Origin of the sequence: Pseudoflavonifractor sp. AF19-9AC, from assembly GCF_003478995.1 — a bacterium.
Classification (GTDB): Bacteria; Bacillota; Clostridia; order Oscillospirales; family Oscillospiraceae; genus Lawsonibacter.
Genome location: NZ_QUGI01000008.1, coordinates 57672 through 115342, shown reverse-complemented (window position 1 = coordinate 115342; position 57671 = coordinate 57672). Strand labels below are relative to the sequence as shown.

The 57671-nt window shown below is 60.9% G+C and carries 54 protein-coding genes and 1 riboswitch (2 of these 55 cut by a window edge); of the genes, 27 read left to right on the top strand and 27 right to left on the bottom strand.

Annotated features, from left to right (window positions below; translation table 11 throughout):
• The 9 genes from DWX58_RS13380 to DWX58_RS13345 all read right to left on the bottom strand — a co-directional run.
• Window positions 1-1284, bottom strand: partial view of a TRAP transporter fused permease subunit gene (locus tag DWX58_RS13380; RefSeq protein WP_118644617.1) — the 5' portion only. Its footprint begins 732 nt before the window's first position; the window shows 1284 of its 2016 coding nt (coding positions 1-1284); the start codon lies at window positions 1282-1284; the stop codon falls past the left edge of the window.
• Window positions 1285-1457: 173 nt separating this feature from the next.
• Window positions 1458-2504, bottom strand: coding sequence for a TAXI family TRAP transporter solute-binding subunit (locus tag DWX58_RS13375; protein WP_118644615.1), 1047 nt, complete (start codon window positions 2502-2504; stop codon window positions 1458-1460).
• 68 nt (window positions 2505-2572) lie between these two features.
• On the bottom strand, window positions 2573-2821 hold the full coding sequence (locus DWX58_RS15160) for a hypothetical protein (protein ID WP_147382279.1): 249 nt from the start codon (window positions 2819-2821) through the stop codon (window positions 2573-2575).
• 37 nt (window positions 2822-2858) lie between these two features.
• On the bottom strand, window positions 2859-3104 hold the full coding sequence (locus tag DWX58_RS13370; RefSeq protein WP_118644613.1) for a TIGR03905 family TSCPD domain-containing protein: 246 nt from the start codon (window positions 3102-3104) through the stop codon (window positions 2859-2861).
• 55 nt (window positions 3105-3159) lie between these two features.
• On the bottom strand, window positions 3160-3915 hold the full coding sequence (gene spo0A / locus DWX58_RS13365; RefSeq protein ID WP_118644611.1) for a sporulation transcription factor Spo0A: 756 nt from the start codon (window positions 3913-3915) through the stop codon (window positions 3160-3162).
• Window positions 3916-4236: 321 nt separating this feature from the next.
• The gene (gene spoIVB / locus DWX58_RS13360) at window positions 4237-5364 is read right to left on the bottom strand and encodes a SpoIVB peptidase (protein WP_243093514.1); all 1128 of its coding nucleotides are present in this window, start codon (window positions 5362-5364) and stop codon (window positions 4237-4239) included.
• A 188-nt stretch (window positions 5365-5552) separates the two neighbouring features.
• Window positions 5553-5900, bottom strand: a complete 348-nt coding sequence (locus DWX58_RS13355; RefSeq protein ID WP_118644609.1) for an arsenate reductase family protein — start codon at window positions 5898-5900, stop codon at window positions 5553-5555.
• Between the two features lie 140 nt (window positions 5901-6040).
• A complete protein-coding gene (locus DWX58_RS13350) occupies window positions 6041-6451 on the bottom strand; it encodes a serine proteinase (RefSeq protein WP_199648843.1) in 411 nt (136 codons plus the stop codon).
• Window positions 6452-6642: 191 nt separating this feature from the next.
• Window positions 6643-8010, bottom strand: a complete 1368-nt coding sequence (locus DWX58_RS13345; protein ID WP_118644709.1) for a uracil-xanthine permease family protein — start codon at window positions 8008-8010, stop codon at window positions 6643-6645.
• Between the two features lie 379 nt (window positions 8011-8389).
• Between DWX58_RS13345 and DWX58_RS13340 the strand changes: the two genes are divergently transcribed.
• The 3 genes from DWX58_RS13340 to DWX58_RS13330 are packed head-to-tail and all read left to right on the top strand — an operon-like array spanning window position 8390 to window position 10767.
• Window positions 8390-9649: a diaminopimelate decarboxylase gene (locus DWX58_RS13340; RefSeq protein WP_199648841.1), complete on the top strand. Its 1260-nt coding sequence runs from the start codon at window positions 8390-8392 to the stop codon at window positions 9647-9649.
• Window positions 9627-10094, top strand: coding sequence for a CidA/LrgA family protein (locus DWX58_RS13335; RefSeq protein ID WP_243093512.1), 468 nt, complete (start codon window positions 9627-9629; stop codon window positions 10092-10094). The genes DWX58_RS13340 and DWX58_RS13335 overlap by 23 nt, the downstream gene beginning before the upstream one ends.
• Entirely contained in the window at window positions 10087-10767 is a 681-nt protein-coding gene (locus DWX58_RS13330) for an LrgB family protein (RefSeq protein ID WP_118644605.1), read from the top strand. Before DWX58_RS13335 ends, DWX58_RS13330 begins: the two co-directional genes overlap by 8 nt.
• 53 nt (window positions 10768-10820) lie before the next feature.
• Here DWX58_RS13330 and ftsZ read toward each other — a convergent pair whose 3' ends face one another.
• The 16 genes from ftsZ to aspS all read right to left on the bottom strand — a co-directional run bounded on the left by ftsZ (window position 10821) and on the right by aspS (window position 30718).
• Complete coding sequence (gene ftsZ / locus DWX58_RS13325; protein WP_118644603.1) at window positions 10821-11963, bottom strand: cell division protein FtsZ; 1143 nt, start codon at window positions 11961-11963, stop codon at window positions 10821-10823.
• A gap of 159 nt (window positions 11964-12122) precedes the next feature.
• Complete coding sequence (locus DWX58_RS13320; RefSeq protein WP_158579292.1) at window positions 12123-12890, bottom strand: FtsQ-type POTRA domain-containing protein; 768 nt, start codon at window positions 12888-12890, stop codon at window positions 12123-12125.
• Between the two features lie 28 nt (window positions 12891-12918).
• Complete coding sequence (gene murA, locus DWX58_RS13315; RefSeq protein ID WP_118644599.1) at window positions 12919-14175, bottom strand: UDP-N-acetylglucosamine 1-carboxyvinyltransferase; 1257 nt, start codon at window positions 14173-14175, stop codon at window positions 12919-12921.
• Window positions 14176-14253: 78 nt separating this feature from the next.
• Window positions 14254-15372 carry an undecaprenyldiphospho-muramoylpentapeptide beta-N-acetylglucosaminyltransferase gene (murG, locus tag DWX58_RS13310; RefSeq protein ID WP_118644597.1) on the bottom strand — a complete coding sequence of 373 codons (1119 nt, stop codon included), beginning with the start codon at window positions 15370-15372 and terminating at the stop codon, window positions 14254-14256.
• Between the two features lie 52 nt (window positions 15373-15424).
• Window positions 15425-16642, bottom strand: coding sequence for a putative lipid II flippase FtsW (gene ftsW / locus DWX58_RS13305; RefSeq protein WP_243093510.1), 1218 nt, complete (start codon window positions 16640-16642; stop codon window positions 15425-15427).
• Window positions 16643-16738: 96 nt separating this feature from the next.
• A complete protein-coding gene (mraY, locus tag DWX58_RS13300; protein WP_118644595.1) occupies window positions 16739-17725 on the bottom strand; it encodes a phospho-N-acetylmuramoyl-pentapeptide-transferase in 987 nt (328 codons plus the stop codon).
• A 63-nt stretch (window positions 17726-17788) separates the two neighbouring features.
• Complete coding sequence (locus DWX58_RS13295) at window positions 17789-19273, bottom strand: UDP-N-acetylmuramoyl-L-alanyl-D-glutamate--2,6-diaminopimelate ligase (RefSeq protein ID WP_118644593.1); 1485 nt, start codon at window positions 19271-19273, stop codon at window positions 17789-17791.
• A 353-nt stretch (window positions 19274-19626) separates the two neighbouring features.
• The gene (locus DWX58_RS13290; RefSeq protein ID WP_243093508.1) at window positions 19627-22071 is read right to left on the bottom strand and encodes a penicillin-binding transpeptidase domain-containing protein; all 2445 of its coding nucleotides are present in this window, start codon (window positions 22069-22071) and stop codon (window positions 19627-19629) included.
• A gap of 91 nt (window positions 22072-22162) precedes the next feature.
• Window positions 22163-22729: a hypothetical protein gene (locus DWX58_RS13285; RefSeq protein ID WP_118644589.1), complete on the bottom strand. Its 567-nt coding sequence runs from the start codon at window positions 22727-22729 to the stop codon at window positions 22163-22165.
• Between the two features lie 74 nt (window positions 22730-22803).
• A complete protein-coding gene (gene rsmH, locus DWX58_RS13280; RefSeq protein WP_118644587.1) occupies window positions 22804-23748 on the bottom strand; it encodes a 16S rRNA (cytosine(1402)-N(4))-methyltransferase RsmH in 945 nt (314 codons plus the stop codon).
• 1 nt (window position 23749) lies between these two features.
• Complete coding sequence (gene mraZ, locus DWX58_RS13275) at window positions 23750-24166, bottom strand: division/cell wall cluster transcriptional repressor MraZ (RefSeq protein ID WP_118644585.1); 417 nt, start codon at window positions 24164-24166, stop codon at window positions 23750-23752.
• A gap of 309 nt (window positions 24167-24475) precedes the next feature.
• A complete protein-coding gene (locus DWX58_RS13270; protein WP_118644583.1) occupies window positions 24476-25996 on the bottom strand; it encodes a 4Fe-4S dicluster domain-containing protein in 1521 nt (506 codons plus the stop codon).
• 172 nt (window positions 25997-26168) lie between these two features.
• Complete coding sequence (gene gatB / locus DWX58_RS13265) at window positions 26169-27599, bottom strand: Asp-tRNA(Asn)/Glu-tRNA(Gln) amidotransferase subunit GatB (protein ID WP_118644581.1); 1431 nt, start codon at window positions 27597-27599, stop codon at window positions 26169-26171.
• A 1-nt stretch (window position 27600) separates the two neighbouring features.
• On the bottom strand, window positions 27601-29070 hold the full coding sequence (gatA, locus tag DWX58_RS13260) for an Asp-tRNA(Asn)/Glu-tRNA(Gln) amidotransferase subunit GatA (RefSeq protein WP_118644579.1): 1470 nt from the start codon (window positions 29068-29070) through the stop codon (window positions 27601-27603).
• Window positions 29071-29083: 13 nt separating this feature from the next.
• Window positions 29084-29371, bottom strand: coding sequence for an Asp-tRNA(Asn)/Glu-tRNA(Gln) amidotransferase subunit GatC (gene gatC, locus DWX58_RS13255; RefSeq protein WP_118644577.1), 288 nt, complete (start codon window positions 29369-29371; stop codon window positions 29084-29086).
• Between the two features lie 27 nt (window positions 29372-29398).
• The gene (gene aspS / locus DWX58_RS13250) at window positions 29399-30718 is read right to left on the bottom strand and encodes an aspartate--tRNA(Asn) ligase (RefSeq protein ID WP_118644703.1); all 1320 of its coding nucleotides are present in this window, start codon (window positions 30716-30718) and stop codon (window positions 29399-29401) included.
• A 519-nt stretch (window positions 30719-31237) separates the two neighbouring features.
• On the opposite strand from aspS, the gene DWX58_RS13245 reads away from it, so the two are divergent.
• From DWX58_RS13245 to DWX58_RS13230, 4 genes are all read left to right on the top strand, one after another.
• Window positions 31238-31807, top strand: coding sequence for a uracil-DNA glycosylase (locus DWX58_RS13245; RefSeq protein ID WP_118644575.1), 570 nt, complete (start codon window positions 31238-31240; stop codon window positions 31805-31807).
• Between the two features lie 162 nt (window positions 31808-31969).
• Window positions 31970-32530 carry a sigma-70 family RNA polymerase sigma factor gene (locus tag DWX58_RS13240; protein WP_158579291.1) on the top strand — a complete coding sequence of 187 codons (561 nt, stop codon included), beginning with the start codon at window positions 31970-31972 and terminating at the stop codon, window positions 32528-32530.
• Window positions 32511-33935 (top strand): copper amine oxidase N-terminal domain-containing protein, encoded by a 1425-nt coding sequence (locus tag DWX58_RS13235; RefSeq protein ID WP_118644571.1) that lies wholly within the window; start codon window positions 32511-32513, stop codon window positions 33933-33935. Before DWX58_RS13240 ends, DWX58_RS13235 begins: the two co-directional genes overlap by 20 nt.
• Window positions 33932-34993, top strand: coding sequence for an acyltransferase family protein (locus DWX58_RS13230; RefSeq protein WP_118644569.1), 1062 nt, complete (start codon window positions 33932-33934; stop codon window positions 34991-34993). Before DWX58_RS13235 ends, DWX58_RS13230 begins: the two co-directional genes overlap by 4 nt.
• 99 nt (window positions 34994-35092) lie before the next feature.
• Here the strand turns inward: DWX58_RS13230 and DWX58_RS13225 are convergent, their stop codons facing one another.
• Window positions 35093-35944 (bottom strand): aminotransferase class IV, encoded by an 852-nt coding sequence (locus DWX58_RS13225; protein WP_118644567.1) that lies wholly within the window; start codon window positions 35942-35944, stop codon window positions 35093-35095.
• Window position 35945: 1 nt separating this feature from the next.
• Window positions 35946-36521: a phosphatase PAP2 family protein gene (locus DWX58_RS13220; protein WP_118644565.1), complete on the bottom strand. Its 576-nt coding sequence runs from the start codon at window positions 36519-36521 to the stop codon at window positions 35946-35948.
• Between the two features lie 159 nt (window positions 36522-36680).
• Here DWX58_RS13220 and DWX58_RS13215 point away from each other — a divergent pair, with 159 nt between their 5' ends.
• The 20 genes from DWX58_RS13215 to glp form a co-directional block, all read left to right on the top strand.
• Entirely contained in the window at window positions 36681-37772 is a 1092-nt protein-coding gene (locus DWX58_RS13215) for a glycosyltransferase (protein WP_243093506.1), read from the top strand.
• 312 nt (window positions 37773-38084) lie between these two features.
• Complete coding sequence (gene purE / locus DWX58_RS13210) at window positions 38085-38579, top strand: 5-(carboxyamino)imidazole ribonucleotide mutase (RefSeq protein WP_118644563.1); 495 nt, start codon at window positions 38085-38087, stop codon at window positions 38577-38579.
• A 58-nt stretch (window positions 38580-38637) separates the two neighbouring features.
• Complete coding sequence (locus DWX58_RS13205; protein ID WP_118644561.1) at window positions 38638-39327, top strand: phosphoribosylaminoimidazolesuccinocarboxamide synthase; 690 nt, start codon at window positions 38638-38640, stop codon at window positions 39325-39327.
• 70 nt (window positions 39328-39397) lie between these two features.
• Window positions 39398-40108, top strand: a complete 711-nt coding sequence (purC, locus tag DWX58_RS13200; protein WP_118644559.1) for a phosphoribosylaminoimidazolesuccinocarboxamide synthase — start codon at window positions 39398-39400, stop codon at window positions 40106-40108.
• A gap of 96 nt (window positions 40109-40204) precedes the next feature.
• Entirely contained in the window at window positions 40205-41626 is a 1422-nt protein-coding gene (locus DWX58_RS13195) for an amidophosphoribosyltransferase (RefSeq protein WP_118644557.1), read from the top strand.
• Between the two features lie 6 nt (window positions 41627-41632).
• Window positions 41633-42025 carry a hypothetical protein gene (locus tag DWX58_RS13190; protein ID WP_118644555.1) on the top strand — a complete coding sequence of 131 codons (393 nt, stop codon included), beginning with the start codon at window positions 41633-41635 and terminating at the stop codon, window positions 42023-42025.
• A 1-nt stretch (window position 42026) separates the two neighbouring features.
• Window positions 42027-43070, top strand: coding sequence for a phosphoribosylformylglycinamidine cyclo-ligase (purM, locus tag DWX58_RS13185; RefSeq protein WP_118644553.1), 1044 nt, complete (start codon window positions 42027-42029; stop codon window positions 43068-43070).
• Window positions 43071-43123: 53 nt separating this feature from the next.
• Window positions 43124-43750, top strand: coding sequence for a phosphoribosylglycinamide formyltransferase (gene purN, locus DWX58_RS13180; RefSeq protein WP_118644551.1), 627 nt, complete (start codon window positions 43124-43126; stop codon window positions 43748-43750).
• 47 nt (window positions 43751-43797) lie between these two features.
• A riboswitch (ZMP/ZTP riboswitch) is annotated at window positions 43798-43876 on the top strand.
• A 50-nt stretch (window positions 43877-43926) separates the two neighbouring features.
• Window positions 43927-44634, top strand: a complete 708-nt coding sequence (locus DWX58_RS13175; RefSeq protein ID WP_118644549.1) for an IMP cyclohydrolase — start codon at window positions 43927-43929, stop codon at window positions 44632-44634.
• 36 nt (window positions 44635-44670) lie between these two features.
• A complete protein-coding gene (locus DWX58_RS13170) occupies window positions 44671-45846 on the top strand; it encodes a phosphoribosylaminoimidazolecarboxamide formyltransferase (RefSeq protein WP_118644547.1) in 1176 nt (391 codons plus the stop codon).
• 85 nt (window positions 45847-45931) lie between these two features.
• On the top strand, window positions 45932-47188 hold the full coding sequence (gene purD / locus DWX58_RS13165) for a phosphoribosylamine--glycine ligase (protein WP_118644545.1): 1257 nt from the start codon (window positions 45932-45934) through the stop codon (window positions 47186-47188).
• Window positions 47185-47847 (top strand): HAD family phosphatase, encoded by a 663-nt coding sequence (locus tag DWX58_RS13160; RefSeq protein WP_118644543.1) that lies wholly within the window; start codon window positions 47185-47187, stop codon window positions 47845-47847. The genes purD and DWX58_RS13160 overlap by 4 nt, the downstream gene beginning before the upstream one ends.
• A gap of 181 nt (window positions 47848-48028) precedes the next feature.
• Window positions 48029-48814: a helix-turn-helix transcriptional regulator gene (locus tag DWX58_RS13155; protein ID WP_118644541.1), complete on the top strand. Its 786-nt coding sequence runs from the start codon at window positions 48029-48031 to the stop codon at window positions 48812-48814.
• 197 nt (window positions 48815-49011) lie between these two features.
• Entirely contained in the window at window positions 49012-51138 is a 2127-nt protein-coding gene (locus DWX58_RS13150) for a molybdopterin-dependent oxidoreductase (protein WP_118644539.1), read from the top strand.
• Between the two features lie 6 nt (window positions 51139-51144).
• Window positions 51145-51618, top strand: a complete 474-nt coding sequence (locus DWX58_RS13145; protein WP_118644537.1) for a 4Fe-4S dicluster domain-containing protein — start codon at window positions 51145-51147, stop codon at window positions 51616-51618.
• An 86-nt stretch (window positions 51619-51704) separates the two neighbouring features.
• On the top strand, window positions 51705-52241 hold the full coding sequence (locus tag DWX58_RS13140; protein ID WP_118644535.1) for a 4Fe-4S dicluster domain-containing protein: 537 nt from the start codon (window positions 51705-51707) through the stop codon (window positions 52239-52241).
• A 15-nt stretch (window positions 52242-52256) separates the two neighbouring features.
• Window positions 52257-53618, top strand: coding sequence for a [FeFe] hydrogenase, group A (locus tag DWX58_RS13135; RefSeq protein WP_118644533.1), 1362 nt, complete (start codon window positions 52257-52259; stop codon window positions 53616-53618).
• Between the two features lie 145 nt (window positions 53619-53763).
• Complete coding sequence (locus DWX58_RS13130) at window positions 53764-54972, top strand: DUF401 family protein (protein ID WP_158579290.1); 1209 nt, start codon at window positions 53764-53766, stop codon at window positions 54970-54972.
• Window positions 54973-55012: 40 nt separating this feature from the next.
• Window positions 55013-56935, top strand: coding sequence for an AAA family ATPase (locus DWX58_RS13125; RefSeq protein ID WP_118644529.1), 1923 nt, complete (start codon window positions 55013-55015; stop codon window positions 56933-56935).
• A 39-nt stretch (window positions 56936-56974) separates the two neighbouring features.
• On the top strand, window positions 56975-57671 hold the 5' portion of the coding sequence (gene glp, locus DWX58_RS13120; RefSeq protein ID WP_118644527.1) for a gephyrin-like molybdotransferase Glp. The gene runs 515 nt beyond the window's last position; 697 of the gene's 1212 nt are visible here — the first part of the coding sequence; the start codon lies at window positions 56975-56977; its stop codon lies beyond the right edge, outside the window.

Genomic DNA, 57671 nt, shown 5'->3' with positions numbered 1-57671 from the left:
GTCAAAGAATTTGGTAAGGGTGAATTCCTCACTGGGCTCGTCGATATGGGCGGCTTTGTTGATCAGGGTGTTGATCACGCCCACAATAATGGTAATGAGGATGGCGATGGCGGCGGAGGTCTGCATGGTACGAATCTGGGCAGACACCAGAACCACCAGCACCACCAGGGGCAGCAGCAGATAAATCTTGGGCAGCAGCTTGCTGAACTTGGGCAGCTCATTTCTGGGAATACCCTTCAGGCCCAGTTTTTTGGCCTCCAGATGGACGGCGATGTAGATGCCGGTAAAGTAGAGGACAGCGGGGAGAATGGCTTTCAGGGCCACCTCGGCGTAGGGCCGGTTCATATACTCGGCCATGAGGAAGGCGGCGGCGCCCATGATGGGGGGCATGATCTGACCGCCGGTGGAGGCGGCAGCCTCCACGGCGCCGGCAAACTCAGGCTTGTAGCCGGTCTTCTTCATCATGGGAATGGTCACCGAGCCGGTGGTCACGGTGTTGCCCACGGAGGAGCCGGACACCATGCCGCACAGAGCGGAGGAGATGACAGCCACCTTGGCCGGACCGCCCGCGGAAGAGCCAGCCACGCAGTTGGCCAGGTTGATGAAGAAATTGGCGATGCCGGTGCGCTCCAGGAAGGCACCGAAGATAATGAAGATGACGATGTACTTCTGGCAGACATTGATGGGGGTACCCATGATGCCGTTGGTGGTATAGAACAGATCATAGATCACCTTGCCAAAACGGACGGTGGACAGGGCGTAGATCAGCAGTGCGCCCAGCACGCACAAAATGGGAATGCCCACACACCGACGGCACAGTTCCATAAAGGCCAGCACGCCCACAATGGCCAAGACCACCATCTTCATATCCTGAGTCACAAAGCTGGAGAGCTTGATGACCTCGTTTGCCTTGTAGGCAAAGTAGAAGAAGGGGAATGCACCCACCACCATGATGATAATGTCATACCAAGGGAGGTGATTGGGCCTCACATGTCCCTTCCGGATGGGGTAGTGCAGATAGCCCACAACCAGAATCAAACCCAGAAAAATGTTCAATTTCTGCTCCGGCAGCGTGGGCCAGCCCTTCAGCGTGGAAAAAATACAGTAACAGGAAAACAGAATGCCTATCATCCGGATGACGGTCTTGGGCGTTCCCTCCCAGATGCGGGTGTTGGACTCCTTGTCATATTTCTTCATGATGGCGTCCACATCGGCCGCACTGCCAACCGAGACATCCACTTCTGACTGAACATCAGTCAGTTTCTCTCTCTCGTTGGGTTCCATAAACGTTCTCCTTTCTCCCTGCGAGACACACCACGGAGCACATGCCTCCGCGTCCCGCCAGGCGCAGACGCATCTGCTCCGAGGCGTTCGCAAATTCTTAAGCATAGACTGAGGGCGGCTGCGGCGGGCGAGGCCGCCGCAGCCGCCCTCACTATCGGCTTAATTTGGCTTACTTACTTGCCGGAAACGGTAATTCCCTTATCGGCGAAGTAGGCAACAGCGCCGGGGTGATAACCAATGGAGGTGACGGAAGAGGCAAACTCCAGATCCAGCTCAGCGGCCTTGCCGTGAGACAGGTTGGGGATGTCCTCGAAGGTGCCGTACAGGAAGTTGTAGACGTCAGCCTCGGACACGTCATCCCGGGCGATGACCACAGCGCCGATGGCCACAGTGGTAGCATCCTCAGCGGCGCCGTACACGTCCTTGCTGATGGTGGCGGGGCTGTAATAGGGGGAAGCCTCAATCAGAGCGTCGATGTGCTCCTGGTCCAGGCTGACCAGATACACGTCGCGGCCGGAAGCCAGGTCGGTAACGGCAGTAGTGGGAGCGCCGGCCACCACGAAGGCGGCGTCGATCTGACCGTCCTTCAGAGCCTCGGTGGAATCACCGAAGGACTGATAGGTGGGGGTGATGTCCTTCTCAATGTCCAGGCCATAGGCGCCCAGAATGTCCACCGCGTTGAAGTACACGCCGGAGCCGGAGGCGCCTACGGAGACGCGCTTGCCCTTCAGGTCAGCCACGGTCTTGATATCGGGATCCAGAGTGACGATCTGGACCTGCTCCATGTAGAGGTTGGCCACCACGGAGAAGTCAGTAACGGCCTCGGTGAAGGTACGCTCACCGTTGTAGGCGTAGACCATAACGTCGGACTGGGAGAAACCGATCTGGGCATCGCCCAGCTGCATGGCCTTGATATTGGCGTCGGAACCGTTGGAAGAGATGGCCTTCACGGAGGTGCTGGTCAGGTCAGTGACCTTACCGGCAATGACGCTGCCAAAGCCGTAATAGGTGCCGGTCTCGCCGCCGGTGGTGAAGGTGAGGCTGGTGCCGCCCTCCTTGGGGGACAGGCCGGACTCGCTGCCGCCGGAGGAGACGGAACTTCCGCCGCCGGAGGTGGAAGAACCGCCGGAAGACGAGGGTTTGGAATCATTGCCGCAGGAGGTCAGTGCCATGGAGAGGACCATTACGGCCGCCAGAGCAAGAGCAAGTTTCTTTTTCATTTTGAATTCCTCCAATCCATATCTTTCTTATAGGTATGGCTTCTTGACGGTTTTTATTTTACTATATTTCACCCAAAAAAGCAATCCACTTTTTCTCGATTTATTGCACTTTTACATAACTTCTGAAATTTTGCTTTTTTTCTATTAAAAAAATTGGCAGAAAAAATAAAAATTTTTAATTTCGGCAAAGGAGGACTTCCGGAACGCATATCGCAAGAAACTGTCCTATCTTCCTCCATACAGTTCTTTGATCCCCCCTTTTCCTTTTTTCTGCCCGGAGCAACAAAAAACGGCCTTCCTGGGAAGGCCGTTTCCATGTTCCGGGAGTTGGTGCCCACAGCACCTTGTCCCATTTTATTGTGCCCCGCTTTTCAGCGCACGGGCGATCTGATCCGGGCAGGAGGTTGGCTTCATTCCGCAGCGAATGCCTTCCAGCCGCCGGATCGCCTCCTGGCGATTCATCCCCTTCAGCAGGTTGGACAAGCCCTGCAGATTTCCGCTGCAGCCCCCCAATATCTTAACTGACTCAATCACATCGTCCTTCAGTTCAATGGTAATTTTACGGGAGCAAACTCCCCGGGGCACATAATCGATGATCATCGCAATTCTCCTGTATTTCTCTCTATTTCGGAAGGACGTCCCCCGCCGATGAACGTTAATTCTGCCGCAGCTGCAGCTGCAGGCGGTCGGCAATCATGGCAATAAACTCGGAATTGGTGGGCTTACCCTTGGTATTGCTGACGGTGTACCCGAAGTACTTCTGCAGGGTTTCCAGATCGCCCCGGTCCCAGGCCACCTCAATGGCGTGGCGGATGGCCCGCTCCACCCGGCTGGCTGTGGTTCCGAAGCGCTTGGCCACCTCGGGGTAAAGCACCTTGGTCACGGCATTGATGACATCCATGTCGTTGACCGCAATCAAAATGGCCTCCCGCAGATACTGGTACCCTTTGATGTGGGCCGGCACACCCACTTCATGGATGATAGCGGTCACCCGCGTCTCCATGCTGATTCCTCTGCTACCCCGCTCCGCCTCCACACCACCAGAGGTCATCTGCCGGATCCGCTCGCACACCGTGGACGGACGGCTGGGCTTGGTAAGATAGAAGTCGGCACCCCGTGCCGCCGCCGTCTCCACCGCTGCGCTCCGGATGTAACTGGACAGAATCAGTACCTTGGGCCGGTGCTCCAGCTTGTTCAGCTCGTCCAGCACTTCCAGCCCGTCCATGCCGGTCAGCACCATCTCCATTACCACTGCGTCCGGCTCCAGCTCCCGCACCATGTGCAGCAGTTCCATTCCATCGCCGGTCTCGCCCACTACCTGCATGTCCGTCTCGTCATTTATGTGACTGGCCAGAGAAAGGCGAAACTCTTCCCCTGTGTCCGCCAGCAAAATGCGCTTGACAGCGTCCATTTCTGAATTCTCCTCTCCATTTCAACGTATCTATTCTGAACAGCCCGGAGACCCATCCAGTTCCTAGCCTCCGTCTGTTTCGACCGGTCACCTACAATTTAGCACAATCAGACAGCGTACGCAAGATGTTTTTGGAAAATTATGGCAATAAACCGTTCCTTTAATTTCGACTCTTTATCAAAAATTTTTACCGTTTTTTCCGGTTTTTCTTCTTTTTGTTTCTCTTTTCACCGTTTTTTCTCTGGCTTCTTCCTCCAGGCGCTGCCATGGAAGTTCCCCGGACTCTGCCTGTTTACCAGGCGGAGTCCGGGGAACTGGAATTCAGGATACCTTGGCTTGCGGGGCAAGTCCCGCCTGGTCCAGCATGTCCTGGGCCAGTATGCCGTAGCCCCGGGTGGGATCGTTGACCAGAACATGGGTCACCGCTCCCACCAATTTACCATTTTGAAGAATGGGCGAACCGCTCATGCCCTGAACAATGCCGCCGGTGCTCTCCAGCAGCCGGGGATCCGTTACCTCCAGCATGAGGCTCCGGGTACCATCTCCCGTGTCGCTGACCCGGGTAATCCGGATAGAGAAGGTCTCCACCTGGTCTCCGCGGATGTTGGAGCGGATCTCCGCCTCTCCTACTTTCACCTCGTCCTGCCGGGCCACAGGCACGGGCTGCAGGTTCTGGACCAGGGTCTGCTGGGCCAGATGTCCGAAAATGCCCCGGCTGGTATTGGCGTACAGGGTGCCCAGGTCTGTGGTCAGGTCAAACTCCCCGTGGAGCTCGCCGGGCTGGCCGCTGGTCCCCTTTTTCACGTCAGCCACCGTGGCAGGCATGATACTGCCCGACTCCAGCGGCATCAGCATAGCGGTATCCACGTCGTTGATGCCGTGGCCCAGGGCCGCAAACATCTGGCTGTCCGGGTCATAAAAGGTCATGGTGCCGATCCCAGCCATGGAATCCCGCAGCCACACGCCCAACTGGTACACACCCTGGCTGTTTTCTACCGGGGAGACCGTCAGCTGAAGCTGCTGCTGGCCCCGCACCGCCTGAATGGCCAGAGAATCTCCCTGCCGCTGGGCCACAGCCTTTTGAATTTCCTCAATGGTGTCCACCTCTTCCCCATCAATGTGGGTGATGAGGTCACCGGTTTTCAGACCGCTGTCCCGGCCCGGGTAGCGGGACCCTTCGTCGGTCTCCACCGGAGACAGGCCCACCACCAGCACGCCGTCGGAAAAGAGCTTGATGCCCACCGCCTTGCCCACGGGAATCACCATTCTGGTCCCCGCTTCGGCGCTTTCAGCGGCCGCCGTATGAGCGGACAGCGGCGCCATGGCCGGTACCGTCTCCTCCTGGCCGTCCCAGGACAGCACCGCCAGCAGGATCACCGCCAAAAACATGGCCGCCGCCCCAAGCCACAGCAGCGCCATGCCGCCCTGTTGTTTTGGTTCTTGTTCCATGCTTCCACCCCCTTGCAAGCAAAAAACGGACGGCACGTTTGCCGTCCGCCTTTTCATTATGGCCTGCAATTTGGGGCTTCAACCGTGGAGAGGCCTTCCAGCATTACCAGCTGAGCAAAGGCCAGCGCCTGAGGCGTCTGGATTCCCTGCAAGAGCGCCGAAACAGCGCTTCCATCTGGAAATTTATGTTATGTTCTGGCCGTCCACTCTTCCTCACGAAAGCCAACCAGTACAAAATCTTCTCCCACCAGAATGGGCCGCTTCACCAGCATGCCGTCACCCGCCAGAAGATGGAGCTGCTCCTCCTCCGTCATCCCGGGCAGCTTGTCCTTCAGTCCCAGTGCCTTATAGACCTGCCCGGAGGTATTAAACCACTTCTTCAGGGGCAGGCCGCTCTCCTTCGTCCACTGGCGCAGCTCTTCCAGGGAGGGATTGTCCTCCTTGATGTCCCGATACTCATAGGACACGCCCCGGCTGTCCAGGAATTTTTTGGCCCGCTGGCTGGTAGAACATTTAGGATACCCAACAAACAACATAAAAATTCTTCCTTTCCCGGCCTCAGGCCGGCTGCTCCATGGGGCTTCTGCCACCCTTTCCCCTTCATACCAGCTCCTGTCAGGCAGCCGGCAGACAGGACACAGTCCGTCCCGGCAAAGCCGGGACGGACCTTTTCTGCTTACTCTTCGCTTTTGGGTTCCTCCTGGACCTCCTGGGGCTCCTCAGGCTGGGGCTCCTGGGCAGGCTCAGGCTGGCTGACCGGCTGGGCCTCCACAGCCACCACGATCTCCGGCTCCTCGTCCTCCTCGTCCGCGCTGCTCTTCAGCTGGGCGATGCGGTCGTTGTTGGTCTCGATGGCGGCCCGGGCAGCGGTAATCTTCTCACAGGCGGCGGCATAGGCGCCCTCGGGCGCGCTGCCGTGCTCGGCATAATACAGCTTGCCAATCTCAATATGGGCCTTCTTGATTGTGTCCTCTTCCCCCAGATTGGAGACCTTCAGCTTGGCAATCTCTGCCAGGCGCTTGGACTGGGCCACACCGGCCTGAGCCAGATCGGTGGTTTTCTCCTTAAACTCGTCAAAAAATCCCATGGTTATGAAACCTCCTTTATGATACGGTCTCCCGTCTTTGTGGTCTCATTCTATCTTATTTTTTCCACCCACGCAAGAAGCGTCTGCGGCTTTTAATCAATTTTTTAGGATTGCTTTTCTCTTCCTTAAGAAAAGCCGCCGCCCGGCTTTAAGGGCCGGACGGCGGTCTGATTTCATTCTATGTTCCGCAATTACTGCGCGTGAATGCCCCGGTTCTGGTCGCCCTCGGGGTTGGTGCCGAACTCATAGTCATTGCCGGGGAGGATGGCGTTGAGGATGATGCCGGCCAGAGCGGCGATGGCCAGACCGGTGAGGGTGATGGAGGTACCGCCCACATTGAAGGTGAGGCCGGAGGAGAAGCCCAGGCCGCACACCAGGATCACGGCGGCGATAATGAGGTTGCGGGACTTGGTGAGGTCCACGTTGTTCTCCACGATGTTGCGTACACCGATGGCGGAAATCATACCGTAGAGGATGAAGGACACGCCGCCCACAATGGCGGAAGGCATGGAGCCGATGATGTCAGCCACCTTGGGGATGAAGGACAGGACAATGGCGTACACAGCGGCCAGACGGATGACCCGGGGGTCATAGACCCGGGAGAGCACCAGAACGCCGGTGTTCTCGCCGTAGGTGGTGTTGGCAGGACCGCCGAACATGCCGGCCAGGGCGGTGGCAATACCGTCACCCACCAGGGTGCGGTGCAGGCCGGGCTTTTCAATGAAGTTCTTGCCCACCGTGGCGGAGATGGCAGACATATCGCCGATGTGCTCCATCATGGTAGCCAGGGCGATGGGGGCCATGACCAGGATGGCAGTGATGTCAAACTTGGCAATCTGGAAGGGGGGCAGACCCACAAAGCTGGCCTGAGCCACAGCGGTGAAGTCCATGAGGGGCTTCACGCCGCCCGCACCGTCGGAGATGGTGACGCCGCAGGCGTTCATAATGAGGGCGGCGATGTAGGAGATGACCACGCCCATGAGGATGGGGATGATCTTGAACATGCCCTTGCCCCAGATGTTGAAGATGATGATGACAGCCAGGGCAATGAGGGCCAGAGGCCAGCAGGTGGAGGCATTGCTCACCGCAGAGGGGGCCAGGGTCAGGCCGATGCACACGATGATGGGGCCGGTGACCACAGGGGGCAGGAAGCGCATAACCTTCTTTACGCCCACCAGCTGGATCACCATAGCCAGAATCAGGTACAGAAGACCGGCCACCACGATGCCGCCGCAGGTGTAGGCCAGCTTCTCCTGAGCCGGCATATTCTCATAGATGCCGGTGTTCAGGTTAGCCATGGTGCTGAAACCGCCCAGGAAGGCGAAGGAGGATCCCAGGAAGGCAGGGATCTGGAACTTGGAGCACACATGGAAAAACAAGGTGCCGACGCCGGCGAAGAACAGGGTGGTCTGGATATCCAGAGGCAGGCCGTACTGCTGCACCAGGATGGGCACCAGAATGGTGGCGCCGAACATGGCGAACATGTGCTGCAGGCCCAGAATCAGCATCTTGGGCGTGCCAAGCTGCCGTGCGTCGCGGATGGGTTCATTCTGACTCATTTTCATTTCTCCCTTCTACACACAAAAAAAGACAATCACGCCGGTGATTGTCCCCCAATATGAGAAAAGACGGCACTCCCACGCCCAAACAGCCGGTTTTTCTGAAACAAGCCAGTCATGGAAGCTCCCTCCTTTCACGTTCCGAAGTATCATAGCAGAATCTGCCCCGAAGTGCAAGGGAATTTGTTGGATTTTGTGGTTTTTTTCAGAATGGGCAAAAGAAAAATCCCCCTTTATCGGGATGTTGTGCCTTCCGCGCATTGACTTTTTTGCTGTACCTGGATAAACTATACTTGATTTTCCTATTTCAGACCCTTTTCGCCTCCCCACGGAGGCATTTTATCTGTCTGCCTGCGGCAGAATAAGGAGTGGACAAGTTGTGAAAAAGCCCTTTGTTTCTCTGGAGCAGCTGGAGACCATCGCTGCCCAATACCCCACCCCCTTCCACATCTACGACGAAGCGGGCATCCGGGACACCGCCCGGGTCCTGTATAAGGCCTTCGCCTGGAACCCCGGCTACCGGGAATATTTCGCCGTAAAGGCCACCCCCAATCCTCAGATTCTCAAGATTCTGAAGGAGGAGGGCTGCGGCGTGGACTGCTCCTCCCTCACGGAGCTGATGATGGCCCAGCGCTGCGGCTTTGCCGGGGACGAGATCATGTTCTCCTCCAACGACACCCCCGCCGAGGAGTTTGCCCTGGCCGCCAAGCTGGGAGCCACCATCAATCTGGACGACATCAGCCACATTGAATTTCTGAAGGACACCATCGGCTCCATCCCCAAGAAGATCTCCTGTCGGTACAATCCCGGCGGCACCTTCACCCTGGGTGAGAGCGAGGAGGGCTTCCAGGTCATGGACAACCCCGGTCAGGCCAAGTACGGCATGACCCGGGAGCAGATGACCCAGGCCTTCCGCACCCTGAAGGAACTGGGAGCAGAGGAGTTCGGCATCCACGCCTTCCTGGCCTCCAACACCCTGTCCAACGAGTATTACCCCGCCCTGGCCGCCATTCTCTTCCGCATGGCGGTGGAGCTGAAGGAGGAGACCGGCTGTCACATCACCTTCATCAACCTCTCCGGCGGTGTTGGCGTCCCCTACCGCCCCGAGCAGCCCGCCAATGACATCGCCGTCATCGGCGAGGGCGTGCGCCGGGCCTATGAGGAGATTCTGGTCCCCGCCGGCATGGGCGATGTATCCCTGTGCACCGAGCTGGGCCGCTTCATGCTGGCCCCCAACGGCCATCTGGTCACCCGGGTGCTCCACGAGAAAAAGACCTACAAGGACTACATCGGAGTGGACGCCTGCGCTGCCAATCTGATGCGTCCCGCCATGTACGGTGCCTACCACCACATCACCGTCATGGGCAAGGAGAACGCCCCCTGCGACCACATGTACGACGTCACCGGCGCTCTGTGCGAGAACAACGACAAGTTCGCCATTGACCGCATGCTGCCGGAGATTCAGATCGGCGACCTGCTGGTCATCCACGACACCGGAGCCCACGGCCACGCCATGGGCTATCAGTACAACGGACGCCTGCGCTCGGCAGAGCTGCTGCTCCAGACGGACGGCTCCGTCCGGCTCATCCGCCGGGCTGAGACTCCGGAGGACTACTTTGCCACCGCAATCTGGGATTGATCCCTCCGCATCGTTTCAGACGGGGATGGAAGGCGCCGCCTCCCATCCCCGTCTCTCATTGTTTCCCGAGGTGATTACATTGAACATTATGGGCGAGATCGCCATTATCTTTGGAATCTGTCTGGTCTCTGAGGGTATTTCCGCCCTGCTGCCCATCCCCTTTCCCGCCAGCGTCATCAGTCTGCTGATTCTCCTGGCGCTGCTTCTCTGCGGGGCGGTAAAGGACCGGCACATCCGCCGCACCTGCGGCTTTTTTACCAGCAACATGGCCTTTTTCTTTATTCCCCCCTGTGTGGGCATCCTGGAGCATGTGTCCACCCTGTCCGCCGTGCTGGTCCCCTTCCTGTTCATCAGCGTCATCACCACTCCCCTGGTCTATCTGGTCACCGCCTGGGTGATCCAACTGATGATGCGCATGCGGAAAGGGGGTGCCCGCCATGGCTGAGGCCATGCTCTCCTCTCCCTTCTTTGGGCTGGTGCTCACCTGCGTGGCCTGGTGCATCGGCTGCTGGGTGCAGAAGCGGACGGGCATCTTCCTGCTCAATCCCCTGGTCATCGCCGTGGCCATCATTCTGGCGGTGCTGGTGGCCCTGGATATTCCCTACTCCACCTATCAGCTGGGGGGCGACATGATCTCCCTCATGCTGGGTCCCGTCACCGCGGTACTGGCCCTGAACATCTACCACCAGCGCACCCTGCTGCGGGAGTACTTCTGGCCTGTGGTCATCGGCTGCCTGGCGGGCACTCTCACCAGCGTGGGCTCCATCCTGCTGCTGTGCCGCCTGCTGGTTCTGGATTCCTCCATAGCCGCCTCCCTGATGCCCAAAAGCGTCACCACCGCCATCGCGGTGGCCATCTCCGACGCGGGCGGGGGGATTCAGAGCATCACGGTGGCCGCCGTCCTCATCGCCGGTGCGGTGGGTGCCATCTTCGCTCCGCTTTTTGCCAAGCTCTTTCGCGTCACCGATCCGGTGGCAGAAGGGGTAGCCATCGGCGCCTGCAGCCACGCTCTGGGCACCTCCAAGGCCATGGAGATCGGCCAGCTTCAGGGAGCCATGAGCTCCATCTCCATCTGCATCTGCGGCATCCTTACCTCCCTGCTGGCTCTGTTCCTGTAAACGAAAAAAATCCCGCGCCGAATGATCGGCGAGGGATTTTTATTTGATTACATTCAGCGCTTCTTGCTGAAAATACGCTCCAGAATGTCCCAATCATCGTCGCTGACAGGGGACTTGGGCGCCTCAGGGGCGGGCTGCTGCACGGGTGCGCTCTCCTCCGCTTGGGCAGCGGGCTGAGCCTCAGCGGCAGGCTGCGCAGCGGGCTGAGCCTGGGCAGGAGCCGGGGTGGAAGCGGTCTTGCTCTCGTCAAAGCCGGTGGCAATGACGGTGACCCGGATCTCGTCCTCCAGGGACTCGTCAAAGGCAGCACCGAAGATGATGTTGGCGTCGGGGTGAGCGGCCTCCTGCACCAGATTGGCAGCAGTCTCCACTTCCTCCAGACCGATGTCCATGGAGCCGGTGACGTTAATGAGCACGCCCTTGGCCCCGTTGATGGAGGTCTCCAGCAGGGGGCTGGAAATGGCCATGCGGGCGGCCTCCTCGGCCTTGTTCTTGCCGGCGGCACGGCCCACACCCATGTGAGCGCGGCCGGCGTCCTTCATAACGGCAGACACGTCGGCAAAGTCCAGGTTGATGAAGCCGGTGTTCTTGATGAGGTCGGAAATGGACTGAACGGCCTGCTGCAGCACATCGTCAGCAATTTCAAAGGCGTTGACCATGGTGATCTTCTGGTCGGTGGCCAGCTTCAGCCGCTCGTTGGGGATAATGACCAGGGAGTCCACCTTGTTGCGCAGCTCGGTGATACCGCCCTCGGCCTGCTTCATGCGGCGCATACCCTCAAAACGGAAGGGCTTGGTGACCACGCCCACGGTGAGCACACCCAGCTCCTTGGCGATATCGGCCACGATGGGAGCCGCGCCGGTGCCGGTGCCGCCGCCCATACCAGCGGTGATGAACACCATATCCGCATCCTCCAGAGCCTTGGAGATCTGTGTGCGGTTCTCCTCGGCGGACTTGCGGCCCACCTCGGGGTCGGAGCCGGCGCCCTGACCGTTGGTCAGCTTCTCACCAATCTGAATCTTAAAGGTAGCGCTGGAGACGGCAAGCGCCTGCTTATCCGTGTTCACCGCGATGAAATCCACACCCTTGGTGCCTGTTCTCACCATGCGGTTGACCACGTTGTTGCCGCCGCCGCCTACACCGATTACCTTGATGTTTACCACGCTGTCAGGACCCATATCCATTCCGAAGGCCATTGCCCGTTCCTCCTATGTAGAAAATGAAAGCCTCCCCCAAAACAAGCTATTGTGGGGGAGGCCCCGTTGTCAAGTCAACATTTTGTTATATTGTATCGCTCTTTTTTCTTAAGGTCAAGAGAAAATCCTTCAGGCGCCGAAAGTTTCCAGCTTTCTCCTCTATTCGGCGGAAAATACCGCCGGGTACTCCTCCTGCGTCAGGTCCCAGCTGCCCCGGACGTCCCCTCCCATGCTCTCATTCAGCTCGGGCACTACCTCCAGCAGTACCTTCATGCGGTAGGAAAAGTCACCATTGAGCAGCAGCTTCACCGTAAACCGGCCCTGATACTCCATGTTGATTCGGGTGGAGGTCAGCTCCAGAGCGGAGACATCCTGGAGCATGTTCTGCTCCTGCAGGACCGCCAGCAGCTTCAGCAGCGCCTCCAGCCGGGGTGTCTCCTCCTGGGAAACGGCCAGCTGCTGCCCCGGCTGGGGGGCCAGGGCGGTCAGCCCGGTAATGGTGATGGCCCCGGAATCCGGTGGCGCCTGCTCCAGCAGCTTTCCGCCCACGCTGATGAGCCAGTTGCCCTCCCCACCGGGCACCTGGGCCACCGCCTCCCACTCCTTCACCGTGATGGTGAGGGTGCTGGGCAGGCTTCGGCGGATCACCACATCCTCCAGATAGGGAAGCTGCTCCTCCGCCTGCTCAATCCGCTGAAACTTATTCATCCGAAACAGGTTGTCGCCCACCTGGACGCCCACGGCCGCAATGATCTCCTCCTGGGTATAGCGGCTGTTGCCGGAGACCACAATGGTCTCCACCTGAAAAAATACTGTGGCGCCAAAGGTAAGAGCGACGGCGGCGGTGAGGATGCACAGCAGCTTGAACAGGGGGCCGAAGCGCCTCCTGGTCCGCCTGCGTTTTCGGTTGTTTCTTCCTCTCGCCATAGTGGTATCTCCTATGTATAGCTTTGGGTCAGTCCACCCGCTGTATGTCCGCGCCCAGGGCAGCGAGGGCCCGTTCCAGGCCGTCATAGCCCCGCTGGATATGGCCGAGTCCGGAGACCAGGGTCTCCCCCTCCGCCCCCAGACCGGCCACCACCAGGGCGGCTCCGCCCCGCAGGTCGGTGCCCCGCACTGGCGCGCCGTGGAGGCGGCCGACACCGGTCACCACAGCCACCCGCCCGGAGGCCCGGATATCAGCTCCCATGCGGCGCAGCTCATCCACATGGCGGTAGCGGCTGTCAAAGATATTCTCCACAAACATGGTGGTCCCCCGGCCGCCCGCCAGAGCGGCCATCAAAATGGCCTGGGCATCGGTGGGAAAACCGGGATAGGGGGCGGTACGCACCGGAGAAATGCCCCGCAGCGGGGCCGTACTCTCCACCACGGCCCAGTCCGGGCCGGTACGTATCTCGCACCCGGCCTCCTGCAGGCAGGAGAGCACCGCGGTCAGATGCTCGGGGTTCACCCCCGTCACCTCCACCCTTCCTCCCGCCGCACCGGCAGCGCACAAGTAAGTAGCGGCCACGATCCGGTCTCCCATCACCCGGCAGTGGCCCGGGTGGAGGGGCAGACCGCCCCGTATATACACCACCGAACTCCCCGCCCCGGACACCTGAGCGCCCATGGAACGGAGGAACGCCTGGAGATCCTCGATTTCCGGCTCCCGGGCGGCCCCCACAATGGTGGTGAGGCCAGGACAGCCGCAGGCGGCCAGCATGGCGTTCTCCGTGGCCCCCACGCTGGGGATGGACAGGCACAGCTCCCGTCCGTGCAGGTGGCTTCCTCCCCGGCAGCGCAGGCAGCCCTGCTCCTCCCGAATCTCCGCCCCCAGCGCCCGCAGGGCAGCCAGGTGCAGATCTATGGGCCGGGGACCCAACTCACAGCCGCCGGGGTAGGACAGCTCCGCCGCCCCCATTCGGGCCAGCAGCGCTCCCAGGAAAATCACCGAGGACCGCATCTCCCGCATCAGTCGCTCCGGAATGTCGAAGCGGCGCAGCACCGAGGCGTCCACCGTCACCGTGTCCTCCTGCCGGTCCACCCGGCAGCCCAGAAGGGACAGAATATCCAGGGCAGCGGACACGTCGGACAAATCGGGACAGTTTTCAATCACGCTCCGGCCGGGTGCCAGCAGCGACGCCGACAAAATGGGCAGCACGCTGTTCTTGGCCCCCTGGACCGTCAGGCGGCCCTCCAGAGGCCGGCCGCCCATAATTCGATAACAACTCATAGGATAGCCTCCAAATCCTCCATATTCAGGCTATCCTATGCGAAAAAGAGAAACTTGGTTTCTGCACGCTGGAATCCGTCAGTGCATGATTTCCAGCAGGGTCTCGTAGATCTTCTGCCCCGCGTCCGGTACTGCCATGGCCTTCAGGGCCTGGGACATCTCCTCCCGGCGGCTGGGCTCCCGGATGAGGAGGCTGGCCGTATCATAGAGGGTGTCCTCCACGCAGTCCTGCTCCCGCAGCAGAATGGCCGCTCCCTGGTCAGCCAGCACCCGGGCATTTTTCTCCTGGTGGTTGGCGGTGACATTGGGAGAGGGCACCAGAATGGAGGGCTTGGCAATGGCGGCGATCTCCGAAATGGTGGAGGCGCCGGCCCGGCACAGCACCACGTCGGCGGCAGCCATCACCAGAGGCATGTCGTAGATGTATTCCCGCACCTCAATGCCGTTGTCCCCCAGCTGCAAGCCCCGGCGCAGCAGCTCCTCCTGCATCCAGGGGAAGTCCCGGCCGGCGCCGTGGATGTGGCGCCAGGGCGCTCCGTCATAGCATTCCTTGGTGATGAAGTCCACCATCTTCTGGTTCATCACCTCGGCCCCCAGGGAGCCCCAGTAGGACAACAGCAGGGGCCGCTGGTCGTCAAAGCCCAGCTTGGCCCGGGCCTCCTCCCGGGTGTAGCGGAAGAAGTCTCCCCGCACCGGAGTGCCGGTGACCACCACCTTCTCGGGGTGGTCGTAGTGGGCTCGGCTCTCCTCAAAGCCTACCATCACCCGATCCACCACCTTGGACAGCGCCTTGGTGGTCAGGCCGGGCACAGCGTTGGACTCGTGCACGGCGGTTGGGATGTGCCGGCGGGCGGCCTCGCTCACCACAGGGAAGGAGGCATAGCCCCCGGTCCCCACCACCAGATCGGGCTTGAACTCGTCCAGAATGGCCTGGGCCTGCTTCTTAGACTTCTGCATGTTGACCAGAGTGCCGAAATTGTGGAGCACATCGGCAGGAGCGAAGGAACGGCGGAAGTTGGTAATGGTGACCGAGCGGATCTCATACCCCTCCTTGGGCACCAGCTTGTTCTCCATACCGCCGTCCGCACCCACAAACAGGATGCGGCAGCCGGGATGCTTTTCCTGGAAAATGCGGGCCAGCGCCACCGCAGGGTTTACATGTCCTGCGGTTCCGCCGCAGGTAAAGAGCACGTTCATGAAATCACCTCAGAAGTATATTGTCTGAACGAGGAAACCGACCCACCGGCCGTTAATCTTTTTTCGGCGCGGGGATCTGCCGTGAAATGCTGAGGATAATGCCCATCTCGGCCAAATTCATCACCAGAGCGGTGCCGCCGTAGCTGAAGAAGGGCAGCGAGATGCCAGTGTTGGGGATGAGGTTTGTAATCACGCCGATGTTCAAAAACACCTGGACCGCCATCAGGGTGGTAATGCCCACGATGGTCAGAGAACCGAATTTATCCCTTGCGTGGAGGGCCAGCCAGTAGCCCCGCAGGATGAGCAGGGCAAACAGCAGCAGCACGATGGCCGCGCCGATAAAGCCCAGCTCCTCCACCACGATGGAGAAGACGAAGTCGTTTTCCGGCTCGGGGATGTAGAGAAACTTCTGCATGCTCTTGCCCAGGCCCCGGCCCAGAAGGCCGCCCGAGCCGATGGCATACAGGGACTGGATGGTCTGGTAGCCCTTGTCCCGGGGATCCAGCCAGGGATTGAGCCACAGCTCAATGCGCCGGGTCATGTACGGGGTGTTCAGCATGATGAAAGCCAGGGCGGCGGCAGCCAGACTGCCCGCCCCAATGAACCAGCCCAGGTTGATGCCCGCGGCAAACAGTACCGAGGCGGCACCCACCATCACCAGGATGGTGCCCGACATGTGGCGCTCCAACAGCACCAGGGCCAACACGGTGCCCAGAACCAGGCCGTAGGGCACCAGCTCCAGAAAGCCCACCTTCTCCAGCCGGTTCAGGGTGCGGCCGGTGAGGGTGCGGTTGGTGTACCTCCGTTTTTTCTCCGTGTCCCGTTTGGACAGCCGGGCCGCAAAAAAGATGATCAGCGCAATTTTTGCAATCTCCGAGGGCTGATAGGTGGGGCCGGCCACCAAAGCAATCTTCAGCCACCGCTGGGCGCCGTTGATCTCTACGCCCAAGGGGGTGAGCACCAGCACCAGAAGGCCGATGGAGCCAATCAGCAAAGGGATGGACAGAATGCGGAAGGTCTGATAATTGATTTTGGACACCAGATACATGCCCACCACGCCAACGGCGGCAAACATGGCCTGGCGTTTGATATAGAAGAGAGGGTTGTTGCCCACCTTGGCGTCATAATAGGCGGAGGCATAAGAGGCGGAAAACACCATAATGAGCCCGATGCCTACCAGCAGCATCACCAGCATCAGGAAAGGGAGATCCATAGGGCCCCGGGCCAGCTGTTCCTCCATGGTCAAATCGCGTTTTGGTTTCCGAGGCATCGGATCTCACTTCCTTTCTCCGGGCAGTACCCGCCCGGCGGCCAGGCCGCACGCAGTCCCGCGCGGCACATGGATTCTACTGGATACGCAATGTCCTCACACGGGATAGCGGTACATAACTCCCACAAAGGCCAGCACACACAGCGCCAGGGTCACGCCGGAGAAGACACAGAACAGCTTGGTCTCGCTCCAGCCGCCCATCTCCAGGTGGTGATGGAGGGGGGCCATGCGGAAAAAGCGCTTGCCGTGGGTCTTCTTGAAGTAGACCACCTGAATGATGTCGGAGAGCACCTCCACCACATAGACCAGGCCCACAATGGGAATGACCAGGGGCAGGTCCAGCGCAAAGGCCATACCGCACACCATGCCGCCCAGGAACAGGGAGCCGGTGTCCCCCATGAAGACCTTGGCGGGGTGGAAGTTATAGATGAGGAAGGCGGAAAGGCCGCCGGCCAGGGCGGCGGAAATGACCATCAGATCCTGCTGGCCATACCAGGCGGACACAGCCAGATAGAACAGAGCCACAGGGATGGTGACGCCGGTGGCCAGGCCGTCAATGCCGTCGGTGAGGTTGACGGCATTCACCGTACCCACCATAACAAAGGCGGCAAAGATCATATAGACCACCCAGGGCAGGATCAGCTCCGTGCCCAGGAAGGGAATGTACAGGTTGGGGCTGAGGATGCCCTGCTGCCGCAGGAGCACCGTAAAGGCGATGGCGGCGGCCAGCTGAAGGAGAAACTTCTGCGGGGCCGTCAGACCCTCGTTGGCATGGTGGCGTAGCTTCTGGAAATCATCAATAAAGCCAATGACGCCAAATACCAGGGCAAACAGAAACACATACACGTGGTTCCAATAGCCCCTGTGGATGAGATCCCCTCCCGCCACAAAGATGGCCACAGCCACGGCCAGAATAAACATCAAACCGCCCATGGTAGGGGTTCCCTGCTTGGACATGTGCCAGGTGGGTCCGTCCTCCCGAATGGACTGCCCCGCCTTCAGCCGGCGCAGCACCGGAATCAAAATCTGTCCCGCAATCACAGCCACTCCAAAGGCCACAATGAAGCTGAGGATGTATGTCATAACCGAAACCTCCAGGTTCTCTTTCTCCTGCGTAGATCCGCGCCCATACAGCGCGGCATAATATTATACAACAGATAAGGTGCGATTTCCACCCTTATCTTGCCGCGTTTCCGCCTTTTGAAACCACTCTTTTATAATTTCCCGCTCGTCCATGGGATATTGCACCCCATCGATCTCCTGATACGTCTCATGGCCCTTTCCTGCCAGAACGATGACATCTCCGGCCCGCCCCTGCTCCAGGGCCCAGCCGATGGCACGGCGGCGGTCGGGCTCCACATGAATGGGTCCCTCCTCCATCCCGGAGAGGATGTCGGCAATGATAGCCTCCGGGTCCTCGGTGCGGGGATTGTCGGAGGTCACCACCACCAGATCCGCCAGTTCCCCGGCGATGGCACCCATGATGGGGCGCTTGGTCCGGTCCCGGTCCCCGCCGCAGCCGAACAGGCAGATGAGCCGCCCCGCCGTAAAGTCCCGGGCAGTCATGAGAATGTTCTCCAGGGCATTGGGGGTGTGGGCGTAGTCAATGAGGACGGTGTAGGCCTTTGGCACAGGCACCACCTCCACCCGCCCCTTTACCCCGTGGACACTGCGCAGGGTCCGGGCCATGTCCTCCAGCTCCAGCCCCAGGCACAGCCCTGCAGACAGGGCGGCCAGGGCGTTATAGATGGAGAAGCCTCCAGGAATGGGCAGATGAATGCGGGCCAGCTTGCCCAGGGTTACCGCCTCAAACTCCACGTGACTGGGAAAGAGGCGGATATTCCGGGCGGTGAGATCGGCACTGGACCGGTTTTCCGAGTAGGTGAATACCGGCACGGACACGGTCCTCTGATAGTAGCGCCCCGCCTCGTCATCCAAGTTCAGAACCGCCCGCCGGCTCTGGGCAAAGAGCAGCCCCTTGGCTTCACGGTAGGCCTCCATGGTACCGTGGTAGTCCAAATGGTCCTGGGTCAGATTGGTAAAAATCCCGGCGTCAAAGGTGAGTCCCGCTGTGCGGTGCTGAACCAGGGCGTGGGAAGAGGCCTCCATCACCACATGGGTGCAGCCCTCGTCCGCCATCTGCCGCAGCAGCTGCTGAAGCTCATAGCTCTCAGGAGTGGTACGGTGAGCGGGCAGTTCCCGCTGGCCGATCAGGTTGCGGTTGGTGCCGATGAGGCCCACCTTGGTCTCCAATACTCCCTCCAGCATCTCCTTGAGCAGGCTGGTGGTGGTGGTCTTTCCGTTGGTGCCGGTGACCGCCAGAAGAGTCATGTTGTCTCCCGGCCGGCCAAACCAGTTGGCCGACACCAGCGCCAGAGCGAGGCGGGTATCCTCCGTGGTAATCCACGGCCCCGCTCCTTTGGGCGCTTCCCGGCACAAAACGGCCGCCGCCCCTTTTTTCAGTGCGGTCTCAATGTGGCGGTGGCCATCGGTTTTCTCTCCGGACAGGGCCACAAACAGAGCACCGGGCTCCAAGGTCCGGCTGTCGTAGGATATGGAAAAAATTTCCATATCAAGGTCAGTTGCTGCCCCCGTGAGGGGGACGCCGGCCAAAAGGCTGCGCAAGTTCATGGTGTCACCCCTCAAGGGTGCAGTTTCATTCTATCTAAGAAGTGCGAAAGATAGGCGCATAGGGGAAGCACACTCCGGAGCGGATGGGCAAAGCCCAGGAACGACTACAGGTCGGGCCGGGTTTGCCCGAAGTCGGAGGAGTTGCTGACCCGGCCATGCGCCCAATCCGCAGCATGACAATTAAGAAGTGCGAAGGATAAGCGTGCAGGGGAGCTTGAAGTGGAGCGACGGATGTAAACCAAGGCGGGCACGGCCCGACTGTTTGCATCCGGAGACGCAGCGAAAGCGACCAGACCGCACGCCTAATCCGCAGCATGATCGTAAGAAGTGCGAAGGTGCACAGACTACGTCATTTAATCCACCGCTACCGACCCGTCTTCCACCGTGTTGGCGAACTGAACATCCACCACGGTGCCGATGGCCGCCACGGTGCCGCTCTCCACGCTTTGGCTCTCCGCCGTACTGGCGTTGCCATAGTAAGTAGAGGTTCCGGTGGCCCGCATGAAGAAGCCCGCCTCTTCCAGCTTCTTTTTGGCGCTCTCATAGCCAAGGCCCACCACATTGGGAACCGTTCCCGTCTCCTCCGGGACCGCGTCACCCAGATAGAGGATGACCGTGGAGCCGCCCGGTACCGCCGAAGCGGCGGCGGGAATCTGGCTGGTTACCGTGTCTCCCTCGCCCACCGTGCGGTATTTCAGGTTTTTATCCTTCAGGGCGGAGGCAGCGTCATCCACTGTCTTGCCCACCACTCTCGGGGTAGACACGTCCACGGCGGCGGATTCAGCCTCCGTGTACTTTTTCTCCACACCCATGTAGTCCAGAATATCCGCAATCAGGGGACCTGCCTTCTTGGCCGCCATGTTGCCGCCGCTGATGTAGACGCCAGTGGTGGAGCGCTTGGGGTTATTTGGGTCCTCCTGAGGGTGGTCGTAGGCAATAAGGACAATGACCTGGGGATCATCCGCCGGGGCAAAGCCCATAAAGGAGACGATAGTCCGTCCCACCTCGTCGGTCTGGGAGGAACCCGTCTTGCCGCCGATGCGGTAGCCCGCCACATAGGCGTTGCTGCCGGTGCCCTCGGAGACCACACTCTCCAGAATCTTAACCACCCGCTGGCTGGTCTGCTGGCTGACCACCTGGCGCACCACAGTGGGCTCAGTGTTTTCAATCACCGTGCCGTCCTTGGAGCTGATGGACTGCACCACATAGGGCTGCATCAGGTTGCCACCGTTGATGGTGGCGGCAAAAGCCGTAATCATCTGGATCGGTGTGACGGTAAAGCGCTGACCAAAGGAGGCTACCGCCAGGTCTACCCCGTTCATCTCTTCCCGGGGCCAGATGTTTTCCGCGGCACTTGCCTCGCCGGGCAGGTCGATACCCGTCTGTTCTGTCAGGCCGAAAGCCTCAAAATAATCATAGAAGGTGTCAATGCCCAGCTTCTGCCCGATTTGAATGAAGGCAGGGTTGCAGGAATTCTGCACCGCCTCGGCCAGGGTCTGGGTTCCGTGGCCGGGGGCCGTCTTGGAACAGTTGATGGGCTTGGGATAACCTGCCACCTTCATGGAGCCAGTACAGGTAAAGGTGTCGGTCTCGGTGACCAGCCCCTCCTCCAGGGCGGCGGCCAGCACCAGAGCCTTAAAGGTAGAGCCGGGCTCGTAGCGGTCGTTGATTGCCTTGCTGCGCCACTGGGACAGCCAGGCCTGGCTGTACGCCTGGGCCTTGGCCTGCTCCATCAGCTCTTCCATGGTCAGGTTCTCGGTGTTTTGGGTTTTCAGCTCTTCATAGATGGAGTTGGTATTGCTCTCCAGCGTCTCATTGAGCACGTCGTCCAGAATCTGGGAGTAGTTGTTGGGGTCAAACTCCGGGGAGCTGGCAATGGCCAGAATGGCGCCGGTGTTGGGGTCCATAGCAATGCCGAAGGCGCCCTCCCGCACGTCAAATTCCTCAACGCCCTCCTCCAGGGTCTTTTCCAGATAGGACTGGATAGTGGCATCGATGGTAAGGTTCAGGTCGTAGCCGTCGATGGCGTCAATGAACTCGGAGTAGTTGTCGTACATCTGAGTTCCCTTGCCGGTCTTGTTGGTGACCACCCGGCCCGCGGTCCCCTCCAGCACATCGTTGTACATGGCCTCCAGGCCGTAGGCGCCCCCCTCTGCGTTCACAAAGCCCAGTGCCTGGGCCGCCAGACTGGAGTAGGGGTAGTAGCGCTTGGTGCCCGCCACCAGGTAGAGGTAGTGGGAGGTCTTATTGTCCACAATGTAGGTGCGGATGGCCTCGGCGTCCTCTTCCTCAATGCTGGTTTTGATTTCCTTATAGGCGTATTTGCTGTCCCGTACCTGCTGTTCCAGCTTCTCCTGGTCCAGGTCGGGAATCAGGGCCATCAGATCGGCAATGAGCCGGTCCTGCTCCGCCTTCACCGCCGCCTCCCAGGCCGCCTGGTCCAGGTTGCCGTCCTCATCGGTATAGTCCTTCTCCGGCACCTTATCCTGCACCAGATCCCGTGGGGAGAGGATCAGGTCATAGACCGTGGCAGACATGGCCAGCACGTTCCCGTTCCGGTCATAGATGTCACCCCGGGAGGCCGACACAGACAGATCCAGAGTCTGCTGATTGGTGGCCTTTTGCTGGTAAAAGTCGTGGTTGACAATGGCGATGTCCCACAGCTTCCACAGCAGGGGCACAAACAAAATGACACCGCACACCAGCATCAGAAACACGGTGCGGCGGAAAATGGTCCGTTTGCTTCGGGCGCTGCGGGCGGGTGTTCCGCGCTGCGTGGTTTCACGTTCTTCCCGCAATTTGGTTCCTCCTTTCTGCGGTGAAGGGGCGCAAGAAAATTTCTTTCTTGCGCCCCACTTCTCTCTTTCGTCGCTCATCTATATGACTCGATTACCGGAAATATTCAATTAAATCTCCCAAAGCCTGGCCCGCGGCGTGCAGAGCGCTCATAAAGCCGCTTTCCGATTCCTGACCAAACACCACCACGGTGTCCTCCTCGGACAGGTCTACATAGACCACCTGGTCACTGCTGGGTCGGCTCATGGTATCTCCCACTGCCTGCTGGATGGTCTCCATATCAAAGACCTTCTCATACTGGGCAGACAGGGTGGCGTTTTCCGACTGAAGGGTATTCAGCTCGCTGTTCAGCGAGGCCATCTGGCCGTTGAGCACGGTGTACTGCACAAAGCTCAAAAGCAGCATGGCGGCAAAGGCCGCCACCGCAAGAAAGCCCACCACCGCAAAGGGGGCCACCTGACCGGCCTCACGGACCTGGACGCGGGTGCGGGTAAGAGCCTGACGGCGGACCCGGGGGCGCTGCTTGGGCTGAGGACGGCGCTGCAGTTCCTCCTCCCGGCGGGGAACCCGGACCGCAGAACCATCATAGGCGGGAGCATAGGCCACGCTGCCGTAGGTGCTGTATCCATAGGTATTCACATTGCGTCGGCGGGATGCCATGGCGCTTCACTCCATTTCTCATTCGTATCCTTCCACACACACGCCCCATTCCGGGGATCTGAGGGATTCGCGGATTATTTCAGCTTTTCCGCCACCCGCAGCTTGGCGCTCCGGGCGCGGGGGTTTTCTTCAATCTCCTGCGGGCTGGGCAGGATGGGCTTTTTATTGACCAGCTTCACATCGGGTGTCCGCCCGCACACACATACGGGGAAATCCGGGGGACAGATGCAGCCCTTGGCAAACTCCCCAAGGCCGGTTTTGACGATGCGGTCCTCCAGGGAGTGGAAGGTGATCACCGCCAGCCGCCCGCCCTTGTTGAGCTTGGGCACCGCTCCTTGGAGCATCCGGTCCACCGAGGAGAGCTCATCGTTGACCGCAATTCGGATGGCCTGGAAAGAGCGCTTTGCAGGGTGCTGCTTCTCCTTCAGGGCCCGGGCCGGCATGGCCCCCTTGATGATGTCCACCAGCTCCAGAGTGGTCTCAATGGGCCGCTCCTCCCGGCGTCGGACAATGGCCGCGGCAATCAGCGGGGCGTACCGCTCTTCCCCATACTGAAAGAGGATTCTACGCAGTTCCTCTTGGCTCCAGGTGTTCACCACATCGGCGGCGGTCAACCCCTCCGAGCGGTCCATACGCATGTCCAGGGGAGCGTCAGCCATGTAGGAAAAGCCACGGCTTCCGTCGTCCAACTGGGGGGAGGACACGCCCAAATCAAAGAGCATCCCGTCCACACCGGCGATTCCAAGCTCATCCAGAATCTCGCTCACCCGGTCAAAATTGCTGTGCACCAGCGTGACCCGGTCCATCCACTCACCCAGCCGCTCCTGAGCTGCGTCCAGGGCCGCCTGGTCCCGGTCCACACAGATGAGTTTGCCGCTGCCGCTCAGCCGCCGAGCAATCTCCCGGCTGTGTCCGGCCCGGCCCAGCGTGCCGTCCAGGTAGATGCCCTCCGGGCGGATGTTCAATGCTTCAATACACTCGTCCAGCAGCACCGGACGGTGGGTATACATCTCACTCATATCAGAACCCCAGTTCTGCCATGCAGGCGGCCATCTTCTCCGGAGTCATCTCTTCTTCCTCCTGAGCGCTCCAGACGTCGGCCGCCCAGATTTCCGCCCGGTCGTTCACACCGATGATGACCACGTCCTTGTCCAGGCCTGCGTATTTGCGCAGCTTCTGAGGAATCACAATGCGGCCCTGGCTGTCCGGCTCGCACTTGGCGGCGTTGGCAAACAGAGGCCGCATGGCCTTGGATTGACTCATGGGCAGAGAGGCAAATTTCTCCGTGAAGCGATCCCAGGTGGACTGGGGATAGATGGCCAGGCAGGCGTCCACGCCCATGGCCAGATAAAAGGTATCGCCCAATTCCACGCGCAGCTTGGAGGGGATGAACAGCCGGCCCTTGGCATCGATGCTGTGCTCGTATGTGCCGGTCACGTCCCTCACCTCTCCTCCACTTCAGTGGTATTTAGGGGGAATTCACTCCATTTTGCCCCACCTTGTTCTCTAGTATAAAAGCTGTTGACATAAATTGCAAGAGTTTTTTCCTGGAAAAGCATAGAAAAAACCGCCGATTCCTCTCGAAATCAGCGGTTTTTTGAATAAAACATTCGTTCTATTTAGTTTACCGTAATTTTTGGCAGCAAAAGCAGGCACAAGATATGCTGTTTTTCCTTTTATTTTCTCACATGATCTTGTGGCAGCAGAGACTTGACTCCCCTCTGTTCAAGCCGGGGACATTCTCCGTCAGTTCTCCTCCACTTCCTCCAGGCGATCGGTCACCTTGGACTCCACTGCATTCTGAACCTCTGCGGCAGCCTTGTACTTTGCAACCCCCGCAGAGCTCTTTTTCACCGGGCTGATGGTGCCGGCTCCGGCCACACATCCGCCGGGGCAGCCCATGCCCTCCAGGAGGTATCCGTTATACTTTCCGGTCTTGGCGATCATCAGCATCTTCCGGCACTCCCGCAGGCCGTCGGCGTGCTCCACCTTGACTTCACGGCCGGGCTCCATCTCGTGGATGGCGGCCTTCACTGCGTCTGCCACACCGCCAGTGACAGCAAAGCCGCGGCCGGCGCCGGTGGCGCTCATAAAGTCGTCCTCGGGATGACCGGGCATCTTGCTGGGATCCACACCCTTGGCGTCAAAGACGCCCTGCATCTCTTCAAAGGTGAGGACGAAGTCCACGTCGCTGCGGATGGTGCGGCGGGAGGCCTCCAGCTTCTTGGCGGCGCAGGGGCCGATGAAGACGACCCGGGCATCGGGGTGGTCCTTCTTGATGAGGCGGGCGGTGAGCACCATGGGGGTGAGGGCCATGGAGATGTTGTCCTTAAACTGGGGGAAGAGCTTCTTGGCCATCACAGACCAGGAGGGGCAGCAGGAGGTGGCCAGGAAGGGCAGTTCATTGGGCACCTTCTCCAGGAAATCCTTGGCCTCCTCCACGGTGCACAGGTCGGCGCCCACGGCCACTTCCTTCACATCGTAGAAGCCCAGTTCCAGCATGGCCTCTTTCATCTGGGCGGCAGAGACATTCTCGCCGAACTGGGTAACAAAGGCGGGAGCCACGGCGGCAATGACCTTATCACCCTGTTTGAGGGCCTGAATCATCTGGAAAATCTGGCTCTTGTCGGCGATGGCGCCGAAGGGGCAGTTCACTAGACACATGCCGCAAGAGACGCACTTGTCATAGTCAATCTTGGCCCGGCCCAGCTCGTCGGAGCCGATGGCGTCCATGCCGCAGGCCTCGGCGCAGGGGCGCTCGAACTTGATGATGGCGTTGTAGGGACACTCGTCCACGCACTTGCCGCACTTGATGCACTTCTCCTGGTCGATGACACTCTTGCCCTGGACAATCTGAATGGCGTCCTTGGGGCAGACCTCACGGCAGGGATGGGCCAGACAGCCCTGGCACATGTTGCTCACACGCACCTGCTTGGGGGGGCAGGCGTTGCAGGCAAAGGAGATGATGTTGATCAGCGGGGGCTCGTAGTACTTCTCGGCCACCACGCTCTCCTCCAGCTTGGCATCCGTGGGGGTATATTCATTCAAATCACGCAGGGGCAGGCCAATGGCCAGACGGACACGCTCGCTGACGATGGCGCGCTCCACCAGAATGTTCTGGCGGTACTTGGCCACCTCTCCGGGGATAATTTTGTGGGGCAGACGGCGGATGGTCTCCGCATAGTTGCCGCCCTCAAATGCCATCCGGGCCACCTCAGTGAACACCTGACGGCGGATATCGTTAACAACGGTATGAACGCCTCGCATGAAACGCCCTCCTTCTCCCGTATTTTCCCCCACATCATACCATAAGAACCCAGTCTTTACAATGGCCATTCCTACAAGGCTTGGCCATTTTTGCAGGAAAAAATTTATTTTTTAGGGGATTGAAGGAACTCCGCCATTTCGTCCGCTGCCGTTTTTCTCTTTCCTTAGAGCCTCAATGGGTTAACCGGTCCCGCACTGCCTCATTTACCGTCTTGGGATCCGCCTTACCCTTCAGCCGGCGCATCACCTGCCCCACCAGGAAGCCAAGTACCTTTTCGTTGCCGGCCTTGAAGTCGGCCACGGCGTCGGCGTTTTCCGCAAAGGCCTCTTCCACTGCATGCTCCACCAGGACGGGGTCGCTCACTTGCTCCAGGCCGTGCTCCTTCACATAGGCTTGGGCGTCGGCATTGTCCGGAAAGATGGCCCGGAACACCTTGGCGGCGGTGTTGCGGTTGATGGTCCCCTGCTCCACCATGGAAATGAGGGCGGCGAGGTTCTCCGGCGTGAGCTTCATGTCCTTGGGCTCCAGCTCCTCTTCCTTAAGCCGGCGCATCATCTCGCCCAGCATCCAGTTGGCCGCCTCCTTGGCAGGGGCGCCCAGGGCCACCGTGGCCTCGAAGAAGTCCACCAGGGCCTTCTGAGCGGTGATCTGGCCGGCGTCGTACTCAGGCAGGCTGTACTCCTTCTGGTAGCGCTCCTTCCGCTCCTCGGCCATCTCAGGCTGCTCCTTCCGCAGCCCATCCAGGTACTCCTCCGACAGCTCCAGGGGCGGAATGTCCGGCTCCGGGAAGTAGCGGTAGTCCTGTGCGTTCTCCTTAGAGCGCATGGAGAAGGTGGCATCCTTGTTGTCGTCCCAGCGGCGGGTCTCCTGGATGACCCGCTTGCCCTCTTCCAGCAGCTCAATCTGCCGCCGGGCCTCATAGGCGATGGCCCGGGAGATGGCCTTGAAGGAGTTGAGGTTCTTCATCTCCGTGCGGGTGCCGAATTCCGTAGACCCCGCGGGGCGGACGGACAGGTTTACGTCGCAGCGCAGAGAGCCCTCCTGCATCTTACAGTCGGACACGCCCAGGTACTCCAGGGTGGACTTCAGCTTCTCCAGGTAGGCGATGACCTGCTCGGCGGTGCGGAAGTCCGGCTCGGTGACGATCTCAATGAGGGGCACGCCGCAGCGGTTGTAGTCCGCCTTGGTCTGGTCCACCCAGGGGTCGTGGACCAGCTTGCCCGCATCCTCCTCCATATGGAGCTCGTGGATGCGGATGTCCCGCTCCCTCTCCCCGGTCTGGATGGTCACCCGGCCGTTGCGGGCGATGGGCAGATAGAGCTGGGAGATCTGGTAGGCCTTGGGCAGGTCGGGGTAGAAGTAGTTCTTCCGGTCAAACTTGTTGTACCGGGTAATCTCACAGTTCAGGGCCAGACCGGCCTTGCAGGCAAACTCCACCACCTTTTTGTTCACCACCGGCAGGGTGCCCGGCATGCCCATGCACACGGGGCAGCAGTGGGTGTTGGGGGCGCCGCCGAAGGCGGTAGTGCAAGAACAAAAGATTTTCGTTTTGGTGGCCAGCTCCACGTGGGTCTCCAGGCCGATTACCGTTTCCCAGGTCATATCAGAAAACCTCCTTCTCGTAGGGAGAGCGCTTGTGCCAGTCTGTGTCCATCTGGAAGGCGTGGGCGGCGTTCAGCACCGCCGCCTCCCCCAGTGCGGGGCCGATGAGCTGGGCGCCGATGGGCATGCCGCCCTTGTCAAAGCCGCAGGGCATGGACAATCCGGGCAGGCCAGCCAGGTTCACCGACACGGTGTCGATGTCACTGAGGTACATCTGCAGGGGATCGCTGAGGCTCTCCCCCAGCTTGGGGGCCGTGGTGGGGGCCACGGGGGTGAGCATCAGGTCGCAGCGCCCGAAGGCATCGTCAAAGGCCGCCTTGATGAGGCCCTTGGCCTGGAGGGCCTTCTTGTAGTAGGCGTCGTAGTAGCCGGAGGAGAGGACGAAGGTGCCCAGCAGGATGCGGCGCTTTACCTCGGCACCGAAGCCCTGGGTGCGGGTCTTGCAGTAGAGGTCGGTGAGGTCCTCGTACCCCTCCGCCCGCCAGCCGTACTTCACGCCGTCAAACCGGGAGAGGTTGGAGGAGGCCTCGGCGGCGGCAATAATATAATAGGTAGGCACCATATACTCCATCACCGGGAAATCAAACTCCACCAGCTGGGCGCCCCGGCTCTTGAGCACGTCGGCGGCCTCCAGCATAGCCCGGCGCACCTCCGGGTCCAGGCCCTCGCCGAAGCAGTCGGCGGGCAGGCCGATTTTCATTCCCCGCACGTCACCGGTGAGGGAGGCCAGCAATCCGCCCGCAGGTACGTCCAGGCTGGTGCCGTCCCGGGGGTCCTTGCCCATGAGGGCGTCCAGCACGGCGGCGCAGTCGGCGGCGGACCGGGCCAGGGGACCGATCTGGTCCAGGGAGGAGGCGTAGGCGATGAGGCCGTAGCGGCTGACGGTGCCGTAGGTGGGCTTGATGCCGGTGACGCCGCAGTAGGAGGCGGGCTGGCGGATGGATCCGCCGGTGTCCGAACCCAGGGCGTACCAGCACTCCCGGCCGGCCACGGCGGCGGCCGCGCCGCCGGAAGATCCGCCGGGCACCCGCCCGGTATCCCAGGGGTTATGGGTGGGGCCGTAGAAGGAGGTCTCGGTGGTGGAGCCCATGGCAAATTCATCCATGTTCAGCTTGCCCAAGGAGACGCAGCCCGCCCGCTCCATCCGCTCTGCCGCGGTGGCCTCATAGGGGGGCTTGAAGTCCCCCAGAATCTTGGAGGCACAGGAGGTCTTGACCCCCTTGGTACAGATGTTGTCCTTGATGGCCATGGGCACGCCGTAGAGGGGGCTGGATGTCTCCTTCACCCCGGCCTGGAGAGCCCGGGCCCGCTCCAGGGCCTGCTCCCCGGTGCGGGTGATGAAGCAGTTGAGCTCCCCCTCCCGCTGTTCCACGGCCTCCAGGGCCGCGCGGGTGGCCTCCTCAATGGAGACCTCCCCCTTCTTGATGGCCGCCCCCAGCTCCAGGGCGGTGAGTTCTGTCAGTTTCTCCACGGTACGTTCCTCCTCACTCCACAGCCTTGGGCACCAGGAAGGCCTCGCCGTCGCTGGCCGGGGCGTTCTTCAGCAGCTCAGAGCGGTCCCCCGAGGGAACCACCTCGTCCTCCCGGAGTACGTTTTTCACCGGGAACACGTGGCTCATGGGTTCCACGCCGCTGGTATCCAGGGTGTTCAGCACATCCATGTAGGCCAGAATGCCCTGAAGCTCTCCGGTCATGCGCTCCTTCTCCTCCTGGGGCAGGCGCAGCCGGGACAGGTCCGAAATATAATCCACCATCTCAGTGGTAATGCTCATGGCAAATACTCCTCTCTGTTTGTCTGTTCAGGGCTCCAGCCGGCTCCGGTCACGGGGGAACAGGCTGGCCCGGCGCACGTTGTCCAGCCCGCACAGCTGGGCGGTGAGCCGCTCCAGACCGATGCCCAGGCCGCCGTGGGGGGGCATGCCGTGCTTGTGGATCATGAGGTAGCTCTCAAACTCCTCCGGGTGCATCCCCTTGGAGAGCATCTTATCCACCTGCTGCTGGTAGTCGTGGATGCGCTGTCCGCCGGTGGTCACCTCCAGTCCCCGGAACAGCAGGTCGAAGGACAGGGTGTAGCGGGGGTCCTCCGGGTCATCCATGGCGTAGAAGGGGCGTTTCTTGGTGGGGTAGTGAGTGACAAAGACGAAGTCGGCGCCGTACTCCTCCTTGAAGTAGTGGCCGATGTTGTGCTCCTCCTCCGGCTCCAGGTCGAAGGGGTCCCGGATGGCCCGGCCGTACTTCTCGGCCGCCAGGCGCTTGGCCTCGTCGAAGCGGACCACGGGAATCTGGTCCGCCCGGGGCAGCTCCACCCCAAGCAGGGCCAGCTCCCGGCTGCACTCCCGGCCCAAAAGGTCCACGGCGTACTTCAAGAAGCCCGCCTCCATGTCCATGACCTCCTCAAAGGAGCGGATATAGCCCATCTCAAAGTCCAGGGAGGTGTACTCGTTCAGGTGCCGCTGAGTGGAGTGCTTCTCCGCCCGGAAGACGGGAGCTACCTCAAAGACCCGCTCGAATACCCCCACCATGGTCTGCTTGTAGAACTGGGGGGACTGGGCCAGGAAGGCCTTGCGGCCGAAGTAGTCCAGGCGGAAGATGTTGCTGCCGCCCTCGGCTCCGGCGTGGACGATCTTGGGGGTGTGAATTTCGGTAAAGCCCTGGATGGTGAGGTACTCCCGGAAGGCCCGGCACAGCCCCGCCTGGATGCGGAACACCGCCCGCTCCCGCTGGGCCCGCAGCACCACCGGCCGCAGGGACAGCTCGGTGTCCAGGCTCAGGTTCAGCTTCCGCTTGGCCACGGGCACCGGCATGGGAGCCGCTGGGCGGGAAAGGACCTCCACGCCCTCCACCGCCAGCTCCCGGCCGCCGGGGGCCCGCTCCTCGGGACGCACCAGGCCGGTTACCCGGACGGCGCACTCCTCGCCAAGCCCCTCCGGCTCAATCTCCGGCGGGCACACACACTGCAAAAGTCCGTCCGCCATGCGCAGGGTCAAAAAGGCGATGCCGCCCAGGCGGCGCAGGGCGTGGACCGCGCCGTGGACCGTGACCTGCTGTCCATCCAGTTCCCCCGAGGCCACCATCCGGGCACTGATCTGCTGTTCGGGACTTCCTACTACAAATTTCATCACAATCAACCGTTCCTTTCTGGTCTTGTGATACGCCCCGGACAAACAAAAAGCCCGGGGTGTATCAAAAACAATACACCCCGGGACGAAATCACCGTTTCCATGATTCCGCGGTACCACCCGCGTTGCCTCTCCAACAAGAGACCTCTTTCGAGCCCCGGTAACGTGGGGAAGACGGACAGCCCTCAAGCGGAGGAATTCTCCCTTCGAACTGTCAGCTCAGAAGTGTTGCGCTGCCCCGTCTCTCCCAACCAGGCTTTCAGCACGGTGGCCCGGTCTCTCTGTTGGATGCCGTGGGGCGCGGTCTTCGTCGGCGCCTTTCGAATTATTATGGGCGAATTATAAAACATGCTCGCCCCCGCTGTCAAGACAAAATTTTGCCAATTCAGTGTGATGATGCAAGAGAGTATTTTGTGTGTTTTTTCGCCGCCTCCCTGATAGCCGAGAAGGGCTTTCCCTCTGGTTTTATCTGTGCTATACTGAGTGCAATTCAAAACCTGACAAAGGAGGAACCGGACGATGCTGAATTGGGAGGCACTGGAGCAAACCTGCAAAAGCTGTCAGAAATGCGCCCTGGCGGACACCCGGCACAACGTGGTCTTCGGGGTAGGGCCCCGGAACGCAGAGGTTATGCTCATCGGCGAGGGACCGGGGGAAAACGAGGACCTCCAGGGGGAGCCCTTTGTGGGCCGGGGCGGAAAGCTGCTGGACGCCATGCTGGAGCTCATCGACCTGAGCCGGCAGCGTAACGTGTATATCGGCAACATCGTCAAATGCCGCCCGCCCCAGAACCGGGACCCTCTAAACACCGAGCAGGACGCCTGCATCGGATACCTGCGCAACCAGGTGGCCCTTATCCGCCCCAAAATCATCGTGTGTCTGGGCCGCATCGCCGCCATGCGCCTCATCAAGCCCGACTACAAGATCACCAAGGAGCACGGGCAGTGGGTAGAGAAGTCCGGGGTCTGGATGACTGCCCTCTACCACCCCGCCGCCATCCTCCGGGATCCCTCCAAGCGGCCGGACACCTTTGTGGATTTGAAGGAGCTGGAGAAAAAGATTCGGGAAGTATGCACCCACACCTACTGATGGAATACCTATGCCCGCGCCGGACTGTTCTGCCGGCGCGGGCTGTTTTTTACGAAAAAATTTTTATATTTCCGCGACCACGCCCATTCCTTCGGCGTACCTAGAACTGAAGACACCCCGCCGGTTGTTTTCCCATTCCAACGACAGAGAGGAGGAAGTTCCTTGGACGAAGCAGCCCTGATTCTGGCCCTCCAAGCAGGGGACCGACACGCCCTGGAGCAGACGATCCGTCTCTACACTCATTATCTCACCGCCGTCTCCGCCCGTGTCATGGCCCCCAATCCCGCACGTGAAGATTTGGAGGAAGTGGTGTCGGACACCTTTCTGGCCCTGTGGCGGTTCCGGGACAATCTGGACCCGGAGCGTCCCCTGCGTCCCTGGCTGGCGGTAGCGGCCCGGAACCTGGCCATCAGCCGCCTGCGCCGCCACCAGGCGATCCAGGACCTGTCGGACACTCTGCCTGACAGCCGCCCCGGTCCGGAGGAACTGGCTCAAAACGAGGCGCTTCACCGCCACCTGCGCACCCTGGTGGAGGACATGGAGGAGCCTGACCGCACTCTGTTTTTGCGCTATTACTACGAGGAAGAGCCGCTGAACCAGATTGCCCCTCAGCTGGGGCTGGGTCTGTCCGCCGCCAAAAGCCGGCTCGCCCGGGGGCGGAAGCGGCTGAAAGCACGACTGGCGGAGGAAGGAGGCACCCCCTATGCAAAGCCACATGCATGAGCTGTGGGACGAGCTGGATCTACCAGAGGAATATCCTCAGCTGGAAGAGCAATCCATTTTAAACCGGGTAAACGCCACTCTGGACGCCCCCGCCGCGCCCAAGAAAATTGGGCGCAAGCGTCTTCTGAAACGTTCCCTCTTGCTGGCCGCTGCGCTGGTGCTGCTCACTGCCACGGCAGCCGCTGTTTCCCGTGCTGGGGTGCTGGAGCTCTTCTTCCGGGGCGACACCAGCCAACTGGAGCCCTACGTGCAGACCGCTCTGGACACCGCTGAAAATCAGGACTACCGCCTCACTGTAGGCAGCTGCCTCTACGACGGGCAGAACCTCTACGCCCAGGTGACCGTGGAGGCGCTCAACGACCGGGCCGCCGAGGATCTCATGAGCAACCGGGTCATCGCCGAGACCCACCGGGCATTCTGGGGCGAGGAGATGGTAAACGGTCTGCTGGAGAGCGGCTCTACCGGACCGTGTACCTTCCGAAGCAGCCTCTCCCAAAGCGGGAACCTGGATACAGCCGACCGGACGGGCAGCACCAGCAGCCGGGAGCTGCCCAATCCCACTGACCACAGCCGCTCCTGGCAGATCGACATTCAATTCAGCTCCTATCTGGGCCCCATGGAACATCCGCTGCGCTTCTGGGTTGGCTTCATGGGGGAGGACTGTGCCGTGGAAATTCCCCTGGACGATGTAGTGGAGTCTATCCGCCTGACCCCCAATGCAGAGGTCACCTGCAACCCCTATACTGGGTACAGGGGAATTCTGCGGGAATTTATCCTCACGCCCACCTCCTTCTCCATCGACGCAGAGCTCCTGGAGGAGCCGGATGAGAGCTATTATTCCAGCTTTCTGGATACAGCGGAAGATAGTTTCTTCCTGCGGATGAAGGCCGGCACCATCCTCACCCGCATGCAGCTTGGCGGTATAAACGACCAGCTGGACACCGTGGTGGATCTCAGCCAGGTGGAATCCATCATCTACGGGGACACCGAGTTCCCGGCAGACGGCTCTGCCCCCTTTCCCGCCCAGCTGCCGGACAACCTCTACCCCTTCACCTGCACGGAAATCGTGCCGGAGGGGTACGGTGACTTCCGCTTCCCGGTGGAGGAGCTGTGCCGGAAGCTGGGGGCCGACTACCGTTGGGACGAGGAAACTCAGACGGCCACCGCCACTTACCGAGGTGTCACCCTCACCATGACAGTGGGAGAAGACTACTGTCAGGTCAACGGAGAACCCGTGGATCTCGATTATATGGTCAGTTCCTCCCGGACGGTTCCTCAGTATATCGTTCTGGAGGACGGGGTGCTCACTGCTCCGGTCACGCTGCTGGAATACTGGTCCCTGGACTACCCCTATTTGCGTGATGCCGACGGTTCTCCCACCGGCATCATGCTGGTCATCCCATGAGCACCGCCCTCAAATCCGCCCCGCCCCCGTCCCGGCTGGCCTATCTAGATGGGCTGAGGGTGCTGGCCATTTTGCTGGTGGTCATTGTCCATGCCACGGCCCCTCTTCTTGTAAATCCCCAGTGGCTGGAACAGCCCCTGTGGTATCTCTGTCTGCTCCAAAATCCCATCAACCGCGCGGGCGTTCCCCTGTTTTTCATGATCAGCGGCTATCTGTTTCTTCGGACGCCCACCGTCTCCGCTCCCATGCCCTTTTACCGCCGTCGTCTGCCCCGACTGCTTCTTCCCCTGGTTTTCTGGAATGGGATTTATCTGCTGGTGCAAACACCGCCTCCCAGCCTCTCCTCCGGCCTTTTTAACTATTTCCGCACCCTGTTCACTGGCGGCAGCTGTTACCACATGTGGTTTCTCTACGCCATTTTGGGCATCTATCTGCTGGTCCCTGTTCTGGAGGTCCTTGCTCGGTATGGGAGCCGGGCGCATATGGTGAGCCTGTTGGCAGTAGCGGCCTTCCCCTCCTCCATTCTCCCCTTAATAAACAGCTTCCTGCCCTTTGAAGCCTCTGTCTATGTCTATCTTCCCATGGTGGAGGGACTGCTGGGCTACTTTATTCTGGGCTTTCTGCTGGGTACGACAGAGTTTTCCCGGCGGGCGCGGATTGGGATCTATCTGGCCGGTATGGCAGGGTATTGTATGGATCTGTGGGTGGATCTTACTACTGCCACCCCTCAGTCCATCCCGTTGCCCTCCCAGAGCGGTTACCGGATCAGTCACTATTTTGTGGCAGCGGCGCTGTTTGTGGGGATGCGCACTCTGTTCCAGAAATACCCGCAAGCGGAACAGCATGCGGCCGCCCCGCTGGCACACCTGTCTCGGCTGTCCTTCGGCGTCTTTTGGATCCATCCTCTGCTGCTTAAGGTGATTGATCGCCTGCTGGAAACAGACTTGATTGCAGGCCCCGTTCCCGCTCTGCTTATCCAGATCACTGTGACGGTGCTGCTCTCCTTTCTGCTGGCAGCTGTGCTCGCCCGGTTTTCTCTATCCCGTCTGCTGCTGTGAGGGAGCTTCCCCGCCGCGCCCGTTTAGCGGGGCTGTTGGGCCGAGTGGTACACAATGAAATTATGAAAAAAGGACGCCCGATGGGCGTCCTTTTTTGTCTTATTGGGGCTGGGTCTCCCGATGGAACTTTTCCAGGTAGGCGTCCTGGAGAAGCTTCAGAAGCTTCGGGTCCTTGCCGCCCACGGGGATGCCGTCCACCGACTCCACAGGGATGCACAGGGCGCTGGATGAGGTGACCAGCAGTTCGTCGGCGTTCATGAGCTCCACCATGGAGAAGGGCTTCTCCTCCACGGGGATGCCGCGCTCCCGGGCCAGGGCCAGCAGATGCTTGCGGGTGACGCCGGGCAGAATGAGCTCGTCGGTGGGGGCGGTGCGCAGCACGCCGTCCTTCAAGATGGAGATGTTGCTGTGGGCGCACTCGGTGACCCGGCTGCCCCGGTGGAGCACTGCCTCGTCACAGCCATGCTCCACCGCCCGCTGGTTGGCCAGTACGCTGGGAATGAGGTTCAGGGTCTTGATGTTGCACAGCTTGAAGCGGATGTCCTCCATGGAGATGAGCTTATAGGGCTTGTCCAGGGGCTTCATGGCGTGGGGCTTCACATAGATCATCAGGGAGGGGGTCACCTCCTTGGGCGGGAAGGGGTGGTTCCGGGGACAGACGCCCCGGGTGATCTGCCAGTAGAGGAACTGCACCGGGGCCTCCTCCGCCGCGGCAATCACCTTATAAAGCTCCTGCCGCACCTGCTCCCGCTCCATGGTGAAGGGGATCTCCAGCAGGCGCAGGCTGTTGTACATCCGGTCCAGATGGTCCTCCAGACCGAACACAATTCCGTTTGCCACCAGGGCGGCCTCATAAATTCCATCGCCGAAATACAGTGCCCGGTCCCCCATGGGAACGGTCATCTCCTCCAGAGGGCCCATCACTCCGTTGTAGTAGCCGACACTTTTCATGTTACTGCACCTCTTTCTTATTCGCCTCTCGTCTCTTCCAATACCCACTGATGCGAAGGCCGATCTCCCAGGCCCCCCAGGCGCACAGGCTGCCCACCACCGCGCCCGCCAGCACGTCGGAGGGGTAGTGCACACCCACATACAGCCGGGACAGGCCCATACACACGGCCAAAATCACTGCCGTCACCCGCATCCATGTCCGGGGCAGGGCCCGGGCCCAAATAATCCCCGCCGCAAAGGCGGCGCAGGTGTGGCCCGAGGGGAACGAATTGGGGTCGGGCTCGTTCACCAGTGGAATGAGCCCCGCCACGTCAATCCAGGGGCGGGTACGTCCCACCAGATGCTTCAGAACCACATTGGTACAGAGCAGTCCCAGCACCATGGCCAGCAGAGACAAAGCGCCTGCCTTCCGGGTCTTGGGAAAGCACAGCATTACCGCTGAGAGTATAATCCACAGAATGCCCGCGTTGCCCAGACGGGTATAGACCTCCACCAGCGGATTCAGCCAGGGCTGACGAACAGCCTCCTGAATCCACAGCAGAATGGGCCCCTCCATCTGGCAGAGGGTTTCCAGCATATTTTCCATCCTTCCGTTCTTGACCGGAGCAATCCGGCCGCTTATAATTTAAGGTAAGACGGACGGTTCATCCGTCTGTCCGCCCTGATTATACCTTCTTTTTTCCTGCCGTGCAAGGCAGAACCACCCGATTTTCCCAAGGAAACAGGAGACCTCGCCGTGAAGCAAATTCTCTGTCTGGCGGGGGAGCCCTGGAGCTCCTCCCCCGGCCGCACCCAACAGCTCATTTCCCGCCTGCGGGACACTCAAATTTTATACTTCTCCCCCGCCCGGGACCGCATGGACCGCTCCTTCCGTCAGAAGGGGAAAAAGGTGCGTCCCAACGTGACGGTGTACACCCTGCCGCCCCTGCTGCTCCCGGTGGAAGAGCGATACAGCCACCTCTTCCGCATGGACCACCGGCGGCTGGGCCGCTTTGTGGCGGAAAAGGCCGCAAGGCACCGCTTCTCCGCCCCCCTGCTCTGGGTCACAAGTCCGGAGCACGTCCATCTGCTGGACCACCTGGAATACGGCGGACTGGTGTACGACTGCGACCGGGAGTGGGCCGACCTCTCCCCCGACTGGGAGGGCAGTCTGGCCGGAGCGGCCGATCTGGTGTTTGCCGCCTCCCCTCAGCTGCGGGACCGGCTCTCCCCCTGCAGCGCCAACATTGCCCTGCTGCCCAACGGAGTCAACTATCCTCTCTTCTCCGGGCAGGACACCGCCCTCCGGCCCGACCCCCTGCCTCACATCACCGGCCCCGTGCTGGGACGGGTGGGCACTTTATGGGAGGATCTGGATCTCTCCCCCCTGCTGTTCGCCGCTCTGGAGCGGCCCGACTGGACCTTCGTGCTGCTGGGTCGGGAGGAGGACAACCCTCTGCTGCACCGTCTGCACCGCCTGCCCAACGTCATCTTCCCCGGCCCCTGTCCCCTGTCCGAGGTACCTGACTGGCTGTACCGCTGCGACGTGCTGGTGGATGTTCTCCGGCTGGATCGCCCCTATGACGATGTGATCCCCTCTCGCCTCTATGAATACCTCTCCACCGGCAAGCCGGTGGTGTCCATGCTCTGGCCCGACCAGGTGGAGCTCTTCCCCGACGTGGTGTATTCTGCCCACTCGGAGGAGGAATTTCTGCAATGTTGTCAGCACGCCATGGGGGAGGCCCATGACTTTGTCTTCCAGCGCCGCCGGACCCACGCCAGCGCCGCTGCCTGGTCTGACCGTGCGGGCCAGGTGGCCCGGATTCTGGCCACCACCGGACTGCTGTGACTCCCCCCACTGCTGTGACAACTTTCTCCCGCGATTTTCCCGCAGGCATTGTACAAGCCTACGAAATTGTTGCCGCCCCTTGCAAACTCCGCCGGATTTCGATACAATTATTTCCTAAGAGACTGGCGCGGTGTTCCATGCGCGCCGGCAGCAGGGAGGTATCCGCCATGGCCCGCTTCCATATGTTTTGTCCCCGGCACTTCCGCGCCCATGGTCAGGGCACCAATCTGTCCAAACGTCACTGAGTAAATACATCAGGCTATCTGTACAAGGCAGATAGCCTGAACTTTTTTGAGGAGGGACATGCTTACCATGAAAAAAGTCGCCATCATCATGGGCTCTGACTCTGACTGGCCCGTCGTCAAAGGTGCCTGCGGTCAGTTGGACGAGTTCGGGATCCCCTATGAGGCCCACATTCTCAGCGCCCACCGCACCCCCGCCGCCGCCGCTGAGTTTGCCAAAAACGCCCGTGCAAACGGCTTCGGCGTGCTGATCTGTGCCGCCGGCATGGCCGCCCATCTGGCCGGCGCCTTTGCGGGCAACTCCACCCTGCCCGTCATCGGCATCCCCATGAAGGGAGGCGCCATGGACGGTCTGGACGCCCTGCTGGCCACCGTGCAGATGCCCAGCGGTATCCCCGTGGCCACCGTGGCCATCAATGGCGCCAAGAACGCCGCTGTGCTGGCCGCCCAGATTCTGGCTGTGGCAGATGACGAGCTGGCCGCCAAGCTGGATGCGGCCCGGGAAAAGATGGCCCGGCAGATCGCCGAGAAGGAACAGAAGCTCCAGGCCGAGCTGGGCTGCTGAAATTCCGCTTTATAAACGTCACTCTGGGATGAAATTATCTGTGAAGGAGAACTGAACTATGGAAAAGAAGCTCGTTTATACCGGTAAGACCAAGGACGTGTTTGCTCTGGATAACGGCAATTACCTGCTGAAGTTCAAGGATGACTGCACCGGCAAGGACGGCGTGTTCGATCCCGGCGAGAACTCGGTGGGTCTGACCATCGAGGGCGTGGGCGACGTGAACCTGCGCATGTCTATCTATTTCTTCGAGAAGATCAATGCCGCCGGCATCCCCACCCACTATGTCTCCGCCGATCTGGCCAACACCACCATGGAGGTCAAGCCTGCCAAGGTCTTCGGCCACGGTCTGGAGGTCATCTGCCGCCACAAGGCCGTGGGCAGCTTCATCCGCCGCTACGGCGAGTACATCGCCGAGGGTGCCGACCTGCCCGCCTACGTGGAGACCACCTTCAAGAACGACGAGAAGGGCGACCCCCTGGTGACCAAGGACGCCCTGGTGGCTCTGGGCGTGATGACCGGCGAGCAGTACGACGCCATCAAGGAGGAGACCCAGAAGATCACCCAGATCGTGGCCGACGATCTGAAGGAGAAGGGCATGGTCCTCTACGACATCAAGTTCGAGTTTGGCTATGATGAAAAGGGCAACGTCATGCTCATTGACGAGGTGGCTTCCGGCAACATGCGCGTCTACAAGGACGGCCAGTATGTGGATCCCATGACCCTGTCCAAGCTCTTCTTCGCCGAATAATCCGGCGGTTCCTTCACGGAGCTTGTCCATTCATTAAGTTCTAGTCTAGATAGTAAAAGAGGTTTTTTTCATGGAAAAGTTGCAGCAGCTGTACGAAGGAAAGGCCAAGAAGGTATTCTCCACCCAGGACCCCGATGTGGTCATCGTCTCCTACAAGGACGACGCCACCGCCTTTGACGGGCTGAAGAAGGGCACCATTACCGGCAAGGGTGCCATCAACAACCAGATGACCAACTTCCTCATGCAGCAGTTGGAGAAGCAGGGCGTGCCCACCCACTTTGTGGAGGAGCTCAGCGAGCGGGAGACCGCCGTGAAGAAGGTGACCATCGTCCCCCTGGAGGTCATTATCCGCAACATCTCCGCCGGCTCCTTTGCCAAGCGCTACGGCGTGGAGGAGGGCATCGTCTTTGACGCCCCCACCATTGAGTTCTCCTACAAGAACGACGACCTGCACGACCCCCTCATCAACGACTATCACGCCGTGGCCCTGAAGCTGGCCACCTGGGACGAGATCGACACCATCAAGAAGTACGCCTTTGCCGTCAACGACTTTTTGAAGAAGACTCTGGCCGAGTGCGGCGTCACCCTGGTGGACTTCAAGCTGGAGTTCGGCAAGACCAGCGACGGCACCATCGTCCTGGCCGACGAGATCTCCCCCGACACCTGCCGCTTCTGGGACTCCAAGACCGGAGAGAAGCTGGACAAGGACCGCTTCCGCCGCGATCTGGGCAATGTGGAGGGCGCTTATCAGGAGATGAGCCGCCGCCTCATGGGCAAGTAAGCAGCAAAGCGTCAGACTGTGGGGGTAGAGAGGTCCCTCTCCTGAGCTCTCCGCCCCCCGGTTCTTTTTTCACTCTACAAGTTTAGGAGGACCACAATGGGAGGCTTTTTTGGCGCCGTCTCCAAGCGGGACGTGTCTCTGGATATTTTCTTCGGAGTGGACTACCACTCCCACCTGGGCACCCGCCGGGGCGGCATGATTGTTTACGACGAGAAGGACGGCTTTCAGCGCCAGATCCACAACATTGAAAACACCCCCTTCCGCACCAAGTTTGAGCGGGATTTGGCTGACTTCCACGGCCACTGCGGCATCGGCTGCATCAGCGACACTGACCCCCAGCCCCTGCTGGTGCGCTCCCACCTGGGACTGTACGCTATCTCCACGGTGGGCATTATCAACAACGCCGAGGAGCTCATTCAGCGCTACTTCTCTGACCACGGCCACCAGTTCATGGCCATGAGCTCCGGAAAGGTCAACGCCACCGAGCTCACCGCCGCTCTCATCAACCAGAAGGAGAATCTGGTGGACGGCATCCTTCACGCCCAGGAGCTCATTGACGGCTCCTCCACCATCCTCATTCTCACCCCCGACGGCATCATCGCCGCCCGGGACAAGCTGGGCCGTCTGCCCGTCCTCATCGGCAAGGGGCCGGAGGGCTGCTGCGTGTCCTTCGAGTCCTTCGCCTACCACAAGCTGGGCTATGAGGACGCCTATGAGCTGGGTCCCCGGGAGATCGTAAAGGTCACCGCCGACGGCTTTGAGACCCTCTCCCCCGCCGGAAAGGACATGAAGATCTGCGCCTTCCTGTGGACCTACTACGGCTACCCCAACTCCAATTACGAGGGGGTCAACGTGGAGGTCATGCGCTACCGCAACGGTGAGATCATGGCCCAGGCGGACAAGGAGCGGAACGTGGCTCAGGACGTGGACTATGTGGCCGGCGTCCCCGACTCCGGTCTGCCTCATGCCATCGGCTATGCCAACGCCAGCCACATCCCCTTCGCCCGCCCCTTTGTAAAGTACACCCCCACCTGGCCCCGCTCCTTCATGCCCACCAATCAGAACGTACGCAACCAGGTTGCCAAGATGAAGCAGATTCCTGTACCTGAGCTCATTCAGGGCAAGAAGCTCCTCTTTGTGGATGACTCCATCGTCCGGGGCACCCAGCTGCGGGAGACCGTAGAGTTCCTCTATGAGTCCGGCGCCAAGGAAGTCCACATGCGCTCCGCCTGCCCGCCCATCATGTACGGCTGCAAGTACCTGAACTTCTCCAGCAGCAACTCCGAGATGGAGCTGCTGGCCCGCCGCACCGTCCAGGAACTGGAGGGTGACGAGGGGCAGAAGCATCTGGACGAGTACGCCGACGCCAACACCGAGCGCGGCCAGTGCATGCTGAAGACCATCTGCGAAAAGTTCGGCTTCGACTCCCTGGGTTACCAGTCCCTGGACGGCCTGCTGGAGGCCATCGGCCTGGACCGGGACAAGGTGTGCACCTACTGCTGGAGCGGAAAGGAATAATGTCAAATGGAGATGGCCTGTGTTCAAACCCTAAACGAGTTAAAGGAAAATCTTCATACCCTCGACACCTATCTTGATGGACAGACAGAGCCATATTACTCTTACGCTGTGGACCGTATCAAAAAGGGCGTTTGCTTTGTGGCTGTGAAAACAGAACATGGTTTTCGTTTTTATCCCAGTCGATTTATCGGATACCAGCACAACAGCATGGAAGCCCACGAAAATAACGTATGGAAAGATGGAAAGGAGACCACTCCGGCCATCACACATATTTTGGGGCACAAACCCTGCCCGGACGCTGAACTTGAGCGTGCCTATCAGGCATATTGCGAAGCATTAGGCTTTACTGCCAATCAAAAGGGTGCGTACGGGGTTGAGAGAAAGTTTTGGAGGTTTTAATATGAAGAACTCCCATTCCGAGTCCTACGCCGCCGCCGGCGTGGACGTTACCGCCGGCTACGAGGCGGTGCGCCGTATCAAGCCCATGGTGGAGTCCACCTACATCCCCGGCGTCATGGGGACCCTGGGCGGCTTCGGCGGCATGTTCGCACCGGAAATGGCCGGGATGAAAAAGCCCGTGCTGGTCTCCGGCACCGACGGCGTGGGCACCAAGCTGCGCCTGGCCCAGCTGATGAACAAGCACAACACCATCGGCATCGACTGCGTGGCCATGTGCGTCAACGACATCATCTGCGGCGGTGCCTCCCCCCTGTTCTTCCTGGACTACATCGCCTGCGGCAAGAATGACCCCGTGCACATTGCTGAGATCGTGGAGGGCATTGCCGAGGGCTGCCGCCAGTCCGAGTGCGCCCTGGTGGGCGGCGAGACCGCCGAGCACCCCGGTCTGATGCCCGACGAGGACTACGACGTGGCCGGCTTCTCCGTGGGCATTGTGGACGAGGAGAAGATCATTGACGGCAAGCGTCTGGCTGAGGGCGACGTTCTCATCGGCCTGGGCTCCACCGGCGTCCACTCCAACGGCTTCTCCCTGGTGCGCAAGGTCTTTGACATCGAGAACGCCGACCTCACCTCCCCCGTGGAGGAGCTGGGGGGCAAGAGCCTGGGCGAGACCCTGCTCACCCCCACCCGCATCTACGTCAAGGCCATCAAGGCTCTGCTGAAGGCCGGTGTGGACATCCACGCCATCAGCCACATCACCGGCGGCGGCTTCTATGAGAACGTGCCCCGCATGATGACTGAGAACCTCACCGCCCGGATTGACCTGAAGTCCTTCCCCCGCCTGCCCATCTTCGACCTCATCCAGAAGAAGGGCAACATCCCCGAGCGGGACATGTATAACACCTTCAACATGGGCATCGGCATGCTGCTGGCCGTCCCCGCCGGACAGGCGGAGCAGACCCTGGCCGTGCTGAAGGAGGCCGGTGAGGCCGCCTGGCAGGTGGGCTCCGTGGTCTCCGGCGACGCCGGGGTGGAGCTGGTCTGAGCCGGGCGTTCCGCCGTCCGTCTTCCATCTGAACAAAAGGGGTTGTGATTCCGATGAACAAACGCATTGCGGTGCTGGTCTCCGGAGGCGGCACCAATCTCCAGGCCCTCCTGGACGCCCAGAGCCGGGGCGAGATCAAAAACGGCGAGATTGCCGCCGTCATCTCCTCCAGCCCTGAGGCTTACGCCCTGGAACGGGCCAAAAAGGCGGGGGTGCCCGGCTATGTGCTGGAAAAGAAGGACTGCCCCGACGCCGCCAGCCTGACCCACACCCTGGTGGAGCTTCTTCACCAGCTGGACATCCAGCTGGTGGTGATGGCCGGATTTATGACCATCGTCACCGGAGAGCTGTTCCAGGCCTATGAGAACGCGGTCATCAACGTCCACCCCTCCCTCATCCCCTCCTTCTGCGGCAAGGGCTGCTACGGGCTCCACGTCCACGAGAAGGCCCTGGCCTACGGGGTGAAGGTCTCCGGCGCCACCATCCACTTCGTCACCGAGGAGTGCGATGCCGGCCCCATCATTCTGCAAAAGGCAGTGGAGGTACTCCCCGACGATACCCTGGAGGTGCTGCAGCGTCGGATCATGGAGACCTGCGAGTGGAAGCTCCTGCCCCAGGCCGTCTCCCTCTTTTGCCAGGACCGGCTGCGGGTGGAGGGCCGCACGGTACACATTCTTTAAAAACCGGAACACCAAATTGACAAAGGCGCGCCGGATATGATACCATAAGCGGGCGGTATGACTGACGGAAGTGGAAGTGACCACAGGGAGTACCGCCTTGGAAAGCCGACCGTCTGGGCGCACCTCGTTCAAAAGCGTGGTGCGCCCTTTTTTATGGACTGACAAGGAGGAGTTTTATGGAAAAGCTTGATTTGTGCGCCTACCTGCGCCAGCACCCCTACCCCGGCCGGGGCATTTTGCTGGGCCACAGCGCCGACAACACCAAGGCCGTCATCGCCTACTTCATCATGGGCCGCAGCGAGAACAGCCGCAACCGCATCTTTGAGGCCACCGAGGACGGCATCCGCACCCGGGCCTATGACGAGAGCAAGATGACCGACCCGTCCCTCATCATCTACCACCCGGTGCGCAAGGTGGGCTCCACCACCATCGTCACCAACGGGGATCAGACGGACACCATCGCCGACGCCATGAAGGCAAACCACAGCTGGATTCGCGCCCTGCGCTCCCGCTGCTATGAGCCCGACGGCCCCAATTACACCCCCCGCATCTCCGGCATCCTCCGTGAGGACGGCAGCTATGCCCTGTCCATCCTCAAGTCCGCCGACGGCGACCCCAGCTGCAACCACCGCTACTTCTACGAGTATGACGCCCCCCTGGCCGGGGAGGGCCGGTTCATCCACACCTATCAGGAGAATCTGGACCCCCTGCCCTCCTTTGAGGGAGAGCCCCGTCGGGTGGCCGTCACCGCCTCCACCGCCGCAGAGCTGGCCAATCAGCTGTGGGAGAACCTGAACGCGGACAACAAGGTGTCCCTCTATGTGAGCTATGTGGACCTGGCCTCCGGTCAGGCGGACACCGTCATCATCAACAAGCACGGCTGATCCAGTGTTGCCGGACAGGGAAAGGAAGAGTTCATTATGACCGAGCTGGAACTGAAATACGGCTGCAACCCCAACCAAAAGCCCGCCCGCATCTTCATGAAGGGGGACCGTGAGCTGCCCCTGGAGGTGCTCAACGGCCGTCCGGGCTACATCAACTTTCTGGACGCCCTCAACTCCTGGCAGCTGGTAAAGGCCCTGAAGAAGGCCACCGGCCTGCCCGCCGCCGCCTCCTTCAAGCACGTCTCCCCCGCGGGAGCCGCCCTGGGCCTGCCCCTCAGTGAGGTGGAGCGGCAGATCTACCTGGCCCCTGAGGGAGAACTGTCCCCCATCGCCTGCGCCTACCTGCGGGCCCGGGGCGCCGACCGGCTGTGCTCCTTCGGTGACTGGGCAGCCCTCAGCGACGTTTGTGACGCCGACGCCGCCCGCTGCCTCAGTCAGGAGGTGTCCGACGGTGTCATCGCCCCCGGCTACACCGACGAGGCCCTGGAAATTCTGAAAACCAAGCGCAAGGGCGGCTACAACGTGGTAAAGATTGACCCCGACTACCAGCCTGACCCCATTGAGCGGCGCACCATCTTCGGCATCACCTTTGAGCAGGGCTACAACAGCCTGGAGCTCACCGAGGACCTGCTCACCAACCTGGTGACCGCCAACAAGGACCTGCCTGAGAGCGCCCGGCGGGACATGCTGGTGGCCCTTATCACCCTGAAGTATACCCAGTCCAACTCCGTCTGCTACGTGAAAAACGGCCAGACCATCGGCGTGGGCGCCGGCCAGCAGAGCCGCATCCACTGCACCCGCCTGGCCGGGGACAAGGCGGACATCTGGTGGCTGCGCCAACACCCCAAGGTGCTTGCCCTCCAGTTCGTGGACGACATCCGCCGGCCCAACCGGGACAACGCCATCGACCTCTATATCTCTGAGGAGCACGACGACGTGCTGGCCGAAGGCGTGTGGCAGACCGTCTTCAAGGTGAAGCCCGAGGTGCTCACCCAGGAGGAGAAGCGGGCGTGGATTGCCCAGCTCTCCGGCGTCACCGTGGGCTCCGACGCCTTCTTCCCCTTTGGCGACAACGTGGAGCGGGCCCGGAAGTCCGGCACCCAGTACATTGTCCAGCCCGGCGGCTCCATCCGGGACGACCAGGTCATCGCCACCGCCGACAAGCACGGCATGGTCATGGCCTTTACCGGAGTGCGTCTCTTCCACCATTAAAGTCTCCAGAGGGGCTTTGTCCCTCTGACCTTGTAATATTCAACCGCTGCGAGGCTTTTCTCGCCGATTAAATTGAGGTGTTATTATGAACGTATTAGTCGTGGGCGGCGGAGGCCGCGAGCACGCCATCTGCTGGAAGCTGGCCCAGAGCCCCCGGGTCACCAAGCTCTACTGCGCACCGGGCAACGCGGGCATCGCCCAGGTGGCCCAGTGTGTGCCCATCAAGGCCACTGACGTGGAGGGCATGGTGAAGTGGGCCAAGGAGAACGCCATGGATTTTGTGATGGTGGCTCCCGACGACCCCCTGGCTCTTGGCATGGTGGACGCCCTGGAGGCCGCGGGCATTCCCGCCTTCGGCCCCAAGGCCAACGCTGCCATCATTGAGGCCAGCAAGGCCTTCTCCAAGGAACTGATGAAGAAGTACCACATCCCCACCGCCAAGTACGAGACCTTCACCGACATGGACAAGGCCCTCCGCTACATTGACGAGCAGGGCGCTCCCATTGTGGTGAAGGCCGACGGTCTGGCCCTGGGCAAGGGCGTGGTGGTGGCCTCCACCGTGGAGGAGGCCAAGACCGCTGTCCGGGAGATGATGGAGGACCATAAGTTCGGTCAGAGCGGCTCCACCGTGGTCATTGAGGAGTGCATGGTGGGCCCCGAGGTCACCGTGCTGGCCTTCTGTGACGGGGAGCACCTGGTCCCCATGCTGTCCAGCCAGGACCACAAGCGGGTCAATGACGGCAACCAGGGCCCCAACACCGGCGGCATGGGTGCCTTCTGCCCCTCCCCCAAGTACACCCCCGAGCTGGCCAAGGAGTGCATGGAAACCATCTTCCAGCCCACCGTGGCCGCGCTGAAGGCGGAGGGCCGCCCCTTCAAGGGCGTCATCTACTTCGGCCTCATGCTCACCAAGGACGGCCCCAAGGTAGTGGAGTACAACGCCCGCTTCGGCGACCCGGAGACCCAGCCCATCCTGTCCATGCTGGACAGCGACCTGCTGGACATCTTTGAGGCCTGCGTCAACGGCACTCTGGATCAGGTTGACATCAAGTGGAAAAACGGCGCCGCCTGCTGCATCGTGCTGGCCTCCGGCGGCTACCCCGTGAAGTACCAGAGCGGCTACCCCATCTCCGGTCTGGAGGAGGCGGGCAAGTCCGCGGTGGTCTTCCATGCGGGCACCAAGCTGGGTGAGAACGGCGAGTACCTCACCGCCGGCGGCCGGGTTCTGGGCGTTACCGCCGTAGGCGGCAGCCTGGAGGAGGCCATTGCCAACGCCTACGAGGCCGCCAAGCCTATCACATTCCAGGACATGCACTTCCGGAGGGACATCGGCAAGGTATGATGGAGTTTCCCTTTGACGGCGTCGTCTTCGACGTGGACGGCGTGCTCTTTGATACGGAGCGTCTGGGCTGGAGCAATTGGCAGGCCGTGGGGCAGGAGATGGGCTGGCCCCAGGCGGGTGACCGCTACCTGGATGTAGTGGGACAGAACCGCGCAGACATCCGGAGAAAGCTCACCGAGTTTTTTGGCCCCCAGTTTCCCGTGCAGGAGTTCATGCTCACCTGCTCTCAGCGGGGACAGGAGCGCATCGAACGGGAGGGTGTCCCGCTGAAGAGCGGTGTGCGGGAAATTCTTTCCGCCCTGCAGAAGGCGGGGGTCCCTCTGGCTCTGGCCACATCCACCGGAGCCGACCGGACCCAGCGCCGTCTGGAGCTGACCGGGCTGGGTCCCTTCTTCCGGTCTGTCATTACCGGCGACCTGGTGGAGCACAGCAAGCCCCACCCGGAGATCTATGAGATCGCCTGCCGCAGCCTGGGCACCGACCCCGCCCGCACCCTGGCGGTGGAGGACTCCCGCAACGGCATCCTCTCCGCCCACGCCGCCGGCATGGCGGTGGCCATGGTCCCCGACCTCATCCCCCCTACGCCGGAGCTGGAGGCTCTGCTGTGGGGCCGGTTTGACAATCTGTCCCGGCTGCAGGAGCGGCTGGGGCTGGCCTAAGCGCCTGCGCCTCTCTGGGAGGGATTTTCCCCAAATGGCGGGAAAATCCCTCCTTTTTGCCCACTGCAACCGCTGGTTGTCAAATTGTATTCCATTTTTGGTTGCCATGACGTCCTCTTTTTGCTATCCTTACCCTTGCCAAGCGGCCCTTGCAGCGTTTTGTATTCAGGAGGTTTTCCCCATGGAATTTCAGCAGCGGCTCTATGAACTGAGAAAGCAGTCTGGTCTGTCCCAGGAGGGGCTGGCCGATCTGCTGGGCGTCACCCGCCAGGCGGTGCAGAAATGGGAGTCCGGCGCCTCCCGCCCGGACATGGACAACCTGGCCGCCTTGGCCCGGTACTTCAATGTCACCCTGGACTACCTGGTCACCGGGCAGGAGGCCGCACCCCCCGACTTCGGTCCGGCCCCCACCATCGTGAACAACTATTACAACACCTTTCAGTATGAATATAAAAGCAGCCGCACCCTTTTCGGCCTGCCCCTGGTCCACATCCGGTTGGCCCACCGGGGGATGGGCGTAGCCAAGGGAATTTTTGCGGTGGGCAACATCGCCGTGGGCTTCTTCACCCTGGGTGGCCTCTCTCTGGGCTTGTTCAGCTTTGGCGGTATCTCCCTGGGCCTTCTTCTGTCTCTGGGCGGCCTCTCCCTGGGCGGCATTGCCATCGGCGGATGCGCCGTTGGCCTGCTGGCACTGGGCGGGTGTGCCGTCGGGTGGCTGGCTGTGGGCGGAGGAGCCTTTGGAGCCTACGCTGTGGGCGGAGGGGCGGTGGCCTCTCGGATCGCCGTGGGCGGCTCCGCCTCAGCCCCCCTGGCCATCGGCAAGGAGTCGGTCTCGGGGGCAATGACCTTCCTGTGGGACAGCGACCCCGCCCTGATGCGGGAGGCCATTCACCAAAGCGTTGCCCACCTCCCCGGCATCCTCCGCACCTTCGTGGAAGGAGTACTCTGTCTGCTCCTGCCGGGGTAACCGATTCTGCGGGCCGCGCACTTCTCCAAGTGGGGAGGTGCGCGGCCTTTTTCTTTTTGCCATTTGCAAATATTTAACGGTGTTTTCACGCCGGATTTGTTATAATGGTGAAAATGCTGAAGAAGTGTGTCCGCCCATTCCGGGCAGGATATTTGGCCGCACCCCAGAATGCGGCCTCAGAGAACGGAGGAACCCCTATGACCGACGCAAAACAGACCGGCTCCACAGGCGGAGCGATCACGGTCCACAAGACTTGCTGCGGTATCTGCAACGCCTATTCTCACTGCGGCATCGACGCCTATGTCCAGGACGGCCGCATCATCAGGGCGGAGGGCTCGGTGGACAATCCCCACTCCCAGGGCAAGCTCTGCCCCCGGGGCGCAGGCATCCGGCAGTATGTCTACAACCCGGAGCGGATCCTCCACCCCCTGAAACGGGTGGGCGAAAAGGGCGAAGGGACGTTTGAGCCCATCAGCTGGGAGGAGGCCTACCAGCTCATTGCCGACAAGCTGAAGGGCTACCGGGCGGATTTTGGGCCGGAATCGGTGGCCTTTGTGGCCGGCTTTTCCAAGTGGTACCGGCCGCCCCTGCAGCGCCTGGCCTCCAGCTTCGGAAGCCCCAACTACATCACCGAGGGCAGCTGCTGCCAGGAGGCCCACAAGATGGCCTGGTGGCTGGTATTCGGCGGCATCGCCTCCGCCGACATCGTCAACGCCCAGGTGGTGATGATCTGGAGCCGCAATCCCTTCTACTCCAACATGGACAATAACCGGGCTTTTTATGAGCAGCTGGAGAAGGGCAAACCCTTTATCGTGGTGGACCCCCGCAAGACCTCCTTCACCCAGAAGGCGGCCATCCACCTGCAACTGAAGCCGGGCACCGACGGCGCTCTGGCCCTGGGAATGGCCAACGTCATCATCCAGGAAAAGCTCTACGACCAGGAGTTCGTGGAGCACTACGTCCACGGTTTTGAGGAATTTGCCCGCCTGGCGGCCGAGTACCCCCCGGAGCGGGTGGAGCAGATCACCGGCGTCCCCCGGGAGCTCTTTATCCGGGCCGCCCGGCTCTATGCCGGAGCTAAGCCTGCCGCGCTGCTCACCTCCGCCTCTCCGGTGGTGCACCACGTCAACGGAGTGCAGAACTACCGGGCGGTGGTCTCCCTGGCCGCCCTCACGGGGAATTATGACATTGAAGGCGGCAACCGGGTCATTCCCTCCGGCTACCTTCTGGTCACTGGCTTTACCCCCAGCAACGAGAAGGAGTACCTGGGCCACTTTACCTTCGACGCCCCCGCCATGGGCCACCGTGAATTCCCCGTGTGGGCGGAATTTCTCCCGGAACAGGCCCAGGGCATGCTGCTGCCCAAGTACATCCACGAGGAGAAGCCCTACCCCATCAAGGCCGTGCTGGGCTTCGGCATGAACCACATGATGTGGCCGGACAGCACCTACATGCTCAGCGCCCTGAAAAAGCTGGACTTTTTTGTGTCGGTGGACCTCTTCATGACGGAGACCTGCCGCTATGCCGACATTGTTCTCCCTGCCTGCACCTCTCTGGAACGCAGCGACGTGAAGATCTTTGCCGATGGCTACGTCCAGTGCTTCCCCCCGGCCATTGAGCCTCTGGGCGAATCCCGCCACGACATCCAGATCATCTTTGACATCGCCAAGGCTCTGGATCTGGACGACCCCCATCTGCGCATGAGCTATGAGGAGTACATGAACTTTATCCTGGAACCCACCGGCCTCACCGTGGCGGAAATCCAGGCCAACGGCGGCATCATGCGTCCCCACCACACCCTGCCCCCCTACCAGGAGCGCAAGTATCGGGACCACGGCTTCCCCACGCCCACGGGCAAGGTGGAGCTGGCCTCCACCGTGGTGGAGAAGTACGCCCAGGAGTACGGCTACGACGTGGTGCCCCAGTACCGCAGCTTTGATGAAGTCTATCCCCAGTACGCCGACCGGGAGACCTGGCCCCTGATGATCAACACCGGCTCCCGCCGCCCTCAGTATATGCATACCCGCACCTACCGCATGAAGTGGATCCGGGAGCTGGAGCCCAACGACCTTCTGGATCTCCATCCCCAGGACGCGGAGAAGCTGGGCATTCAGTCCGGGGACCGGGTGCGAATCACCACCCCCAGCGGCAGCATCGGAGCCACCGCCAACGTGACGGCCACCGTCTTCCCCGGGGTGGTGCACATGTACCACGGCAACGAGAAGGCCAACACCAGCTATCTCATGGACCACGATTTTCTGGACCCCTTGTCCGGCTATCCCGGCTACAAAAACTTCCCCTGCAGGGTGGAAAAGGAGGTGTAACAGACCATGACAGTCGGAACCATCATCAAATTGAATCCGGAGCGCTGCGTGGCCTGCTACGCCTGCGTGGTAGCCTGTCTGGACGCGCACTGTGCGGTAGACGAGGACGGCCCCATGCTGCGCCGGGCCATCCGGGTGGAGACGGACCAGGGTGAAATCCACTGCGCCTCTCTGGGCTGCATGCACTGCGAGGACCCCAAATGCATGGCGGTCTGCCCCACCAAAGCCATCTACCGGGACCGGGAAACTCAGCTGGTCCAGGTGGATCCCGGCAAGTGCATCGGCTGCCACTCCTGTCTGGTGGCCTGTCCCTTTGGCGCACCCGCCTTCACCAAGGGAAACAAGATGGTAAAATGCGACGGATGCATCCAGCGGGTGAAGGAGGGCCGTCTTCCCCTGTGCGTACAGACCTGTCCCTCCAAGGCGCTGACCTTTGAACTCCCCCGCACCGGCGGGGAAGAATCCGGCCCCAATCCCTGAGGCTGCGCTTTTCTTCCGTTTCTTTCCCGCTCGAGCTTGAAGAAAATCTCTGCCTATTCTGCTGTAATGAGAGGATTTAACGTCACATGAAAACGGATTTTGGCTTTTTTATTGCTGCAGATCCCGAACTGTGCACCGGCTGCAAGGCATGTGAGCTGGCCTGCTTCTCTGCCCACAGCGGCTCGGCCCCCGGCAAGACCGTGGGCTCCCTGTCCGGCTTTGTCACGCCCAATCTGCACGTAGTCCGGACCGCCGGGGGCTGGTCGCTGGCCACTTGCCGGCACTGTGAGGATGCCCCCTGTCTCAACGTCTGTCAGCCCAAAGCAATTACCCGCCGGGGGCACGAAGTCGTCGTCGATCCCGCCCTGTGCACCGGCTGCTCCGACTGCATCCCCGCCTGTCCCTTCGGGGCCATTTCCATTGTACCCCGGCGCGATTTTGCTTCTCAGGACTCCTGCGGCATGGCCGCACGGAAATGTGACCTGTGCCAGGACTCTGCGGATGGACCGGCCTGTGTCCGCGCCTGTCCCAACGGCGCGCTGCGTCTCGTTGACCCCGAATGCGAACGCCGCCAAAAGGGTGTGCAGGCGGTAGAGACGCTTATCGCGCTGTCCAAGCTATGAGGAGGGGATAAGGCCATGACATACATCACCATCGACCAAACTCTGTGCATCGGCTGCCGGGAATGCGCAAAGGTCTGCCCCGCTGACGCCATCCAGGGCCTGCCCGGGCAGCCCCAGTCCATCGATCCCCAGCGGTGCGTCATGTGCGGCCAGTGTGTTCAGAAGTGCAAGTCCTACATTGCCCCCTCGTTTGACATGAGCCGCTACACTGCCATACGGCGGGAGCGCAACATTCCTCAGACTGTGCTGGAGCCTCTGTTTGCCGCCCATTTCCAGAGCCAGCTGCCCCAGGTCAAGGCAGCGCTGCAGGATCCACAGACGGTCTGTTTCGTCCAGTGTGCCCCCTCCGTCCGGGTGGGCATTGAGGAGGAGTTCGGCGGTGCCCCCGGCAGTCTTGTGCCTGGAAAGCTCTCTGCCGCGCTGCACCGCCTGGGCTTCGACTATGTATTTGACACCAATTTCGCCGCCGATCTGACGGTGGTGGAGGAGGGCACCGAGCTCATCCACCGCATCCTCCACAACGAAACCCTGCCCATGTTTACCTCATGCTGTCCCGCATGGATCACCTGGCTGGAGCGTAACCACCCCGACCTGACCAAGCACCTCTCCAGCTGCAAATCCCCCCAGCAGATGGCGGGGGCACTGTTTAAAACCTACGCGGCCAACCGCCTGGGTGTCTCCCCGGAAAACGTGGTTTCCATTGCCGTCATGCCCTGCACCTGCAAGGAATTTGAAAGCCAGCGCCCGGAGATGAACGTCTCGGGATATCAGGACGTGGACGTGGTCATCACCACCCGGGAACTGGCCTGGCTGATCAAAGAAGCGGGCATCTCCTTCTCCACCCTGCCCGACCAGCCCTTTGACTCCCCGCTGGGCGAATACTCCGGCGCCGGCGCCCTCTTCGGCGCAACCGGCGGCGTCATGGAGGCGGCACTGAGAACAGGGTACGAGCTTGTCACCGGCGAAAAATTCCCCGCCATCGACGTCTCCGCCGCCCGCGGCTCGGACGGGTTCCGTACCGCGGAGGTGGATGTGGGCGATTTGAAGCTGCGCATCGGCATTGTCACCGGGCTGGAGCATGCCAAGCCCGTCATTCAGCAGCTCCAGGCAGGCACGCTGGACCTCCATTTCATCGAGGTCATGGCCTGTCCCCAGGGCTGCATCTCCGGCGGCGGACAGCCCAAGCTCCTTGTGGATGGGGATAACCCCCTGGTCTGCTCGGCCCGCACCGCCTCCATTTACGCCCACGATAGGGCTCTTCCTCTGCGCCGCGCCCACGAAAATCCTGCGCTGCAGGAGCTGTACCAACAGTTTTTGGAGCACCCCGGCGGAACGGTCAGTCACCGTCTGCTTCACACCAAGTACAAGGAACCATAACCCCCGCGGGGCACATGTGTCGGATTCTGTCCCTTTCCTCTCCGGCTGTTTCTTCCGCCTGTCATAGTCCACAGCGTTTCCTGGTGCAATGCAGAGCGGTATTTCTTCCATTCCCCGCCATCCCATTCATAATCAGGAGGACGCTATGGAATTGCTGAAAATTGCCGCGGCCTTTGCCGTTGTGTTCGTTTTGCTCAACATGAAGTTCCCTCTGGTGCTGGGGATGCTGGGAGGAACCGGCCTGCTGCTGGTCCTCTTCGGCATCTCCCCCATGGACTTTGGAGCAGTCGCTCTGGATTCGGTCACCAGCTGGAGCACGCTGGAAGTGGTCCTGGCCCTCTACATCATCAACGTGCTCCAGGGCATCCTGGAGCGCCGCAAGCGACTGGAGCTGGCCCAACAGGCCATGAACCGCCTCTTGAAGGACCAGCGGCTCAACACCGCACTGGCCAGTATTTTCATCGGAATGATGCCCGCCCCCTCTGCTGTCACCATCTGCGGACAGATGATGGATGAAATGGCCGGGGACCACCTCACCAAGTCGGAGAAGGCCTGCTGCGCCAGCTACTACCGGCACATTACCGAGGGCGTTCTCCCCACCTATCCCACAGTCATCATTGTATGCAGCCTCAGCGGCGTGTCCCCCTCTTCCTTCGTGCTGGCTATGCTGCCCATGGTGGCCGTCCTGATCGGCCTGGGATTTTTGTACTACCTGCGCAAGGTCCCCAAATCCAGCCAAGAGCCCCAGAACACCGGCTTCTCCCCTGTCCAGAGCCTGCGTCAGCTGCTCTCCAGCCTGTGGACCATCCTGGCCGCCATTCTCATGATTGTCCTGTTCCAGATGCCCGCATGGCTGGCCGTGTCCATTGTGATCGGTGTGGCCATTTTTGTGGAGCGCTTCAAGCCCATGGAATTGGCCGATCTCTTCCGGCGCGCCTTCGACTGGCGGGTCATTCTGGGCACCTTCGCCGTTTTTGTGTTCAAAGATACCCTGATGTTCACCGGAATCTTTGAGCGGCTGCCCGACTATTTTTCCGCCCTTCCCATCCCCCTGTTTCTCACCCTGGCCCTGCTGTTTTTCTTCGGCACTCTGGTGGCCGGCTCCAACGCGGTGGGTACCGCCTTCACCCCGCTGGCCTTCCAGGTCATGGACGGAGGCGTGGCTCAGCTGGTCCTGCTCATGGGCTTTGCCTACTCTGCCAGCCAGATCAGCCCCACCCACGTCTGTCTACCCATCGCCTCGGAGTACTTCGGCATCAGCCTGGGCGCTCTGGTGAAGAAAATTTTCCCCCTCGTTCTGACCTACTGTGTCATTCTGGTGGGATATTACCTGTTCCTGGGGCTCATCCTGTAAGCCCCCTCCCCATTTTGCTTTGTTATGGAGTGAATCCCCCATGCCTTCCATTCAGGTATATCTGCTCCAGCGCCCGCGGGTTTTGCTGGACGGCGTTCAACTGCATTTTTCCTATAAGAAGATGGAGGCTTTGCTCTATTACCTGCTGACGGAGGGGCAGGCGGAGCGAAGCTCTGTGATTGGCCTGCTCTGGGATGACGCGGACAGCCCCCAGGCCTACCAGAACCTGCGCCACGCCCTGTACGCCCTCCGGCGGGAGCTGGGTTTTCCCTTCCTGGATTCCAGCTATAAGTCCAGACTGCAGCTCAATCCCGAGCTGACCATCTCCTGCGACCTCTGGGATTTTCTCCAGCGAAAGGACCTGGACGCCTATCAGGGAACGTTTCTCCAGGACTTTACTCTGCGGCACGCAAAGCCCTTTGACGAGTGGCGGGAGGCCTGGCAGGTGCGCCTGCACGACCTCTTCCTGAAAGAACTGGGTACCCAGGCCCGGGAGGCGGTCCAGCTGGGGGATGTCCCCCGGGCAATCCGGCTGGCCCAGCGCTGCCTGGAAGAGGACCCCACCGACGAGAGCATGACGGTGCTGCTGATGCGCCTTTACCGGAAAGAGAATCAGTTTGTGAAGGCCTCCACTCTCTACCAGGACCTGGCCCGGCGTCTGGAGGATGAGCTGGGCATCACCCCGCTGAAGGAGACCACCTCGGTCTATTACGAGATCCTCAACACCTGGAACAACGCCGCCACTCAAACCGGCTCCGACGTCAGCCCCATGCCGGTGGGAAAAAAGCAGCCCAGAAAGCTCCTTCACGAGGCCCTCGACCGGCTGCGCTCCGGACAGGAGCGGGCCGGAGCCCTGCTTCTGCAGGGGGAGCCCGGCGTTGGCAAGAGCTTTCTGCTGGAATATGCCCGCCGTCTGGCCCAGGAGCAAGGAATTCGCACGGCCATGACCAGCTGCTACCCCACTGAACAGGACATCCCTCTGCGCCCCTGGTACTCTCTTATGATGCAGGTCTGCGCCGCCTCGGATACCTCCATGGCCCACCTGTGCCCCGGGCTCATTCACCTGGATGGTTCCCATGGAACTCCGGATGTTTTGGCTATTCAAGAAGAGCTTCTGACCGCTCTGGCCCAGTCCGCACAGCAGCAGCCCTTCCTGCTCATCTTTGAAGACATCCACTGGATGGATCCGGCCAGTCTGCTGGTGCTCCACCAGATCCTGCGCCGACTGCGCAATGAGCGTCTTTTTATCCTGTGCTCCTGCGGCGCACGTCCCTCGGAGCGCACCCAGGCCTTCCTCCTGGAGGGCAGGCAGGACGGTCTGCTGGAGGTGCGCACCATCCGGGGGTTTTCTCCCCAGGAGACCCGGGAATTTTTGTCTCTCTCCGGCCTGCCCCACTGCTCGCCGGAGCTGGCCGATAAAATTTACGCCTATACCGGTGGAAACGCCCTGAAAATCCGTCAGCTGCTGCCCGCCCTGACCGAAGAGGCACCCGAAGCGGCGCTGGAGAAAAAGCTGGAGCAGCTTCTTCTCCTAAGGCTTAACAACCTGCTCCCGGAGTCCCGCCAGCTGCTGGACCTGATCTCCATTTTTCCGGAGGGCGCGCCCTTCTCCGTACTGCGGTCGGTCACCGGCCGCTCCCGGCTGGAGCTTCTCTGTATCTGCGACGATTTGGAGCGCCGCCTGCTCATTGAGGAGCAGCAGGAGGGGGCGGAGTCGATCTTCACCCCCACTCCACCCATTCGGCCTCTTTTGGCCCGGCAGCTCTCCCGGCTGACGGGGCGGATTCTGCATCTGCGGGTGGCCGACTGTCTGGAGCATCTCTCCGGTCTGCCGGAAGCGGTCCGGCTGGAGCAGTGCGCCTACCACTTTTCCCAGGGAGGTGAGGCGGAAAAGGCCGCGCAATGCCGCCTTCGCCTGAACCGTCTCCCGGCTTCCCATTCATCGTTCCCGGATGGGGTGTAACGCCCCATCCTTCCAGTTCCCCTTGAGGAGGTCCTTTTTATGGCACATACCTATCTTCCCCTGGAAGAGGCTGTTTCCCTGCTGCTGGAACAGTTTTCCCCTATCCCCGCCGCAGAGGAGGTTCCCCTAATTCAGGCGCTGAACCGCGTGTCTGCCGACGACGTGACCGCTGCGGTGGACCACCCGCCCTTTGACCGCTCGCCCCTGGACGGCTACGCCGCCCGCAGCGAGGATCTGGAAGGGGCCTCCCCCTCCTCCCCCGCGGTTCTGGAGGTCACGCAGCGGATTTACGCCGGACAGGTGCCCGCCGGGCCCGTACAGCCCGGCACCTGCGCCCGGATTATGACCGGCGCTCCCATCCCCCCCGGCGCCGACTGCGTCATTCGCCAGGAGGACACCGACTATGGGGAAGAGCAGGTGCATATCTTTGTCTCCTCTGCCCCCCACCGCAACATCTGTGACCGGGGGGAGGACCTGCGGAAGGGCACGCCTATTCTGTCCCGAGGCACCGTTCTGACCCCCGCCCACCTGGGGGTGCTGGCCGGGCAGGGCATGGACCGGGTCTCTGTCTTTGCCCCTCTGACGGTAGGTGTGCTGGCCACCGGCGACGAGCTGGTGTCTCCGGGCACTCCTCTGCCCTCGGGAAAGATTTACAACAGCAACGGCACCTATCTCTCCGCCCGCCTTAATCAGCTGGGGATGTATGCCACGGTGGAGGACCGGGGCGCAGACCGGC

Coding starts and splice junctions, on each gene's coding strand:
- DWX58_RS13195 (WP_118644557.1), top strand. CDS start 40,205: ATGGGAGGCTTTTTTGGCGCCGTCTCCAAGCGGGACGTGTCTCTGGAT.
- DWX58_RS13285 (WP_118644589.1), bottom strand. CDS start 22,729: ATGGCATCCCGCCGACGCAATGTGAATACCTATGGATACAGCACCTAC.
- DWX58_RS13270 (WP_118644583.1), bottom strand. CDS start 25,996: ATGCGAGGCGTTCATACCGTTGTTAACGATATCCGCCGTCAGGTGTTC.
- DWX58_RS13225 (WP_118644567.1), bottom strand. CDS start 35,944: ATGAAAAGTGTCGGCTACTACAACGGAGTGATGGGCCCTCTGGAGGAG.
- murG (WP_118644597.1), bottom strand. CDS start 15,372: ATGAACGTGCTCTTTACCTGCGGCGGAACCGCAGGACATGTAAACCCT.
- DWX58_RS13170 (WP_118644547.1), top strand. CDS start 44,671: ATGACCGAGCTGGAACTGAAATACGGCTGCAACCCCAACCAAAAGCCC.
- gatB (WP_118644581.1), bottom strand. CDS start 27,599: ATGACCTGGGAAACGGTAATCGGCCTGGAGACCCACGTGGAGCTGGCC.
- spoIVB (WP_243093514.1), bottom strand. CDS start 5,364: ATGGAACAAGAACCAAAACAACAGGGCGGCATGGCGCTGCTGTGGCTT.
- DWX58_RS13330 (WP_118644605.1), top strand. CDS start 10,087: ATGGCTGAGGCCATGCTCTCCTCTCCCTTCTTTGGGCTGGTGCTCACC.
- DWX58_RS13375 (WP_118644615.1), bottom strand. CDS start 2,504: ATGAAAAAGAAACTTGCTCTTGCTCTGGCGGCCGTAATGGTCCTCTCC.
- DWX58_RS13145 (WP_118644537.1), top strand. CDS start 51,145: ATGACAGTCGGAACCATCATCAAATTGAATCCGGAGCGCTGCGTGGCC.
- DWX58_RS13125 (WP_118644529.1), top strand. CDS start 55,013: ATGCCTTCCATTCAGGTATATCTGCTCCAGCGCCCGCGGGTTTTGCTG.
- DWX58_RS13190 (WP_118644555.1), top strand. CDS start 41,633: ATGGAGATGGCCTGTGTTCAAACCCTAAACGAGTTAAAGGAAAATCTT.
- spo0A (WP_118644611.1), bottom strand. CDS start 3,915: ATGGACGCTGTCAAGCGCATTTTGCTGGCGGACACAGGGGAAGAGTTT.
- DWX58_RS13155 (WP_118644541.1), top strand. CDS start 48,029: ATGGAATTTCAGCAGCGGCTCTATGAACTGAGAAAGCAGTCTGGTCTG.
- gatC (WP_118644577.1), bottom strand. CDS start 29,371: ATGAGCATTACCACTGAGATGGTGGATTATATTTCGGACCTGTCCCGG.
- DWX58_RS13220 (WP_118644565.1), bottom strand. CDS start 36,521: ATGCTGGAAACCCTCTGCCAGATGGAGGGGCCCATTCTGCTGTGGATT.
- DWX58_RS13160 (WP_118644543.1), top strand. CDS start 47,185: ATGATGGAGTTTCCCTTTGACGGCGTCGTCTTCGACGTGGACGGCGTG.
- DWX58_RS13235 (WP_118644571.1), top strand. CDS start 32,511: ATGCAAAGCCACATGCATGAGCTGTGGGACGAGCTGGATCTACCAGAG.
- purD (WP_118644545.1), top strand. CDS start 45,932: ATGAACGTATTAGTCGTGGGCGGCGGAGGCCGCGAGCACGCCATCTGC.
- DWX58_RS13245 (WP_118644575.1), top strand. CDS start 31,238: ATGCTGAATTGGGAGGCACTGGAGCAAACCTGCAAAAGCTGTCAGAAA.
- DWX58_RS13150 (WP_118644539.1), top strand. CDS start 49,012: ATGACCGACGCAAAACAGACCGGCTCCACAGGCGGAGCGATCACGGTC.
- DWX58_RS13175 (WP_118644549.1), top strand. CDS start 43,927: ATGGAAAAGCTTGATTTGTGCGCCTACCTGCGCCAGCACCCCTACCCC.
- DWX58_RS13370 (WP_118644613.1), bottom strand. CDS start 3,104: ATGATCATCGATTATGTGCCCCGGGGAGTTTGCTCCCGTAAAATTACC.
- DWX58_RS13320 (WP_158579292.1), bottom strand. CDS start 12,890: ATGGCGAGAGGAAGAAACAACCGAAAACGCAGGCGGACCAGGAGGCGC.
- DWX58_RS13140 (WP_118644535.1), top strand. CDS start 51,705: ATGAAAACGGATTTTGGCTTTTTTATTGCTGCAGATCCCGAACTGTGC.
- DWX58_RS13345 (WP_118644709.1), bottom strand. CDS start 8,010: ATGAGTCAGAATGAACCCATCCGCGACGCACGGCAGCTTGGCACGCCC.
- rsmH (WP_118644587.1), bottom strand. CDS start 23,748: ATGAGTGAGATGTATACCCACCGTCCGGTGCTGCTGGACGAGTGTATT.
- DWX58_RS13205 (WP_118644561.1), top strand. CDS start 38,638: ATGGAAAAGAAGCTCGTTTATACCGGTAAGACCAAGGACGTGTTTGCT.
- murA (WP_118644599.1), bottom strand. CDS start 14,175: ATGAGTTGTTATCGAATTATGGGCGGCCGGCCTCTGGAGGGCCGCCTG.
- ftsW (WP_243093510.1), bottom strand. CDS start 16,642: ATGCCTCGGAAACCAAAACGCGATTTGACCATGGAGGAACAGCTGGCC.
- aspS (WP_118644703.1), bottom strand. CDS start 30,718: ATGAAATTTGTAGTAGGAAGTCCCGAACAGCAGATCAGTGCCCGGATG.
- DWX58_RS13135 (WP_118644533.1), top strand. CDS start 52,257: ATGACATACATCACCATCGACCAAACTCTGTGCATCGGCTGCCGGGAA.
- purC (WP_118644559.1), top strand. CDS start 39,398: ATGGAAAAGTTGCAGCAGCTGTACGAAGGAAAGGCCAAGAAGGTATTC.
- purE (WP_118644563.1), top strand. CDS start 38,085: ATGAAAAAAGTCGCCATCATCATGGGCTCTGACTCTGACTGGCCCGTC.
- DWX58_RS15160 (WP_147382279.1), bottom strand. CDS start 2,821: ATGGAAACGGCCTTCCCAGGAAGGCCGTTTTTTGTTGCTCCGGGCAGA.
- ftsZ (WP_118644603.1), bottom strand. CDS start 11,963: ATGGCCTTCGGAATGGATATGGGTCCTGACAGCGTGGTAAACATCAAG.
- DWX58_RS13350 (WP_199648843.1), bottom strand. CDS start 6,451: ATGGGATTTTTTGACGAGTTTAAGGAGAAAACCACCGATCTGGCTCAG.
- DWX58_RS13355 (WP_118644609.1), bottom strand. CDS start 5,900: ATGTTGTTTGTTGGGTATCCTAAATGTTCTACCAGCCAGCGGGCCAAA.
- DWX58_RS13295 (WP_118644593.1), bottom strand. CDS start 19,273: ATGAACTTGCGCAGCCTTTTGGCCGGCGTCCCCCTCACGGGGGCAGCA.
- mraY (WP_118644595.1), bottom strand. CDS start 17,725: ATGACATACATCCTCAGCTTCATTGTGGCCTTTGGAGTGGCTGTGATT.
- purN (WP_118644551.1), top strand. CDS start 43,124: ATGAACAAACGCATTGCGGTGCTGGTCTCCGGAGGCGGCACCAATCTC.
- DWX58_RS13130 (WP_158579290.1), top strand. CDS start 53,764: ATGGAATTGCTGAAAATTGCCGCGGCCTTTGCCGTTGTGTTCGTTTTG.
- purM (WP_118644553.1), top strand. CDS start 42,027: ATGAAGAACTCCCATTCCGAGTCCTACGCCGCCGCCGGCGTGGACGTT.
- DWX58_RS13230 (WP_118644569.1), top strand. CDS start 33,932: ATGAGCACCGCCCTCAAATCCGCCCCGCCCCCGTCCCGGCTGGCCTAT.